Origin of the sequence: Janthinobacterium sp. PSPC3-1, assembly GCF_049896105.1 — a bacterium.
Classification (GTDB): Bacteria; Pseudomonadota; Gammaproteobacteria; order Burkholderiales; family Burkholderiaceae_D; genus Janthinobacterium.
The window spans coordinates 55,617-113,287 of sequence record NZ_JAFCTQ010000005.1 but is presented as its reverse complement, the minus strand read 5'-3'; the positions used below and the strand labels follow the sequence as shown (position 1 = coordinate 113,287).

The 57,671-nt window shown below is 66.8% G+C and carries 47 protein-coding genes (2 of these 47 cut by a window edge); 35 read left to right on the top strand and 12 right to left on the bottom strand.

Features of this window, described 5'->3' with window-relative positions:
- The 7 genes from ACP7B7_RS07945 to ACP7B7_RS07915 all read left to right on the top strand — a co-directional run.
- On the top strand, positions 1-2,370 hold the 3' portion of the coding sequence (locus ACP7B7_RS07945) for a bifunctional diguanylate cyclase/phosphodiesterase (protein WP_426076289.1). 369 nt of this gene lie to the left of the window's left edge; 2,370 of the gene's 2,739 nt are visible here — the last part of the coding sequence; the start codon falls outside the window, past its left edge; the stop codon is at positions 2,368-2,370.
- On the top strand, positions 2,367-4,721 hold the full coding sequence (locus tag ACP7B7_RS07940; RefSeq protein WP_426076288.1) for an FdhF/YdeP family oxidoreductase: 2,355 nt from the start codon (positions 2,367-2,369) through the stop codon (positions 4,719-4,721). The genes ACP7B7_RS07945 and ACP7B7_RS07940 overlap by 4 nt, the downstream gene beginning before the upstream one ends.
- A 102-nt stretch (positions 4,722-4,823) precedes the next feature.
- On the top strand, positions 4,824-6,293 hold the full coding sequence (locus tag ACP7B7_RS07935; protein WP_308920795.1) for a sensor histidine kinase: 1,470 nt from the start codon (positions 4,824-4,826) through the stop codon (positions 6,291-6,293).
- On the top strand, positions 6,290-6,937 hold the full coding sequence (locus tag ACP7B7_RS07930; RefSeq protein WP_308920796.1) for a response regulator transcription factor: 648 nt from the start codon (positions 6,290-6,292) through the stop codon (positions 6,935-6,937). The genes ACP7B7_RS07935 and ACP7B7_RS07930 overlap by 4 nt, the downstream gene beginning before the upstream one ends.
- Before the next feature lie 195 nt (positions 6,938-7,132).
- Entirely contained in the window at positions 7,133-7,516 is a 384-nt protein-coding gene (locus ACP7B7_RS07925; protein WP_308920797.1) for a response regulator transcription factor, read from the top strand.
- Between the two features lie 29 nt (positions 7,517-7,545).
- Positions 7,546-9,249 carry a putative bifunctional diguanylate cyclase/phosphodiesterase gene (locus tag ACP7B7_RS07920; RefSeq protein ID WP_308920798.1) on the top strand — a complete coding sequence of 568 codons (1,704 nt, stop codon included), beginning with the start codon at positions 7,546-7,548 and terminating at the stop codon, positions 9,247-9,249.
- A gap of 21 nt (positions 9,250-9,270) precedes the next feature.
- Positions 9,271-9,612 carry a hypothetical protein gene (locus ACP7B7_RS07915; RefSeq protein ID WP_308920799.1) on the top strand — a complete coding sequence of 114 codons (342 nt, stop codon included), beginning with the start codon at positions 9,271-9,273 and terminating at the stop codon, positions 9,610-9,612.
- Here the strand turns inward: ACP7B7_RS07915 and ACP7B7_RS07910 are convergent.
- From ACP7B7_RS07910 to ACP7B7_RS07900, 3 genes are all read right to left on the bottom strand, one after another.
- On the bottom strand, positions 9,591-10,628 hold the full coding sequence (locus ACP7B7_RS07910; RefSeq protein ID WP_308920800.1) for a helix-turn-helix transcriptional regulator: 1,038 nt from the start codon (positions 10,626-10,628) through the stop codon (positions 9,591-9,593). The two genes, ACP7B7_RS07915 and ACP7B7_RS07910, sit on opposite strands and share 22 nt — an antisense overlap.
- A 126-nt stretch (positions 10,629-10,754) precedes the next feature.
- The gene (locus tag ACP7B7_RS07905; protein ID WP_308920801.1) at positions 10,755-13,028 is read right to left on the bottom strand and encodes a beta-glucosidase; all 2,274 of its coding nucleotides are present in this window, start codon (positions 13,026-13,028) and stop codon (positions 10,755-10,757) included.
- Positions 13,029-13,119: 91 nt separating this feature from the next.
- Entirely contained in the window at positions 13,120-14,097 is a 978-nt protein-coding gene (locus tag ACP7B7_RS07900; protein WP_426076287.1) for a YihY/virulence factor BrkB family protein, read from the bottom strand.
- 114 nt (positions 14,098-14,211) lie between these two features.
- Here ACP7B7_RS07900 and ACP7B7_RS07895 point away from each other — a divergent pair, with 114 nt between their 5' ends.
- Complete coding sequence (locus tag ACP7B7_RS07895) at positions 14,212-15,234, top strand: alpha/beta hydrolase (protein WP_426076286.1); 1,023 nt, start codon at positions 14,212-14,214, stop codon at positions 15,232-15,234.
- Here the strand turns inward: ACP7B7_RS07895 and ACP7B7_RS07890 are convergent.
- Complete coding sequence (locus ACP7B7_RS07890; RefSeq protein ID WP_426076285.1) at positions 15,218-17,515, bottom strand: FdhF/YdeP family oxidoreductase; 2,298 nt, start codon at positions 17,513-17,515, stop codon at positions 15,218-15,220. The two genes, ACP7B7_RS07895 and ACP7B7_RS07890, sit on opposite strands and share 17 nt — an antisense overlap.
- 114 nt (positions 17,516-17,629) lie before the next feature.
- Between ACP7B7_RS07890 and ACP7B7_RS07885 the strand changes: the two genes are divergently transcribed.
- Together ACP7B7_RS07885 and ACP7B7_RS07880 are read left to right on the top strand one after the other, a co-directional pair.
- Positions 17,630-18,292 carry a response regulator transcription factor gene (locus ACP7B7_RS07885; protein WP_308920806.1) on the top strand — a complete coding sequence of 221 codons (663 nt, stop codon included), beginning with the start codon at positions 17,630-17,632 and terminating at the stop codon, positions 18,290-18,292.
- On the top strand, positions 18,289-19,596 hold the full coding sequence (locus ACP7B7_RS07880; RefSeq protein WP_308920807.1) for an ATP-binding protein: 1,308 nt from the start codon (positions 18,289-18,291) through the stop codon (positions 19,594-19,596). The genes ACP7B7_RS07885 and ACP7B7_RS07880 overlap by 4 nt, the downstream gene beginning before the upstream one ends.
- On the opposite strand, the gene ACP7B7_RS07875 is transcribed toward ACP7B7_RS07880, so the two are convergent.
- The 4 genes from ACP7B7_RS07875 to ACP7B7_RS07860 form a co-directional block, all read right to left on the bottom strand.
- Complete coding sequence (locus tag ACP7B7_RS07875) at positions 19,590-20,390, bottom strand: hypothetical protein (protein WP_308920808.1); 801 nt, start codon at positions 20,388-20,390, stop codon at positions 19,590-19,592. The genes ACP7B7_RS07880 and ACP7B7_RS07875 overlap by 7 nt on opposite strands.
- Before the next feature lie 120 nt (positions 20,391-20,510).
- Positions 20,511-21,389: a LysR family transcriptional regulator gene (locus tag ACP7B7_RS07870; protein ID WP_426076284.1), complete on the bottom strand. Its 879-nt coding sequence runs from the start codon at positions 21,387-21,389 to the stop codon at positions 20,511-20,513.
- Positions 21,390-21,404: 15 nt separating this feature from the next.
- Positions 21,405-22,610: an MFS transporter gene (locus ACP7B7_RS07865; RefSeq protein ID WP_426076283.1), complete on the bottom strand. Its 1,206-nt coding sequence runs from the start codon at positions 22,608-22,610 to the stop codon at positions 21,405-21,407.
- 58 nt (positions 22,611-22,668) lie between these two features.
- A complete protein-coding gene (locus tag ACP7B7_RS07860; RefSeq protein ID WP_426076282.1) occupies positions 22,669-24,939 on the bottom strand; it encodes a putative bifunctional diguanylate cyclase/phosphodiesterase in 2,271 nt (756 codons plus the stop codon).
- A gap of 236 nt (positions 24,940-25,175) precedes the next feature.
- Here ACP7B7_RS07860 and ACP7B7_RS07855 point away from each other — a divergent pair, with 236 nt between their 5' ends.
- Positions 25,176-25,328, top strand: a complete 153-nt coding sequence (locus ACP7B7_RS07855) for a hypothetical protein (protein WP_426076281.1) — start codon at positions 25,176-25,178, stop codon at positions 25,326-25,328.
- A gap of 3 nt (positions 25,329-25,331) precedes the next feature.
- On the opposite strand, the gene ACP7B7_RS07850 is transcribed toward ACP7B7_RS07855, so the two are convergent.
- The 3 genes from ACP7B7_RS07850 to ACP7B7_RS07840 form a co-directional block, all read right to left on the bottom strand.
- The gene (locus ACP7B7_RS07850; protein ID WP_426076280.1) at positions 25,332-25,970 is read right to left on the bottom strand and encodes an NAD(P)H-dependent oxidoreductase; all 639 of its coding nucleotides are present in this window, start codon (positions 25,968-25,970) and stop codon (positions 25,332-25,334) included.
- Between the two features lie 82 nt (positions 25,971-26,052).
- The gene (locus ACP7B7_RS07845) at positions 26,053-27,123 is read right to left on the bottom strand and encodes an ATP-binding protein (RefSeq protein ID WP_426076279.1); all 1,071 of its coding nucleotides are present in this window, start codon (positions 27,121-27,123) and stop codon (positions 26,053-26,055) included.
- Positions 27,123-27,842, bottom strand: coding sequence for a response regulator (locus tag ACP7B7_RS07840; RefSeq protein WP_426076278.1), 720 nt, complete (start codon positions 27,840-27,842; stop codon positions 27,123-27,125). Before ACP7B7_RS07840 ends, ACP7B7_RS07845 begins: the two co-directional genes overlap by 1 nt.
- Positions 27,843-27,974: 132 nt before the next feature.
- On the opposite strand from ACP7B7_RS07840, the gene ACP7B7_RS07835 reads away from it, so the two are divergent.
- The 23 genes from ACP7B7_RS07835 (at position 27,975) to ACP7B7_RS07725 (ending at position 56,441) form a co-directional block, all read left to right on the top strand.
- Positions 27,975-29,102 (top strand): efflux RND transporter periplasmic adaptor subunit, encoded by a 1,128-nt coding sequence (locus ACP7B7_RS07835; protein WP_426076277.1) that lies wholly within the window; start codon positions 27,975-27,977, stop codon positions 29,100-29,102.
- 25 nt (positions 29,103-29,127) lie between these two features.
- Positions 29,128-32,259, top strand: a complete 3,132-nt coding sequence (locus ACP7B7_RS07830) for a multidrug efflux RND transporter permease subunit (protein WP_426076276.1) — start codon at positions 29,128-29,130, stop codon at positions 32,257-32,259.
- Positions 32,259-33,632, top strand: coding sequence for an efflux transporter outer membrane subunit (locus ACP7B7_RS07825; protein ID WP_426076275.1), 1,374 nt, complete (start codon positions 32,259-32,261; stop codon positions 33,630-33,632). The genes ACP7B7_RS07830 and ACP7B7_RS07825 overlap by 1 nt, the downstream gene beginning before the upstream one ends.
- 28 nt (positions 33,633-33,660) lie before the next feature.
- Entirely contained in the window at positions 33,661-34,437 is a 777-nt protein-coding gene (locus ACP7B7_RS07820) for a substrate-binding periplasmic protein (RefSeq protein ID WP_426076274.1), read from the top strand.
- 219 nt (positions 34,438-34,656) lie between these two features.
- Positions 34,657-36,216: a flavin monoamine oxidase family protein gene (locus ACP7B7_RS07815; protein ID WP_426076273.1), complete on the top strand. Its 1,560-nt coding sequence runs from the start codon at positions 34,657-34,659 to the stop codon at positions 36,214-36,216.
- 25 nt (positions 36,217-36,241) lie between these two features.
- Positions 36,242-36,751 carry a RidA family protein gene (locus ACP7B7_RS07810; protein WP_308920824.1) on the top strand — a complete coding sequence of 170 codons (510 nt, stop codon included), beginning with the start codon at positions 36,242-36,244 and terminating at the stop codon, positions 36,749-36,751.
- Positions 36,752-36,767: 16 nt separating this feature from the next.
- Positions 36,768-39,140: a TonB-dependent receptor plug domain-containing protein gene (locus ACP7B7_RS07805; RefSeq protein ID WP_426076272.1), complete on the top strand. Its 2,373-nt coding sequence runs from the start codon at positions 36,768-36,770 to the stop codon at positions 39,138-39,140.
- A 59-nt stretch (positions 39,141-39,199) separates the two neighbouring features.
- The gene (locus ACP7B7_RS07800) at positions 39,200-40,123 is read left to right on the top strand and encodes a LysR family transcriptional regulator (RefSeq protein ID WP_426076393.1); all 924 of its coding nucleotides are present in this window, start codon (positions 39,200-39,202) and stop codon (positions 40,121-40,123) included.
- Between the two features lie 252 nt (positions 40,124-40,375).
- A complete protein-coding gene (locus tag ACP7B7_RS07795; protein ID WP_426076271.1) occupies positions 40,376-41,206 on the top strand; it encodes an ABC transporter permease in 831 nt (276 codons plus the stop codon).
- A gap of 2 nt (positions 41,207-41,208) precedes the next feature.
- On the top strand, positions 41,209-42,060 hold the full coding sequence (locus tag ACP7B7_RS07790; RefSeq protein WP_426076270.1) for an ABC transporter ATP-binding protein: 852 nt from the start codon (positions 41,209-41,211) through the stop codon (positions 42,058-42,060).
- A 2-nt stretch (positions 42,061-42,062) separates the two neighbouring features.
- On the top strand, positions 42,063-43,280 hold the full coding sequence (locus ACP7B7_RS07785) for an acyl-CoA dehydrogenase family protein (protein WP_426076269.1): 1,218 nt from the start codon (positions 42,063-42,065) through the stop codon (positions 43,278-43,280).
- Positions 43,277-44,395: an LLM class flavin-dependent oxidoreductase gene (locus ACP7B7_RS07780; RefSeq protein WP_426076268.1), complete on the top strand. Its 1,119-nt coding sequence runs from the start codon at positions 43,277-43,279 to the stop codon at positions 44,393-44,395. The genes ACP7B7_RS07785 and ACP7B7_RS07780 overlap by 4 nt, the downstream gene beginning before the upstream one ends.
- A 12-nt stretch (positions 44,396-44,407) precedes the next feature.
- Positions 44,408-45,352: a D-isomer specific 2-hydroxyacid dehydrogenase family protein gene (locus ACP7B7_RS07775; protein ID WP_426076267.1), complete on the top strand. Its 945-nt coding sequence runs from the start codon at positions 44,408-44,410 to the stop codon at positions 45,350-45,352.
- 82 nt (positions 45,353-45,434) lie between these two features.
- Entirely contained in the window at positions 45,435-46,256 is an 822-nt protein-coding gene (locus tag ACP7B7_RS07770; RefSeq protein WP_426076392.1) for a class II aldolase/adducin family protein, read from the top strand.
- A gap of 12 nt (positions 46,257-46,268) precedes the next feature.
- Positions 46,269-47,072, top strand: a complete 804-nt coding sequence (locus tag ACP7B7_RS07765; RefSeq protein ID WP_426076266.1) for an energy transducer TonB — start codon at positions 46,269-46,271, stop codon at positions 47,070-47,072.
- 24 nt (positions 47,073-47,096) lie between these two features.
- The gene (gene tolQ, locus ACP7B7_RS07760; protein ID WP_426076265.1) at positions 47,097-47,879 is read left to right on the top strand and encodes a protein TolQ; all 783 of its coding nucleotides are present in this window, start codon (positions 47,097-47,099) and stop codon (positions 47,877-47,879) included.
- Between the two features lies 1 nt (position 47,880).
- The gene (locus ACP7B7_RS07755) at positions 47,881-48,306 is read left to right on the top strand and encodes an ExbD/TolR family protein (RefSeq protein ID WP_426076264.1); all 426 of its coding nucleotides are present in this window, start codon (positions 47,881-47,883) and stop codon (positions 48,304-48,306) included.
- A 9-nt stretch (positions 48,307-48,315) separates the two neighbouring features.
- Complete coding sequence (locus ACP7B7_RS07750) at positions 48,316-49,299, top strand: ABC transporter substrate-binding protein (RefSeq protein WP_426076263.1); 984 nt, start codon at positions 48,316-48,318, stop codon at positions 49,297-49,299.
- Between the two features lie 87 nt (positions 49,300-49,386).
- Positions 49,387-51,888, top strand: a complete 2,502-nt coding sequence (locus ACP7B7_RS07745; RefSeq protein WP_426076262.1) for a TonB-dependent receptor plug domain-containing protein — start codon at positions 49,387-49,389, stop codon at positions 51,886-51,888.
- On the top strand, positions 51,878-52,858 hold the full coding sequence (locus ACP7B7_RS07740; RefSeq protein WP_426076261.1) for an ABC transporter substrate-binding protein: 981 nt from the start codon (positions 51,878-51,880) through the stop codon (positions 52,856-52,858). The genes ACP7B7_RS07745 and ACP7B7_RS07740 overlap by 11 nt, the downstream gene beginning before the upstream one ends.
- Positions 52,859-52,877: 19 nt before the next feature.
- A complete protein-coding gene (locus ACP7B7_RS07735; RefSeq protein WP_426076260.1) occupies positions 52,878-54,206 on the top strand; it encodes an LLM class flavin-dependent oxidoreductase in 1,329 nt (442 codons plus the stop codon).
- Between the two features lie 28 nt (positions 54,207-54,234).
- The gene (locus tag ACP7B7_RS07730; RefSeq protein ID WP_426076259.1) at positions 54,235-54,798 is read left to right on the top strand and encodes a cysteine dioxygenase; all 564 of its coding nucleotides are present in this window, start codon (positions 54,235-54,237) and stop codon (positions 54,796-54,798) included.
- Between the two features lie 20 nt (positions 54,799-54,818).
- Positions 54,819-56,441, top strand: coding sequence for a rhodanese-related sulfurtransferase (locus ACP7B7_RS07725; RefSeq protein WP_426076258.1), 1,623 nt, complete (start codon positions 54,819-54,821; stop codon positions 56,439-56,441).
- Positions 56,442-56,459: 18 nt separating this feature from the next.
- Here the strand turns inward: ACP7B7_RS07725 and ACP7B7_RS07720 are convergent, their stop codons facing one another.
- The gene (locus ACP7B7_RS07720; RefSeq protein ID WP_426076257.1) at positions 56,460-57,062 is read right to left on the bottom strand and encodes a CGNR zinc finger domain-containing protein; all 603 of its coding nucleotides are present in this window, start codon (positions 57,060-57,062) and stop codon (positions 56,460-56,462) included.
- A 124-nt stretch (positions 57,063-57,186) separates the two neighbouring features.
- On the opposite strand from ACP7B7_RS07720, the gene ACP7B7_RS07715 reads away from it, so the two are divergent.
- On the top strand, positions 57,187-57,671 hold the 5' portion of the coding sequence (locus ACP7B7_RS07715) for an alpha/beta fold hydrolase (protein ID WP_426076256.1). It continues 394 nt past the right edge of the window; only the first 485 of its 879 coding nucleotides appear in the window; the start codon lies at positions 57,187-57,189; its stop codon lies off the right edge, out of view.

Below are 57,671 nucleotides of genomic sequence, written 5' to 3'. Positions count from 1 at the left end.
GATGACATGCGCGATGCGCGCCTCGACGACCGCCAGTACACGCGCCAGGTGGCCGGCATGCGCTCGCCCGATACCCTGTATTTGTCGCAGCCGTATGAAAACACGCCGGGCGTGTTCAATATCAAACTGTCGCTGGCGAGGATGGATGGCGATGGCAAGGCCGATGGCGCCGCCAGCGCCATCCTCAACCCCGAGTATTTCGACGCCGTGATGCGCTCGGCCCTGTATGCGCCGGACATGAACAGCGCGATCACCGAAGACGGCGGCCGGCGTATCCTGTATGTGCCGGCCGATCCTGCCGCCATGCGCGCGCGCGGCGCACCCGATCCGCTGTTCCTGCGCCACCAGCAAAGCGGGCGCATGCTGACCGTGCTGGAGGGCGAAGCGGCCGGCGGCGAACAGCGGCTGGTGGTCCAGCGCACCATGCGCCTGCACAGCCTGGGCCTGGACAAGACCCTGGTGATCAGCCTGTCGCGCTCGACGGCGCGGATCGAAGCGGGCTGGCACAGCCTGGCCTGGACCAGCGCGCTGGCCTGGCTGCTGACCGGCGTGATCGGCGCCGTCGGCCTGGTCCTGGCGCAGCGCCGCCGCCTGGCGCTGGAACAGCTGGCGCAGGCGCGCAACGCGGAAAGGGCGGCCGCCGCCGAGCGCGTCGAACTGGCGCTGAACGGCGCCAACCTGGGCCTGTGGGAGTGGGACATGCCCAGCGACCTGCGCACGTTTGACGCACGCGCCGCCGCCATGCTCGGTTATGCGCCGGACGAACTGGCGCTGGCCCACGGCGAATGGCGGGTGCTGATGCATCCCGACGACCTGGCCTTGCTGGACGAGGCGCTGGCGCTGCACCTGGCCGACCGCAGCCGGCCATACGAGGCGGAATACCGCATGCGCCACCGCAGCGGCCACTGGGTGTGGCTGCAAAGCCGCGGCAAGGTGGTTGACCGCGCCCAGGACGGCACGGCGCTGCGCATGGTCGGCACGCGCATGGACATCAGCGCGCGCAAGCTGGCCGAGGCGGAAATCGCCCACCTGGCGTTTTACGATGGGTTGACGGGGCTGCCGAACCGGCGCTTGCTGCTCGACCGCCTGGGTCATGCGATCGCCCGCTGCGAACGGGGCGGCTGCCACGGCGCGGTGTTGTTCGTCGATCTCGACAACTTCAAGCTGCTCAACGACACCATGGGCCACGACAAGGGCGACCGGCTGCTGGAAATGGTCGCCTTCCGCCTGCAGCAGGTGATGCGCGACAGCGATACGGTGGCGCGTTTGGGCGGCGACGAATTCGTGATCCTGCTCGACGACCTGGGCGGCAGCGCGGCGCAGGCGGCGGCGCACGCCGATATCGTGGTCCATAAAATCCTGCAGGCGCTGGGTTTGCCGTATCCGCTGGACGGGCAGGACCTGCGCAGCACGCCCAGCATCGGCATCGTGCTGTTCGGCGAAGGCCATCACACCATCAACGACCTGCTGCGCCAGGCCGACATGGCGATGTACGAAGCCAAGGCGGCCGGGCGCAATACCTACCGCTTTTTCGATCCGCGCATGCAGGCGGCGCTCGATGCCTCGGCCTCGCTGGAAGCGGACTTGCGCTCGGCGCTGGCGCGGCGCGAACTGCTGCTGTACTACCAGCCGGTGGTCGACGCCGATGGCCGCATGACGGGCGCCGAGGCGCTGCTGCGCTGGCGCCATCCACGGCGCGGCATGGTGGCGCCGGGCGACTTTATCGCGCAGGCGGAAAAAGCGGGCCTGATCGGCGAGATCGGAGACTGGGTGCTGGAAACGGCGTGCCAGCAGCTGGTTGCCTGGGCCGGCGCACCCGACACGCGCGAGCTGACCATCGCCGTCAACGTCAGCGCGCGCCAGTTCCGCCAGGGCGCGTTTGCCGAGCGGGTGCTGCAGATTATCGCGCGCAGCGGCGCCGATCCGCACCTGCTCAAGCTGGAACTGACGGAAAGCATGCTGCTGGCCGATGTCGAGGACGTGATCGCCAAGATGACGTTGCTGAAATCGCGCGGCGTGGGCTTTTCGCTGGACGACTTCGGCACCGGCTATTCCTCGCTCAGCTACCTGAAACGGCTGCCGATCGACCAGTTGAAGATCGACCGCTCCTTCGTGCACGACATGCTGCATACGCCGCATGCGTCGACCATCGTGCGCAGCATCGTCACCCTGGCCCACAGCATGGGCTTGCAGGTGGTGGCCGAAGGGGTGGAAAACACGCAGCAGTGGGACAGCCTGCGCCAGATCGGCTGCGCCGGCCTGCAAGGCTTTCTGTTCGGCCGCGCCGTGCCCGTGCAGGAGCTGTTCAAGCACCCGGCGCCGCCAATTGCGTTACCATGCATTCGACCACCCGAAGAGGTTCTGCCATGAGCAAACAAGACCAACCGATCGGCAAGATCGCCCCCTACACCCACGCCGCCGCCGGCTGGGACGCCCTGCGCTATGTGACCCAGGGCATGCTGCGCGAGCGCGTGCCACCGGCAGGCATCGGCGCCTTGCTGGCGCAAAACCAGCCCGACGGCTTCGACTGCCCCGGCTGCGCCTGGCCCGACCGCGCCCATGCGTCGACCTTTGAATTCTGCGAAAACGGCGCCAAGGCGGTGGCGGCCGAGGCGACTTCACGCCGCGTCACCAGCGACTTTTTTGCGCGCCATACGGTCACCGAGCTGCTGCGCCAGTCCGACCTGGAGCTGGAACAGCACGGCCGCCTGACGCAGCCGATGGCATACGACGCCGCCAGCGACCGCTATGTGCCGATCTCCTGGGATGACGCCTTCGAGGTGGTCGCCTGCGAGCTGAACGCCCTCGACGATCCTGACCAGGCGGCGTTCTACACCTCGGGACGCGCCAGCAATGAGGCGGCGTTCCTGTACCAGCTGTTTGCGCGCGCCTACGGCACCAACAATTTTCCCGATTGCTCGAACATGTGCCATGAAGCGACCAGCCGCGGCCTGCCGCCGGTGGTCGGCGCCGGCAAGGGCACGGTCACCCTGGACGACTTCGAGCACGCCGACGCCATCCTGATCTTCGGCCAGAACCCCGCCACCAACCACCCGCGCATGCTGGGCGAACTGCGCGCCTGCGCCAAACGGGGCGCCACCATCGTCTCGATCAATCCGCTGCGCGAGCGGGGATTGCAGCGCTTCACCGATCCGCAGGCGATGGGCGAAATGCTGACCGGCGGCAGCACGAAGATCGCCTCGCTGTTCATCCAGCCGCGCCTGGGCGGCGATTTTGCCCTGATCAAGGGCGTGGCCAAGCGCCTGCTGGAAATGAACGACGTGGCGGCATTGAAGGGCACGCACCGGCTGCTGGACCTGGATTTCATCGCGTCGCACACGGCGTTTTTCGAGGCTTTCGCAAACGACCTGCGCAGCGAGGCATGGGACCTGCTGGTGGCGGAATCGGGCGTGCCGCAGGCGCAGATCGCGCAGCTGGCCGACATCTATGCGCGCAGCGAACGGGTGATCGCCACCTGGGGCATGGGCATTACCCAGCACAAGCACGCGGTGGCCACCATCCAGATGCTGAGCAATCTGATGCTAATGCGCGGCAATATCGGCCGGCCCGGCGCCGGCCTGTGCCCCGTGCGCGGCCACTCGAACGTGCAGGGTGACCGCACCGTCGGCATCGAGGAGCGGCCGACCGCCGCTTTCCTGGACCGCCTGCAGCAGGTCTACGGTTTCGAGCCGCCGCGCCACCACGGCCACGACGTGGTGGCGACGATTGCCGCCATGGAAGCGGGGACGGTCAAGGTGTTTGTTGGGCTGGGCGGCAATTTCGCCGTCGCCACGCCCGACACGCCGCGCACCTTTGCCGCCTTGCGCTCATGCGCCCTGACGGTGCAGGTGATTACCAAGCTCAATCGCAGTGCGCTGGTGCATGGCCGCGCCGCGCTGATCCTGCCGACCCTGGGCCGCACCGAAATCGACCTGCAGCAGGGCGTGGCGCAGGGCGTCACGGTAGAGGACTCGATGAGCATGGTGCACATATCCTATGGGCGCAATGCGCCGGCGTCAAAACAGTTGCTGTCGGAAGTGGCGATCGTGTCGCGCATGGCCGAAGCGACCCTGGGCAGCGGCACGGGGCAGGGTAGCCCCGGCCGCCATGGCTTGCCGTGGCCCGCCTGGCGCAACGATTACGCCCTGATCCGCGACGAGATCGAAAAAGTGTTCGACGATTTCCATGACTACAACCAGCGCATCGCCGTGCCGGGCGGCTTTCACCTGACGGTGGCGCCGCGCCACCGCACCTGGCATACGGCCAGCGGCAAGGCGCAGTTTGCCGTGCATGCGGTGCCGCGCGACACGCCGATTTCACGCGCGCGCGAGCGTCATGGCGAACGCCTGCTGGTGATGATGACGACCCGCTCGCACGACCAGTACAACACCACCATCTACGCGCTCGACGATCGCTACCGGGGCGTGTTCGGCATGCGCCGCGTGATCTTCATCCACCCCGACGATATCGCCATGCTGGGCATGCAGGCGGGCGACTGGGTCGATGTACGCAGCAGCTGGGACGACGGCGTCGAGCGCCGCGCGGACGGCTTCATGCTGGTGGCCTACGATATTCCGCGCGGCTGCGTGGCGGCGTATTATCCCGAGACGAATGCGCTGGTGCCCCTGGACAGCGTGGCCGACGGCGCCGGCACGCCCACCTCGAAATCGATTCCGGTGCTGTTGTTTCCTGGTCGCATGCCGGAAGGGGGCGGACGCTAGGGATTTATTGCATGCCGGCCGCATAAAACTATACTTTCGTATAGCGCACTTATCTTTCTTGCCATATTACAATGCCGGTCAAGAAGCTACGAAAGGTCAGGCATGGCACGTATTCCCGGCAGTCCCTTACTCTCCCTCCTGCTGGTCGGCGTGACCCTGCTGATTTTTGCGGTCGATGCGTTTACCGAACTCGATGTCGCCATCGCCGTCATGTACGTGGTGGTGGTGCTGCTGTCGGCCAGCGTCTGGGCGCGCCGCGGCGTGATCCTGACCACCGTGCTGTGCATGGCGCTGACCCTGCTGGCCTATGGCTTGATCCATGTGTCGATCTTTTCCGGCCCCGCTTCGGGTCGGCTGATGGTCAGCCTGGCGGCGATCGGCATCACCGCCTTTCTGGCGCTGACGGGCCAGGCCGCCACCGAACGGCTGCTGGCGCGCGAGCAGGCGCTGCGCCGCAGCGAAGCCTTCCTGGCCGGTACCCAGCGCATCAGCAAGACGGGCAGCTTCAGCTTCACGGCGCCCGAGGCCCGCCTGTACTGGTCGGACGAGGCGGCGCGCATCTACGGCTACCCCACCTGCCAGGCACCCACCGTCGAGATGCTGCTGGAACGCACCATGCCCGAAGACCGCCCGCTGGTGCGCGCGGCCATAGCCCAGGTGATGCGCTGCGAGGGCGAACTCGATGTGCGCCACCGTTTGCAGCTGCCCGACGGCAAAATAAAGTATGTGCACGTGCTGGCCCAGCCCACTTACGACCAGGCCGGCCGCTGCGAATACCTGGGCGCGCTGATGGACGTGACGGCCTCGGTGCTGGCCGAGCAGGCGCTGCACGAATCGCAGGTGCAGCTGGCCCACGTGACGCGCGTGACCATGCTGGGCGAACTGGCGGCCTCGATCGCGCATGAGGTGAACCAGCCGCTGGCGGCGATCGCCACCAACGGCGAAGCGAGCCTGCGCTGGCTGAACCGCCCGCAGCCGAACCTGGACGAAGCGTGCGCGGCGATCGGCAGCCTGCTCGAAGCGAGCCGGCGCGCCACCGAAGTGATACAGCGCATCCGTGCGCTGGCGCGGCGCAGCGACCCCTATCATCTGCCGCTCGACTTCAATGCGGTGGCCGAGGAAGCGGCCGCGCTGGTGCGTCGCGAGCTGGCCAGCCACGCCGTCAGCCTGAAGCTCGACCTGGCGCCGGGCCTGCCGCCAGTGCGCGGCGACAAGGTGCAATTGCTGCAAGTGCTGATCAACCTGATGATGAACGCCATGCAGGCGATGCAGGACTGCGCGCCAGGCCAGGCCTCGCTGCTGCTGCGCACGTCCCTCGATGCGAACGCGGATGGCGCGGTGCAGTGCCATGTCACCGACAGTGGGCCCGGCATCTCCACCGAACACCTGCCGCACCTGTTCGAGGCATTTTTCAGCACCAAGGCCGACGGCATGGGCATGGGCCTGCCGATCTGCCGCTCCATCGTCGAAACCCACGGCGGACGCATCTGGGCCCGCAGCACGCCGGGCCTGGGTGCGACCCTGTCGCTGTCGCTGCCATCGGCCGCCAGCTTTGCCACGGAGGGCGCATGAGCGGCGCCAGCATGACCGAGGCGCCGCCAGGCCTTGTGCATATCGTCGACGACGACGGGCTGCTCCGCGCCGCGATTTCCAGCCTGTTGCGTTCCAGCGGCCTGGCGGTGGCCGATTACGCCTCGGTGGCGCAGTTCCTGGCCCAGCCGCGCGCCGAAGTGGCCAGCTGCCTGCTGCTCGATGTGCGCTTGCAGGGGGTGTCTGGCCTCGACTTCCAGGCCGACCTCAATCGCGACGGCGCGCACCTGCCCATCATCTTCATGACCGGCCACGGCGACATACCGATGTCGGTGCGCGCGATGAAGGCGGGCGCCCTCGATTTCCTGGCCAAGCCCTTCCGCGACCAGGACCTGCTGGACGCCGTCAACCTGGCCCTGGCCGCCGACCGCGAACGGCGCGCACGCGAACAGGCCGCGCAGGGCTTGCACGACTGCTATGCCAGCCTGACCCCGCGCGAGCGCGAAATCATGGCGCTGGCCGCCAGCGGCCTGATGAACAAGCAGATCGCCGGCGAACTGGGTACCAGCGAAATCACCGTCAAGATCCACCGCGGCAACGCCATGCGCAAGATGCAGGCGCGCACCTTTGCCGACCTGGTAAGGATGGCGGAGGCGCTGGGGATCGATACGGCCAGACAAAAGTAGGTGGCAGGTCGGATCAGGCCTGAAAGGCCGTAATCCGACAATATTGCTGACGCCAACAATGTTGTCGGATTACGCGGCGCTGCGCGCCACTAATCCGACCTGCGGTCCGCGCGGCGGCAGCCCTATACCCTTGTATGATTTCGCGCGCGCGCCACGCCCTGTACAGTTCTCCCATACGTTATCAGGGAGTAAGCAGTGACCGAATCCGATCCATCGAGTTTTCATATCGCCATCGTCGATGACCATGAATCCGTGCGCGGCGCGCTGGCCAGCCTGCTGCGCTCGTATGGCTACCTGACCACCTGTTTCGATTCCGCCGAAAGCCTGCTGGCCGGCGCGCCGCTGGACAGCTACCAGTGCATCGTCAGCGACCTGCAAATGCCGGGCATGAGCGGCATCGACCTGCTGGAGCAATTGCGCCGCCAGGGCAGCGAAACGCCCCTGATCATGATCACGGCGTTTCCCGAGCCGGCCGTGCGCCTGCGCGTGCTGCAGTCGGGCGCCTCGTGCTTTCTGAGCAAGCCGTTTCAATCGAACGACCTGGTGCGCTGCATCCGCCAGGCCTGCAACGCGCTATAACGTCCGCGTCACCACGCCAGGAACCCGCCATGCGTACTGTCTTCCACCATACCGCCGCCTCGCTGCCGCTGTCCGGTTTTCATCCGTTTGTGCGCCGCCTGGCCGCGCTGCTGCGCCTGGGCGTGCAGCGCGTCAGGCAACTGCGCCTGCCGTTTGCGCGCTGGTCGGTGTATGCCCTGCTGATGCTGGTGATCGCCGCCAGTATCGGCTTGTCGGTGGTGATGGAGCGCGCCAGCAGCGGCATACGCAACAGCATCGGCCCCTTGCTGGAACAAACGCAGGCCAGCGAAGGAGGGCGGCAGGCGATCCATGCGGACGGCGCGGCGGCCGAGAAAAATGCCATGGGCATTACGCGGCTGGTGCACCTGTTCGACCTGCTGGCGCTGCTGAGCAGCGGCTTCTTGCTGTACCACGTGCGCGCCCGCTACCGGGTCGAGCAGCAGCTGGCGCACCAGGCCGGCCATGATCCGCTCACCGGGCTGGCGCACCGGCGCTCGTTCGAAACGCGCTTGCGCGGCCTGCCGGCCAGGCCGCACGCGGTGGTGCTCGGTACCATCGACCGCTTTACGCGCATCGTCGGCGGCCTGGGGCACAGCTTTGGCGACCACATGATCGTGGGGCTGTTGGGGCGCATGCGCCAGGCCGCCGAGTGCAGCGGCGGCGAAGTGTACCGGCTCGACGGCGCCAATTTCGCCATCCTGTACCAGTGGCCGCGCGAAAGCGCCGAATTCGAGGCGGCCGTGTCGGCCCTGCGCGACGAGGTGGGCGTGCCCTACAGCTGGCAGGGCCATGAAATCTTCACCAGCCTGAGCCTGGGCGCCGTCAGCTACCCGCTGCATGGCCGCGAACCGGAAGGGCTGCTGCGCAATGCCGACGCGGCGCTGCAGCTGGCGCGCCGCGCCGGCGGCGACACCCTGGTGCATTACTCCGAAGAGATCAACGCCCAGGCCGCCCAGCGCATCGCCACCGAGGCGGCCCTGCGTCATGCCGTCGAACGGGGCGAGCTGGAACTGCATTACCAGCCGCAGCAGGCGCTCGGCGACGACGCGCTGGTGGGGTTCGAAGCGCTGCTGCGCTGGCGCCGCGACGGTGCACTGGTCGCCCCCGACCAGTTCATTCCCCTGGCCGAAGAGTCAGGGCTGATCGTGCCGATCGGCGACTGGGTGCTGGAAGCCGCGTGCCGCCAGCTGCAGGCCTGGCAGGAGCAGGGCCTGGCCGTGCCGGTGGCCGTCAATATCTCGCCGCGCCAGTTCGCCGCACCGGGCTTTTTGTCGCACCTGGAAACGCTGCTGGCCACCAGCGGTGTCAAACCAGCGCTGCTGGAGCTTGAAATCACCGAAGGCGTGGTGATGGAAGACGCGGAGGCCGCGATTGCCTTGCTCAAGCGGCTGCGCGCCCTGGGCCTGCGCCTGGCCATCGACGACTTCGGCACCGGCTATTCCAGCCTGGCCTACCTCTCCCGCTTCCCCATCGACAAGCTCAAGATCGACCAGTCCTTCGTGCGCAATATGGCCAGCGTCGGCGAACAGCGCGCCATCGTGCAGGCCACCATCGGCCTGGGCCACAGCCTGGGCCTGTCGGTGATCGCCGAAGGGGTGGAAACGGACGAGCAGCGCAGCCTGCTGTGCGGCTGGCAGTGCGACCAGATACAGGGCTATTACTACAGCAGGCCATTGCCGGCAGCGGCGGCGACGGCATTTTTACAAGGCTGCCTTCAACGGCATGCCGCTTGAACCATGAAAGGGACAGACACCATGAACATGCAATCGACATCGTTCGACCTGGACGACAACCACGATGAAAAGATCGAAGTGGCCCGCATCCGCATCGGCCGGCAGAACCATCAAAGCGCCGTGCTGGGCGCCTTTCGCGAAGCCGACCGCCTGCTGGGATCGTGGGTGCATGGCGCCGGCGACCAGGTCGACATCGATTTCGAAGTGACCTTCAACGACGGCTATGTCTTCAAGGGCCGCTACGAATTCTGGCGCAAGTCGCGCCGCCGCCCGTCGCTCACGCGCCACGTCTATGAATCGTTCCTGGCCCTGTGGCAGGGCGGCGGCAGCGACATGTCGCGCTATGCGGTCAGCACGGCCTGAGTGCGCCGGTAGTGCGAGGGCGTGCTGCCGCCATGCCCGGAAAAGAAACGCGAAAACGCCGACGGCGAGGAAAACCCCAGCAGATCGCTGATCTCGGAGACGCTCAGGCCAGGCTGGCGCAGCAGGCGCCGCGCTTCGGCCAGGCGCACGCCGGCCAGGATGGCCTGGAAATTGGTGGATTCCTTGTGCAGGCGCCGGTGCAGCCCGGAACGCGTGATGGCCATGTCCGCGCAGACCAGCGCCAGTGGCTGCGACTGCGCCACGCCGTCGTGCTGCCTGAGCAGCTGCGTCAGCCGGTCTTCCAGCTGCATCGAGAATGAATGTGCCGCGTTCAGGCCGCGCAACTCCAGCCTGGCCTGGCCGCGCAGGATCCGGTAGCTGACCGGATTGTGCAGGGGGTAGGGCGCGTCCGCCAGCGCGGTGGAAAAGCGCAGGCGGTTGGCTCCCTGGCCGAAGCTGACGGTAAACGGCCCCAGTTCGGTCAGCTGCGCGATGCTGGAAAACGCCTTGCCCGTCAGTTCGATCGCCATATGCTGCTGGGTGTCCATCGTGTACTGGCGCACCAGTTTGCTGATCAGCAGCAGATTGCCAAACGCGCTGACGGCGCGCCGGCCTTCGCCTTCGAGTGTGTATTCCCACACGAAATCGTCGCCCGCGCGCCGCATGCCCAGCTGGTCGACATTGCCGATCAGCGTGCGCAATTGCAGGTAGTCGTCAAAGGCGGCCGACAAGCTGGGGGCATTGGTCACCACGCCCAGCACGGTGCTCAGCGGCGCGAACAGCGGGGCCCCCAGCTCGCCGTGAAAGACGTGGCCGGGCATCCAGCCCTGCTCCGTCAGGTTCAGCATGGCGATATGCTTGGCGCCGGCGATGCGGCCATTGAGCTGCGTCGTTTCAAGCTGGGCGATGCCGGTCAGCTTGCGGAACTCGTCCGGCCCGATGCCGCGGCTGGCCGCGCCGCGCAAGCTGAGCTGCGCCAGCACGTTCGATACGGTTTTTGGCTGGAAGATGACCATGCCTGTCTCCTTGCCGGTGACATGCAGCGCGCAAGCCCCGGAGTATTATTGTGGTGGTGTCCGGCGCAGGCCGGACAACGCCATCATAATCCACCGGGGCCGGCGCGGGCCGCTAGCGGGGGCGCGCTAGCGCGACAGCGGCAGCAGCCGGCCGCGCAGCTCCACGCTGCTGCCGGCCGCCTGTTTGTCGCGCGAAGAGCCGCCGATGGCCAGTGTGAATTTCCCGTCCGGCAGCCGCCACTGCTTTGCCGCCACATCCCAGATGGCCAGCCGCTCGGCTTTGGCGGTCACGCTGACGATCTTGCTTTCGCCCGGCGCCAGCGTCACCTTCTGCCAGCCGACCAGGCGCTGCGGCGGCTCGCCGGCCGCCGCCGGCAAGGTCGCATACACCTGCGCCACTTCCGCGCCGGCCACCTTGCCGGTATTGGCCAGCGTGAAGCTGACCGTCAGGTTGCCGGCCGCATCGACGCTGCTGCTGGCGCCCGTATACGCAAAGCGCGTATATGACAGGCCGTGGCCAAACGGGAACAGCGGTTCGATATTGTGCGCGTCGTACCAGCGGTAGCCGACCAGCAGGCCTTCGCTGTAGCGCACATCGTTATCGGTGGCCGAGATGGTTTTCTGCGGCACGTCCGCGTCGCTTTTCGGGAACGTGACAGGCAGCTTGGCCGACGGGTTGACGTCGCCAAACAGCACATTGGCGATCGCCTGGCCACCCTTGACGCCCGGGTACCATGCCGCCAGCACGGCATGGGTGCTGGCGATCCACGGCATGGTGACGGCCGTGCCGTTTTCCAGCACCACGATGCTGCGTTTGGCGCGCGCGGCGACGGCGGCGATCAGGGCGTTCTGGTCATAGGCCTGGTTGGCGCGGTCGGTGACGGCGTCGGGCAGGCTCAGCGAGGGCAGGTCGCCGGCCTCGGTCTGCCATTGCGTGGCAAACACGATGGCCACGTCGGCATTGGCCGCGGCCTGCGCGGCGGCCGCACGGTCGGAACCGTCCAAGTAGGTCACCACGGCGCGCGGCGCTTTGGCGCGGATCGCGTCCAGCGGTGACGATTTGTACCAGACGGCGCAGGCCGTCACCTGGCCGCCTATCATGCCGTTCGGGTCCAGGCAGGCGACGGCATTGCCATCGCGCGGCGGCGTGCCGGCCGCGCCGCCGCCGGACAGCACGGCGACATCGGCATGGCCGCCGATCACCACGATGCTGTTGATGGCGGCGGCGTCCAGCGGCAAGGCCGGTGCGGACGCCGCCGCTGGCGTATCGTTCTTCAGCAGCACCATCGACTGTTCGGCCACCTTGCGCGCCACGCTGTCGCCCAGCGCCTGGTCGATCTTGCCGGCTGGCGTGGCGGGCGAATCGTGGATGCCCAGGCTGATCACGGTGCGCAGCCGGCGTTTTACCATATCGTCCAGGCGCGCCATGCTGACCGTGCCGGCCTGCACCGCGGCCTTGAGTTTCTGGTTCAGATGGCTTTTCACGCCAAAGAACCCGACGTCGTCATCGACCGAGCCGGCCTGCTCCTCATCGAGTCCCGCATTGACCGACTTGACGGTATCGGTAATCGCCTGGAACCAGTCCGACTGGACCTTGCCCCTGAAGCCCCATTCGTTCTTCAGCACATCGGTCAGCAGGTATTTGCTCTCGCAGGATTTGTCGCCATTGACCAGGTTATAGGCGCACATGACGTTGCCTGGCTGGCCTTCCTTGACGCCGATTTCAAACGGCAGCATATGCAGTTCACGCAAGCTGCGTTCATCGACGATCGAATTGGAGGTAAAACGGTTGGTTTCCTGGTCGTTGGCGACATAGTGCTTGATGGTGGCCACCACCTTTTCCGACTGCGTGCCCAGCGTGCGGGCGACGATCATATTGCCTGCCAACACAGGGTCCTCTCCCGAATATTCGAAGGTGCGGCCATTGCGCAATTCGCGCGCCAGGTTGACGCCGCCGCCCAGCCCTTCGGTATAGCCCAGTGTGCGCAATTCTTTGGCGATATGGGCGCCGTATTCGCGCGCCAGCGCCGTATCCCAGCTGGCGGCCAGCGCAATGCCCGACGGCAGTGGCGTGGCGCCATTGTCGACCGCCGTCAAGGCATTGCCGTTCAGTTTGAGTTGGCTGACCCCGGTCGATGAATCGGCTGCGTAATAGTCGGCGATGCCCAGGCGCGCGATGCCCGGAATATAGCCGGCGCCGCCCAGCGGACCCACGCCGATGCCGGTGCCGTGCACCAGCTGGATTTTTTCGTCCAGCGTCATGGCGGCCACCAGTTGGCTGGCGCGGGTGTCGGCCGATGCGGTGGTGTCGCCGGCGGGCGTGGTCTCGCTGCTGCCGCAGCCGGTAATCAGCGTGGCGCAGGCGGCCGCCACCATGCATGAAAGCATAGTCTGTTTCATTTTGTCTCCTTGATGATTGTTATCACGTGCTGTCTTGCGCAGCCGTGTTTTTTTGGAGATAAAACGATAGCATTGCCACAATCAGCAGGCTTTACCTGGCGTTGCCTGGCTTGACCTGCGGTGGCGTGATGGCGCCTTTGTGCCGCCGGCTACCCAAAGTCATCGCATATTCATGAGTAAACAAGGCGCCAAAGAAGAAGATCTGCGCCGAATAATAGATCCAGGTGATCAGCGCGACGATGGAGCCGGCCGCGCCGTAGGCGTTGCCGAAGTCGCCGTGGCCCAGGTACAGGCCGATCAGCACCTTGCCGCCCATAAACAGGATGGCCGTCAGGATGGCGCCGACGATCACGTCGCCCCAGGCGATCGGCGTGGCCGGCAGGTATTTGTAGATAAACGCGAAGATGACGGTGACGATCACCATCGACAGGCCGGACAGCGCATATTGCAGCAGCTTGCCCGGATCGGTCGGATCGACCCAGCTGCCTTGCAGCGCGGCCAGGCCCGCGTTGACGGCCAGGGTCATCATCAGCATCAGGGCCAGCACCAGCAAGAGGCCGAACGACAGGATGCGCTCTTTCAGGAACAGCCACACGCCCGATCCTTCCGACGGCGGGATCTGCCACAGTTCGTCGAGGCTTTCCTTCAGTTCCGCAAACGCGCTGGTGGCGGTCACCAGCACGATCACGCCGGAGATGATGCTGGCGGCCAGGCCCTCGTCCGCGCGCTTGGCGCCGGCGATGATGGCCTTCAGGGCGTCGCCGCCCTGGGCGCCGGTCAGGCCGCCCAGTTCCGTCAGCAGGGCCGTGCGCACGGCTTCTTCGTCAAAGAAGATGCTGGCCAGCGCCACCACCAGGATCAGCATGGGCGCCAGCGAAAACAGCACATACAAGGTCAGGGCGGCGCCCTTGCTGGAAGCACGCCGGCCCAGCCAGGCTTCGGCGGCGGCGCGCGCCATCTGCGCCAGCGCATAGGCGTAGGAGGTAGCGCCGCCGCGCCGCACGCGCTCGGCGATATGGCGGCGGCGCTGGGCCAGGGCGTCTTGCTGTTCGAGAGGCAGGCTGTTCAAGATGGGGTTTCCAGGTTGGTGGCGAAGGCTACAGCTTGCACCTGGCAGGCGCCGCCTTCCGTGCGCGTGCGCACGCTCTGCTACAGTACGGTTTTGCACCGTTCGGGATAGCCCATGCCCTTGTTCACGCCCTTGTCCACGCCTTTGCCAACGATCCGCCAGCCCGCCCTGGCCGCGTTTGACGCCGCCACCCTGGCCGAGGCGCGGCGTTTCAACCGCTGCCTGGCCTGGGCGCCACGGCTGCGCATCCGCAACCGTGTCACGCCGATGCTGGTGCAGTCGCTGCTGCGCCTGGGGCAGGTCGCCGACGGCGCCAGGCTGGCGCGGGCCGGCGTGCGCGCCAGCCGCGAATTTGCCGAGTGCGACGGCCTGCGCGTGCCGGTGCGTATCCTGACAGGTACGCGGCCCGCGCGTGCCGTGGTGCTGGACTTTCATGGCGGCGGCTGGGTGATCGGCAACGCGCAGATGAACGACGGGCTTAATATCGCGCTGGTAAACGCCTGCGAGGTGACGGTGGTGTCGGTCGACTACCGGCTGATGCCGTCCCACACCTTGCAGGACATGCTGGACGACTGCCTGGCGGCCGCGCGCTGGCTTTTGGAGACACAGTTTGCGGGTCTCCCCATTTTTGTGGTGGGCGAATCGGCCGGCGGCCACCTGGCGGCAGCGACCCTGCTGCGGCTCAAGCAGTGGCCGCCGCTGCTGGCGCGCATCGAGGGCGTGGTGCTGTATTACGGCGTGTACGACCTGGCCGGCACGCCCAGCGTGCGCGCGGCCGGGCCGGATACCTTGCTGCTGCACGGTCCCAGCATGGCCGCTTCGATGCGCATGCTGACGCCGGGTCTGGATGAAGCGGAGCAGCGCTTGCCGCCGCTGTCGCCACTTTACGGCGCGCTGGACGGCATGCCGCCGGCCTTGATGATCGCCGGCGAACGCGATCCGCTGCGCGACGACACGGTGCTGATGGCGCGGCGCTGGGGCGAAGTGGCCGATGTGGAGCTGCACCTGCCGCCGGAAGCGGCGCATGGCTTTATCCGCTTTCCCATCGCGCTGGCGCGCCAGGTACAGGCGCGCACGCATGCATGGCTCAATGAGCGTATCAATGCGCGGATCGCCGCCGTCAGGCCGCCGCCTTGATCAGCCTCACCGCAATCGATTTCCCCGCCGGCACCATGCTCTCCACCGCGTGGTGAGCCAGCGGCAGCAGCGGATTGCACTCGGGATAGTAGCCGGCGATGCAGCCGGGCGGCACGTCGTAGCCCACCAGCCGCAGGCCATTGACGCGGCGTTTGATGCCGTCCGGCGCCACGCCATGCACGTCGACCAGCGCGCCTTCGGCAAACCCGAGGCGGATGATGTCGATGGCATTGACCAGCAACACGCGCCGGCCGCCATAGATGCCGCGGAAACGGTCGTCTTCATTGTAGATGGTGGTATTGAACTGGCTGTCGCTGCGGATGGTAAACATGCGCAGCACATTGCCGCCCGGCTGCGCCTGGTCCGGGTCTTCCCGCAGGGTTGCCGGCGTGATGAAATTGGCCAGGCCGTTCGGTGTTTTCCATACGCGCTGGGCGGCGGGCACGGGACGGCGAAAACCACCGGGCTGCCACATGCGCGCGTTGAAGTCATGGAAGATGTCGGGATAGGTGACGGCGATCGCGTCGCGCACGGTGGCATAGTCGGCCACCCAGGCATCCCACGGCGCCAGCGCAAAGCGTTCGGGCGGCAGCATGGCGCGCGCCAGTGCGGCGACAATCGCTGGCTCCGAGCGCAAGGTGGCGGCAGCCGGTTCGGCACGGCCGCGCGAGCCGTGCATGCAGCCGGTGCTGTCTTCGACCGAGACAGCCTGCTCGCCGCTGGCCTGGCGGTCGATCTCGATGCGGCCCAGGCAGGGCAGCAGATAGGTCACCGCGCCCGGCACCAGGTGGCTGCGATTGAGCTTGGTGGCGATCTGCACCGACAGGCGCAGCTTGCCCCAGGCCGGTTCCAGCACGTCCGTGTCGGGTGCGGCGCGCAGGAAATTGCCGCCCAGGCTGATAAAGGCCTTTACAGACCCGTCCAGCAGTCCTTCGCAGGCGGTGACGGTGTTGAGGCCTTTGTGGCGTGGCGGCTCGAAGCCATATTGTTTTTTCAGTTGGGCTAGCGGCGCCAGTTCCGGCTTTTCCGTGATGCCCACCGTGCGCTGGCCCTGCACGTTCGAGTGGCCGCGCACGGGGCAGATGCCGGCGCCCGGCTTGCCGATATTGCCGCGCAAAAGCAGGAAATTCGACAGCATCTGCACGTTCTGCACGCCGTGGCGGTGCTGGGTCAGGCCCATGCCGAAGATGCCGATCACGCGTTCGGCCCTGGCATAGGTCTGTGCCGCCGTTTCCAGATCGGCGCGGCCCAGGCTTGACTCGCGTTCGATATCGAGCCAGGAGGTGGCGCGCGCCGCGCCGGCGAAATCGTCGAAACCCGAGGTGTGCCCGGCCAAAAAAGGCGCATCGAGCACGCGCGCATTGCCAGCGGCCTGCGCCGCGTCGTCCGCTTCGATCAGCGCCTTGCACAGCCCCATCAGTGCCGCACTGTCGCCGCCCGCTTTCACCTGCAGATACTGGGTGGTGATCTGTGTTTCGGCGGGAGTGAGCATGTCGGCCGGCGACTGCGGATTGGCAAAGTGCAGCAGGCCCGTCTCGCGCAGCGGATTGAAGGTGATCACCGGAATGCCACGCTTGCGCGCTTCCTGCAGCTGGTGCAGCATGCGCGGGCTGTTGGTGCCCACGTTCTGCCCGAAAAAAAAGATGCAGTCGGCCTGTTCGAAGTCGTCCAGCACCACGGTGCCGATCGGCACACCGATGGTCTTCGGCAGCGCCACCGAGGTGCTTTCGTGGCACATATTGGAGCTGTCGGGCAGGTTGTTATTGCCGTACATGCGCGCGGCCAGCTGGTACATATACGACGTTTCCAGCGAGGCGCGCCCGGAACTGTAGAACACCACGCTGCCCGGCGCCATCGGGCGCAGTTCCGCGCCGATTGCCGCAAACGCCGCATCCCAGCTGGTTTCCACATAACGGTCGCTGGCCGGGTCCCAGCGCAGCGGCACCGTCAGCCTGCCCACGCTTTCCAGTTCATGGTCGCTCCAGGTGCGCAGTTCGGCCAGGGTATGCTGGCTGAAAAAATCGGCGCCGATTTTCTTGCTGGTGATTTCCCAGGCCGTGGCCTTGGCGCCGCTTTCGCAAAATTCGAACGGATGCGGATTGGCCGGCTTGGCCCAGGCGCAGCCGACGCAGGCATAGCCTTCGGTCTTGTTCTGGTGCAGCATCAGGCCGCCGCCCTTGAACAGCACGCCTTCGGTCAGCAGCGCGGCGCCCACCTCCTTGACGGAACCCCAGCCGCCGGCAGGGTGGGGGTAGGGATCGGTATGGCTGGCATTCGTCATGGCGGGCTCCGCAGTGTTGGTTATCCAGTGCACGGTACGTGCGATTGCGGCCCGCCTCTGTGCTGCGCCTAACAGTCAGGGTAAGATGGCGTACTGTCAAAGAGGAGTATCCGGGTGCGATTGCTGCTGGTGGAAGATGATCCGATGATCGGCGAGAGCCTGGTCGATGGCCTGCGTGGCGAAAGCTATGCGGTGGACTGGGTGCGCGACGGCCGCGAGGCGCAGCTGGCGCTCGACGGTTTCGAGTATGACCTGATGCTGCTCGACCTGGGCCTGCCCGGCCTGCAGGGCATGGACGTGCTGCGCGCGGCGCGCAAGCGCGGGGCCGACCTGCCGGTGCTGATCATCACGGCGCGCGACGGCACGCCGGCCCGCGTCGAAGGCCTCGATGCGGGCGCCGACGATTACCTGGTCAAGCCGTTCGACCTCGACGAACTGCTGGCCCGCCTGCGCGCCTTGCTGCGCCGGCGCAGCGGCCATACGCGCTCGGTGATCGAGCATGGCGGCGTGACGCTGGACCTGGCCAGCCATGAAGCGAGCTTTCATGGCGTGCCCGTCAAGCTGGCGCGGCGCGAGTTTTCCGTGCTGCGCGCCTTGCTCGACAATCCAGGCAAGGTGATCACCAAGAGCCAGTTCGAGGAAAAACTGTACGGCTGGGACAGCGAAGTGGAAAGCAACACCGTCGACGTGTATATCTACCAGCTGCGCAAGAAGTTCGGCGCCGACCTGATCCAGACCGTGCGCGGCGTCGGCTACAAGATCCGGGTGGCGCCATGACCAGCATTCGCCACCGCCTGTTGCTGGGCCTCCTGGGCGCGACCCTGCTGTGCGTGCTGGGGGCCGGCGCCTCGCTGTACTTTTCGCTGCTGGAAGAAACCAATGAGGTGGGCGACCTTCAACTGCGCCAGCTGGCGGTGGCCGTGCCCGGTGAATTCGCGCCCGATACGGGCCGCCCGTCGCCGCAGGACCCGGAAGAAGCGTTCGTGCTGCAGTCGTGGGACGAGCGCGGCGCGCTGCTGTATGCGGCCGCCGGCAAGCCACAATTGCCGCGCTATGTGCTGGACGGCTTTACCCGGGTGAAGGTGAACGGCCTGCGCTGGCGCCTGTATGGCGAAACGCGGCGCGGCCGCTATGTGCAGGTGGCGCAGACCATGAATGTGCGGCGCCACCTGGCGCTCAGCATGGCCTGGCGCGCCGGCTCGCCGCTGCTGGCATTCGCCCTGATGCTGGCGCTGGTGATCGTGGTGGTGGTGCGGCGCGCGCTGCAGCCGCTGGACCGCCTGGCCGACAGCGTGGCCGGGCGCTCGCCCGATGCGCTGACACCGTTGGCGATGCAGCAGATGCCGCCCGAACTGCGGCCGGTGGTGCTGGCACTGAATGGCCTGATGCGCAAATTCGACGAGGCGATCACGGCCCAGCGCACCTTTGTCGCCGACGCGGCGCACGAACTGCGCTCGCCGCTGACGGCATTGAAATTGCAGCTGCAGGTGGCCGAACGGGCCACCAGCGACGCGGCGCGCAGCGTGGCGTTGAAAAAACTGCACGACCGGCTCGACCGCAGCACCCACCTGGTGCGCCAGTTGCTGAGCCTGGCCCGCCACGAAGCGGCGCTGGCGCCGGGCCAGCTGCGCACGGTCGACCTGGGCCAGCTGCTGGCCGGCGCCGTGGCCGACCATGGCGCGCTGGCCGACAGCCGCGAGATCGACCTGGGTGTGGTGGCGCCGGCGCAAGTGCTGGTCGAGGCCGATCCCGACGGCTTGCAGGTGCTGCTCAATAACCTGGTCGACAATGCCCTGCGCTACACGCAGCCGGGCGGCACGGTGGACCTGGAAGCGGCGCGCGTCGACGGGCGCGCCATGCTGCGCGTGCGCGACAACGGCCCCGGCGTGCCGGAAGAGCATCGCGCGCGCCTGTTCGACCGTTTTTATCGCCCCGACGGCCACGATGCCTGGGGCTGCGGCCTGGGTCTGTCCATCGTGCGCAATATCGCCGACCATCACCAGGCCGGCATCGAACTGGCCGAGAGCGGCGAGGGCAGGGGGCTGTGCGTGACGGTGTGGTTTGCGCCGCCGGCTCAATAATCCTTGCAAACGGCCTCGTCGAAGGCCGGATAGCCGGCGCTCGGCAGCTTGTTCATCCACAGGCGCAGGAAGTCGCGCGCATCGGGCCGCACCGCATACTGGCCATCGTCGATCAGGATGGTTTCCAGGCGGCTCAGTTCCCGGCACGTCAGGCGCGGCTCCTGCATCGCCAGCAGCATCGCCAGGATTTCCGGCATCACCTGCGCCGGCTGGTCGCCGTGCCTCAGCTCATTGTAGCGGCGGTTATATTCGGCCCTGGCATAGGCGCTGAAATCGGGCCGGAAGCCGAAGGCGACGGGGTCGTCGTACAGCGCATACACCAGCGGAAAATAGCGTGGCCCCGTCATGCCGGGAAAGACGTCGCGCCGCATCACCATGCCGCGCGCGCGGCCATCGCGCCGGATCACCAGGGGCCCGCTGCCGTCCTGCAGGTCGAGGGTGGCCATTTCCAGCGCCGCGCCCACCTGGCGAAACACTTTATACGTCGTATGCCGGCCACCCAGGGTGCCGCATAGCGCCACCAGCTGCGGCGTGAGCTGGCTGACCGCCGCGATCTCGCCGCAGCCGGCCTGCAAGGGTGTCTCTTCGGAGTAGACTTCATGTCCGTCGGCGCGCAGCACGCTGATGCGGCCCAGCGGCTGGCCGTGCAGATCGCCCGGCCCGTTTTCGACGCGCGGCTCGAAGCGGAACACGCGGGCGGTGTCGCCGTTGCCGGTCTGCAGCTGGGCGGCCAGGCAGCTGGTGCTGGCCAGTGCGGTCAAGAAAAGGAAGGGCAGGCGAAGATGGCACAGCATACGCAGATTGTGAGTTGGTTAGAAGAAACAAAATGGTAGCATAATCAATATGCATTGTTGCAATGATTTATTGCTAACTTCGACGGCCGGCGACGGCATGCCCGGCGTCTTTTGCGGCAATCAGGGATGCGCTGCGCCCAGTGCCGCGTGGATGGCGCCGAACAGCGGCTCTTGCGCGCGGCTGGCCAGGTGGGCGAACAGCTGGCTGACGGCCGGATGGGCCACGCACAGCAGGTCGACTTCGCCCAGGCGCTGCGCGTCGAGCGCCGTGTCGCCATGCAGCAGGCCGATGCCCAGGCGCTGCGCCAGCATCGGGCGCATCACGCTTTCGCGGTCGATGCTGATGATGCGGCGCGGGCGGAACCGGTGGGCCTGGAACAGCTGCTCGGCGGCACCGCCGCAGCACAGGCTGGCCGGCGCGAAGATCCACGGCAGTTCGCCCAGGGCGGCCCAGTCCAGCGGTGCGCGCGGGTCGACCATGCCGGCCGGCGCGGCCAGGTAGATGGGAAAGCGCGCCATTTCGCGCGTGGCCAGGTCGTCGCCCGGCGTGCCTGCTTCGTTGTAGAAGCCGGCGTCCAGCACGCCGCTGCGGATGGCGGCCAGGGTGGCGCCGGAGCTGCCGTATTCCAGCGACACTTCCACCTCCGGATGCTGTTCGGCGAAGCGCCGCAGCAGCCTGCCGATCAGCGCCGTGTCCGATTGCCCGCCGACGCCGATGCGCAACCGGCCGGCCAGCCGGCCTTTCAGCATGGCCGCTTCATCGATCAGCGCGCGGTGGCTGGCGATGGTGTGCTCGGCCATGGCCAGGATGCGCTGGCCGTGAGCCGTCAGGCGCATGCCGCGCGCGGTGCGGTCGAACAGGGCCAGGCCCAGGTATTCCTCCATGCCCTTGATGTGGGCGCTGACGGCGGGCTGGCTCAGGAACAGGCGTTCGGCGGCGCGCGTGATGCTGCCTTCGCGCGCCACGCAGGCAAAGGTTTTCAGGTGCAGGATATCCATGCGTCCATGGTAGCGTCATTTGCCGCGCCGTGCGATCGCCAGCGCGACGATCAGCACGACGGCCGCCACCGCAAACGCGGCGTGCATGCCGCGCGCGACGGCATCGCCCGGCGCCGTCGTCACGTCGCCGCCCGTCGCCAGGGTGAACACGCCTGCCATCAGGGAGGCGCCCGCCACCAGTCCCAGGTTGCGCGACAGGCTCATCCAGCCGGCCACGCCGCCGCGCCGGCCCGGCGCCACGCCCGTCATCATGGCCGTGTTGTTGGCCGCCTGGAACAGCGCGTAGCCCGCCGTCAGCAGCACCAGCGGCAAGGCATACGCGGCCACGCCCAGGCTGGCCGGCAGCAGCGCCAGCGCCAGGCAGGCCAGCGCCGCGCACAGCAAGCCGGCCTTGAGCATGCGCTGCGCGCCATGGCGGTCGACCAGGCGCCCGGCCGGCACGCCGCACAGGGCGGCGGCCAGCGGCCCCAGCGCTAGCACCAGCCCGCTCACGGCGCTGTCCAGCTGCAGGCCGCGCGCCAGGTAGAACGGCCCCACCACCAGCGTCGTCATCATGACGGCCGAGACCAGCGCGCTGGCGAGCAGGCCCGCAGCCAGCGCGGGTGCGGTGCGCAGGGCCAGGCGCGGCGGCGGCAAGCCCGGCGCTTGCCGGCCTTCGGGCAGGTAGCGCCACGCCAGCAGCAGCGCCAGGCCGGCCAGCGGAAGATTGACCAGGAACAGCGATGGCCAGCCGTAACGGGCCAGCAGCAGGCCGCCCAGCGCCGGCCCCAAGGTGGTGCCCAGGGCCGACATGCTGCCCAGCAGTCCCATCGCGCTGCCCGCACGCCGCTGGCTGACGGCGCCGGCCGCCATCGCCATGGCCAGCGCCAGCATGACGGCCGCGCCGGCGCCCTGCGCGATGCGCGCGGCCACCAGCAGCGGCAAGTTGGGCGCCAGCGCGCACAGCAGCGAGGCCATGGCGAACACGGCGATGCCCGCCAGCAGCAAACGGCGCCGGCCCAGCCGGTCGCCCAGGCGGCCGGCGTTGACGGACAGGGCGGTCACGGCCAGCAGGTAGGCCAGCACCACCCACTGCACCTGGCTGAAAGGCGCCTGCAGGCTGGCGGCGATCGCCGGCACGCCGATATTGGCGATGCTGGCGCCCAGCGCCGGCAGCAGCGTGGCCAGCGACAAGGCGGCCAGCGCGCCGCGCGCGGCCGGTAGCACGGTAGAAGTTTGCATGAGGTATCCATCGGAAAGATGGCCCACCTTACGCGACTGCCCGATGGCGGGCAATTCGTCAATCCGGAGCCGCCCCCTCAGGAAAGCCGAGGGCTTGCAAAGCGATGGATTGCACCAGCGCCTGCGCCGCCATCGGCCGGGCGATATGGTAGCCCTGCAGATAGTGGCAGCCCATCGCCTGCAGGATGGCGGCCTGCCCGGCGGTTTCCACGCCTTCGGCCACCACTTCCATGCCCAGGCTGGCGCCCATGGCGACGATGGTGGCGGCCAGGCTGCGGCCGCGTTCGTTGTGCTCGATCTGCAGCACGAAGGAGCGGTCGATCTTCAGCGTGTCGAGCCGGAAGCGGGCCAGGTAGGCCAGCGAGGAATAGCCGGTGCCGAAGTCGTCCAGCGACAGGCTCACGCCCAGTGCGCTCAGGCGCGACAGCGCCACTTGCACCCGGTCGGTATCGTCGAGCAGCACGCGCTCGGTCAGTTCCAGCTCCAGACGCCGCGCCGGCAGGCCGTGCGCATCGAGCGCGCGCCGGACCTGGTCGGTGAAGCCCGGGTCGAGCAGTTGCTTCGCCGAGACATTGATGCTGACGATCAGGTCGCCCAGCTCGCCCTGCCACTGCGCCAGCTGGCGGCACGCCGCCTGCAGCACCCAGTGGCCCAGTTCCACGATCAGCTCGCTGTCTTCCGCCACCGGAATGAAGCGGTCGGGCGGCACCATGCCCAGCTGCGCGCTGTGCCAGCGCAGCAGCGCCTCGACCTTGCGCAGCTGCCGGCCATCGGCCGTGACGATGGGCTGGTAGACCAGCTGCAGTTCGTTTGCGACGATGGCCGAACGCAGCGCGCCGTCAATCGTCAGGGCCTCCCTGGCGTGCGCCGTCATGCCGTCGTCAAACAAGCGCAGGTGGCCGCGGCCCGCCTTTTTTGCCTCGTACATGGCGATATCGGCATTGCGTATCAGCGCGTCGGCGCTGGCGCCATGCTGCGGATGGCAGGCCACGCCGATGCTGGCCGAGACCGACAGCGCCTGCAGCGGCAAGCTGAACGGCGCCGCCAGGGCGTCGAGGATGCGCTGGCCGACCACGCGCGCCATGGCGACGGCGGCGCCGGGCAGCACGATAATGAATTCATCGCCGCCGAAGCGCGCCACGAAGGCCTGCTTTGGTAACACGCCCTGCAGGCGCTGCGCGAACTGGCACAGCAGCCGGTCGCCGGTTTCATGGCCGAAAGTATCGTTGATGCGCTTGAATCGGTCCAGGTCGATGAAGAACAGCGCGCACTCGCCGCCCGCCTGCCGGGCCTGTTGCACACAGCGCTCCAGCTCCTGCAGCAGGCCGTGGCGGTTGAACAGGTCCGTCACCGGATCATGGTGGGCCGCGCGGTGCAGCAGGGCATCTTTTTTTTGCCGCTCGCTGATGTCGAACAGCTGCACCATGCAATACAGCTGGCCGCTCTCGATATACGGCGAGGCGATCATTTCCAGCGGCAAGGCATGGCCGCCGGCCAGGGCGATGGTGGCCGTTTCGATAAACGGATAAGCGCCTTGCGCCGCTTCGAAACGGCGGAAGTACGCGGCCGCCTCATGGCGCGAGGCGAACAGCCGGTGGTCGGCCACGTGCGTGCCGATCAGGGCGGCGGCGTGCACCCGGCCCAGCAGCGTGGCGCAGGGTTCATTGGCCACCTGGATATGGCCGCCGCGATCGTGGATCAGGAAGCCGCTGCTGAGGCTGTCGATGGTGTGCACATAGCGGTGGCGGATTTTTTCCTGTACCGCATGAACCAGGCACAGCATCGAGATGGTCTTGATGGCGATCGAATATATGAACCAGGATTGGTAGTCGGCGGGTATCCAGTCCAGCGAGTTGGCCAGGTTGTAGAGGCCGCGCACGATCAGCACCATGCCCAGGAAACGATAGCGGTTGCGATGCAAGCCCAACCTCAGGCCCGACCACACCATCGCCGAGCCCAGCCCGGCGGCCGTCATCCATTGCGCGCGCAGCGGGTGGCCGTCCCAAAAGCCATACAGGCCCATGACGCCCAGGCCGCATGCCAGCATGAGCGGACGCAGATGGCGCCGGCGCAGATGGCCGAGAAAATATTCGGTGCCAGCGACGAAGCCGGCCACGGCGCCGCACAAGCTCAGTGCCGCGAACAGATAGTGCATCGATGAGCGCTCGCCGAGTATCCAGCTGGCCGAACCGAGGCTGAGCGACAGCTGGCCGCAGGCCCACAGCAGCGCATGCCATTCGCTGCGCTGCCTGGCCCACAGGAACAACAGGATGGCGATCAGGATGGCGTCTGCCGCCAGGGAAAATAGGATATAGGTCTGTGGTGCCATGGGAGATCGGATGAGCGCCAGGGGCGGAAGAGTAAGTTACTGTTGGTCCATGACAGCCTCATCTTACCTCAGGCCATGGGCTTGCGATAGGGCAGCCCCGCGCGGCAGGAACAGGGTCGCCACCAGGCCGTGGCCGCCGGTGCCCGCATTGCGCGACGATTCGACGCGGTAGAACGGTTCCATGGCGTGCGCCACCAGGGCTTCGGGAATGGCCGGGGCCCTGGTCGCGTACTTCGATGATCAGGCGAACGGGTGCGCCGTCGCCGGCCGTACTGGGCCTGACGGGCGCATACCATAATCTGTTGCGCATATGGGGGGTAAATCGGCCAGGCATGAAAAAAGCGGATGCCGCCCCAGGACAGCATCCGCTTTTCAGCAGGGCAGGATGATGCTTACGCCACTTCGGTGACGAACTCGTCTTGCGGACGGCGTACTTTTTCCAGGTTCTGCAGCCAGTCGCCTTCGCCGGCGCGGTAACCGAGCGGCAGGATCACCACCGAACGCAGGCCGCGCGCGCTCAAGCCCAGGATCTCGTCGACCTTGGCCGGATCAAAACCTTCCATCGGCACCGAATCGACTTTTTCCTGCGCTGCGGCGATCAGGGCCGTGCCCACGCCGATATAGGCCTGGCGGGCAGCGTGCTGGTAATTGGTTTCCGCGTCGCGCTGCGGGTAGGTGGCCAGGATCTGCTGGCGGTAGGCTTCCCAGCCTTCGTTCTTGAAGCCGCGTACGGTATTGACCAGGTCAAACATGTGGTTGATGCGTTCCACGGTGTAATTGTCCCAGGCGGCAAATACCAGCAGGTGCGAGCAATCGGTCACTTGCGCTTGGTTCCATGCATGCGGCTTGATCTGCGCGCGCAGGTCCGGGTTGGTGACGACGAACACTTCATACGGCTGCAGGCCGCTGGAGCTGGCCGTCAGGCGCACGGCTTCCACGATGCGGTCAACTTTCTCCTGTGGCACCGCTTTCGACGGGTCCATCTTTTTGGTGGCGTAACGCCATTGCAGGTCTTGCAGCAAATCGCTCATGGGAATCCTTTTCCAATAAATTGTTCAGACTGGAAATGATAGCGGATTCGGCCATTTCAAGTGCAAGGCCGCAAACAGTTGTCTATGCCACTGGTTTGGCCGGCCAGCGAACGGTGAAGCGGCTGCCACCCGCGGCGCTGCGCGTGCACGACGCGCTGCCGCCATGCGCGCGGGCGATGGCGTCGACCACCGCCAGCCCAAGCCCGCTGCCGTTCGACGCTTGCACGCGCGCGCCGATGCCGCGCCGGAAGGCATCGAAGACATGGCGCGCCAGTTCCTCGGGCATGCCGGGGCCGGCGTCTTCCAGCGTCAGCACGTAATCGCCGCCGTCGAGGCGGGTGCGCAGCGCGAGCGGGCCGGGATCGGCGTAGCGGCGCGCATTGTCGAGCAGGGCCAGCACCACTTGCGCGATGCGGGCCGCGTCGCAATCGACGGCTTGCCCGCACAGGTCCAGCCGCAGCCGCAGGCCGGCAGCGGCCAGTGCGGGCGCCAGCACGCGCGCCACGTCGCCGATTTCCTGCTCCAGGTCGGTGGCGGCCAGGCGCAGCCGCATCTGGCCGCTGTCGGCCAGGCTCAGGGTGCGCAGGTCTTCGATCAGGCGGCCCAGGCCTTCCACCTGCGCCAGCAGGCTGCCGAACTCCACCTCTTCGGGCCTGAACACGCCGTCGACCACGCCCTGCAAGGTGCCGCGCAAGATGGTCACGGGTGTACGCAGCTCGTGCGCGATGGCCGCGTTCCAGGTCAGGATGTCCTGCTCACCCTTTTGCAGCCGTTCGGCCATGCGGTTGAAATCGTCGACCAGCATCGCCGTCTCGCCCAGGCTGCGGTCGCCGGCCATGGCGCGCGCGGCCAGGTCGCCATGCGCGACCCTGCGCACGCTGTCCATCACGGAATTGATGGGCGTGAGGATGCGCGCGGCCAGCTTGACGGCAAAAAACGCGGCCAGCAGCAGGCCGAAGATGGTAATGGCCAGTATCCACAGCCATTCGACGGAGGTTGGCGACCAGTCGTCGGGCTCGGACAGCATGGCGGGATCGATCCTGAAGGCGACCGCATAGAAGATCCACGAGCCGATCCAGATCAGCAGGATGCCGCACACCATCAGCACCGACATCGACAGCACGATCTGCCGGTTCAATCCCGTCAGGCGCATCAGGCTTCGCCTTCCAGCCGGTAGCCCACGCCGCGCAGGCAGGCCGGCATATTGGCCACGCCCGCTTCCTCGAGCTTCTTGCGCAGCTTGCTGACATGGCTGTCCACCGTGCGTTCCAGGGTATTGCCCTCGGGCAGGCAGGCTTCCAGCAGTTCGAGCCGGCTGCACACGCGCCGCGGCGTGCGCGCCAGGTGGGCCAGCAGGCGAAATTCGGTCAGGGTCAGGTTCAGGGCGCTGGCCACGCCATCGTGCAGCACGCTGGCGGCATAGCTTTCCTGGTCGATTTCGATCGGGCCGCAGCGCAGCCGCGCCGGCGGCACGGCGGCCGGGCGCGCGCGCGAACGGCGCAGCACGGCCGCCACCCGCGCCACCACTTCGGCCGGATTGAAGGGCTTGACGATATAGTCGTCGGCGCCCACGCGCAGGGCCGCCAGCTTGTCGGCGTCCTGGTCGCGCGCGGTCAGCATGATGACGGGCGTGTCGCCGCGCCGGCGCACCTGCGCCAGCACTTCCCAGCCGTCACACAGCGGCATCTGCACGTCGAGCAGCAGCAGGTCGGGCGAGAGCGCCAGGTGCTGCGCCAGCGCCTGGCGGCCATCAAGGGCGAACGCCGTGCGGTAGCCGTCGCGCCCGAGGTAGCCAGCCAGGATGCGGGCGATCTGCGGCTCGTCTTCGGCGATCAATACAAGGGGAGAGAGGGGTTCTGGCAGGTGGTTCATGCGCGCAGTCTAGCACCGTTCACGGTCTCCATCGAATCTCCACATTTCCTCGACGAAACTTCCACGCGGCGCTTTTATGCTGGCGTATCAGTCGACCGGACCGCCGGTCGGGATACGCCACAGAGAAAGTCCATGCACGCCAACCGACCCTACACAACCACGCTCGCCATCGCGGCCGCCTTGCTCGGCCTTGCCGCCTGTTCCAAACCCCAGGAAGCGCCACCGGCCGCGCCGCCGCCGTCGGTGACGGTGCTCAAGCTGCAAGCCGCGCCGGTGGTGCTCAGCGACGAATTGCCCGGCCGCGTGGCCGCCTTCCGCACGGCCGATATCCGCCCGCAAGTGGGCGGCATCGTGCTGCGCCGGCTGTTCGAGCAGGGCGCCGACGTGAAGCCCGGCCAGAAGCTGTTCCAGCTGAATGCGGCGCCGTTCCAGGCGGAGGCCGATGCCGCCGCCGCCGCCCTGCAAAGCGCGCTCGCCACCGCCAACCGCGCCGGCGTGCAGGCCGAGCGCTTGAAACCGCTGATGGAGGCCGACGCCATCAGCCGGCAGGCTTATGACGACGCCGTGACCCAGCGCGAGCAGGCCGTCGCCAGCGTGGCGCAGGCGCGCGCGGCCCTGGCGCGGCGCCGGCTGGACCTGGCCTTCGCCAGCATCGACGCGCCGATCGCCGGACGCATCGGTTCCGAACTGGTCACCGAAGGCGCGCTGGTGGGCACCGCCGACACGGCGCCGATGGCGCGCATCGAGCAGATCGACAAGGTGTACGTGGACGTGCGCCAGCCGGCGGCCGCCTTGATGGCCCGCGCCGACGCGGAGGGCAAGCTGCCCGTCACCATCCTCGGCGCCGACGGCAAAGCTTACGCGCAGACGGGCCGCATCCTGTATTCCGGCACCAGCATCGACGCCGGCACGGGTGACGCCACCATCCGCGTGCTGGTCGACAATCCGCAGCGCGCGCTGTTGCCCGGTATGTTCGTGCGCGCCCGCATCGCCCGTGCCAGCGTGCCTGATGGCTTGCTGGTGCCGCAGCAGGCCGTGCTGCGCGCCGGCGACGGCCAGGCCCAGGCCTGGGTGCTGGACCGGGCCAACAAGGCCAGCCTGCGTCCGGTCGAGGTGGGCGACGTGATCGACCATCAGTATGTGGTTTCCAAAGGACTGAAGGCGGGCGAGACGCTGGTGGTCGAAGGCCAGGAACGGCTGCAGCCGGGCGTGGCCGCCACGCCGCAAGCCTGGCAACGCGCCGCCGCGCCGGCCCCATGATGATTGCTCACTGAAAGCTCAAGACATGCCTCAATTTTTTATCGACCGCCCGGTGTTTGCCTGGGTGGTGGCGATCTTTATCGTCCTGCTCGGACTGATCGCCATACCGCAATTGCCGATTGCGCGCTTTCCCTCGGTGGCGCCGCCCAGCGTCAGCATCAGCGCCAGTTATCCCGGCGCCACGCCGCAGACCATGAACGACTCCGTGATCGGCCTGATCGAGCGCGAACTGTCGGGCGTGAAAAACCTGCTGTATTTCGAATCGTCGTCCGATACCTCGGGTTCGGCGTCGATCACCGTCACCTTCAAGCCGGGCACCAATCCGGAGCTGGCGCAGGTGGACGTGCAGAACCGCTTGAAGGCGATCGAGCCGCGCCTGCCGCAAGCGGTGCGCCAGAACGGCCTGGGCGTGGAATCGGCGTCCTCGGGTTTCCTGATGATCGTCAGCCTGAACGCCCCCAACGGTGCTTACGACGAAGTGGCGCTGGGCGACTACCTGGCGCGCAACGTGACGGAAGAACTGCGCCGCATCCCCGGCGTGGGCAAGGTGCAGCTGTTCGGCTCCGAGCGCGCGATGCGCATCTGGGTCGATCCGGCCAAGCTGGTCGCCTATGACATCGCCATGGGCGACATCACGGCCGCCGTGGCGCAGCAGAACGCGCAGATCGCGCCGGGCCGCCTGGGCGACTCGCCGGCCGTCAAGGGCCAGCGCGTGACCATTCCGCTCACCGTGCAGGGTCAGTTGCAAACGCCGCAGGAATTCGCCGCCATCGTGCTGCGCGCCAACCGCGACGGCTCGAAGGTGACCATCGGCGACGTGGCGCGGGTGGAGCTGGGGGCGCAAAGCAGCAACTTCAGCATCCGCGAAAACGGCCATGGCGCGTCGGGCGCCGCCGTCAGCCTGTCGCCGGGCGCCAACGCCGTGCAGACCGCCAGCGCCATCCGCGCGCGCATGGCCGAACTGGCGCCGGCCATGCCGGCCGGGATGCAGTACTCGGTGCCGTTCGACACCGCGCCGTTCGTGAAAATCTCGATCGAAAAAGTGGTCATGACGCTGATCGAGGCGATGGTGCTGGTGTTCCTGGTGATGTATCTGTTCCTGCAAAAGATACGCTACACCCTGATCCCCGCCATCGTCGCGCCGATCGCCTTGCTCGGCACCTTTACCGTGATGCTGCTGGCCGGTTATTCGGTCAATGTGCTGACCATGTTCGGCATGGTGCTGGCGATCGGCATTATCGTCGATGACGCCATCGTGGTGGTCGAGGCGGTGGAGCGGCTGATGGCCACCGAAGGCCTGTCGCCGAAAGAGGCCACGTCGAAGGCGATGCGCGAGATCACCGGCGCGGTGGTCGGCATCACGCTGGTGCTGACGGCCGTCTTTATTCCGATGGCGCTGGCCAGCGGCTCGGTGGGCGCCATCTACCGCCAGTTCACGCTGGCGATGGCGGTATCGATTTTGTTCTCGGCCTTCCTGGCGCTGAGCCTGACGCCGGCCCTGTGCGCCACCATGTTGAAACCGATAGGCCCGCACGACCATGAAAAGAAAGGCTTTTTCCGCTGGTTCGACCGCCAGTTCGAGCGCATGACGGCGCGCTATGAACAGGGCGTGGTGGTGATGGTGAAACGTGCCGGACGCTCCATGCTGATCTACGGCGGTGTGCTGGCCGCGCTGGCGTTTGCCTTCCTGCGCCTGCCGTCGGCCTTCCTGCCGGAAGAAGACCAGGGCTACTTCATCACCTCGATGCAGTTGCCGTCGGATGCCACCATGGAGCGCACTCTGGACGTGGTGAAGCAGTTCGAGCGGCATGTGGCGGCTCGCCCGGGGATTGAAAACAACCAGTCCGTGCTGGGCTTCAGCTTTTCCGGTGCGGGACCGAACGCGGCGCTGGCGTTCACCATGCTGAAGGACTGGAAGCAGCGCGACGGCGCCACCGCGCAGGAAGAAGTGCTGCATGCGCAAATGGCGATGGCCAGCGCGAAGGAGGGCATGATCATGAGCCTGATGCCGCCCGCCATCGATGAACTGGGCAATTCGTCCGGCTTTTCGTTGCGCCTGCAGGACCGCGCCAACCAGGGCATCGCCGCCCTGCAGGCCGCGCAGAACCAGTTGCTGGGCCTGGCCGCGCAAAGCGGCAAGGTGGCCGGCGTGTATCCGGACGGCCTGCCGCCGGGCGCCAGCGTGCGACTGGAGATCGACCGCGCCAAGGCCGAAGCGCTGGGCGTGTCGTTTGGCGCCGTCAGCGAGATGCTGACAGCGGCCATGGGTTCCACCTATGTCAACGATTTTCCGAACGCGGGCCGCATGCAGCAGGTGATCATCCAGGCCGATGCGCCGTCGCGCATGCAGCTGAACGATGTGCTGGCGCTGCGCATCCGCAACAGCGCCGGTGGCATGGTGGCGCTGGGCCAGCTGGTGCGGCCCGTGTGGAGCGAAACGCCGCTACAGCTGGTGCGCTTCCAGGGTTATCCGGCGGCGCGCATTTCGGGCAGCGCCGCGCCTGGCGTGTCGAGCGGCGACGCCATGCTGGAAATGGAAAGGCTGGTGAGCCAGCTGCCGCCCGGCTTTGCGCTGGCCTGGACCGGACAGTCGCTGCAGGAAAAAGAGTCGGCTTCGCAGGCGCCGATGCTGATGGCCTTGTCGATGCTGGTGGTGTTCCTGGTGCTGGCGGCCCTGTATGAAAGCTGGTCTATCCCGCTGTCGGTGATGCTGGTGGTGCCGCTGGGCCTGTTGGGCGCGGTGCTGGCGGTGACCCTGCGCGGCATGCCGAACGATGTGTTCTTCAAGGTCGGCATGATCACGATTATCGGCCTGTCGGCGAAGAACGCCATTTTGATCGTGGAATTCGCCCGCCAGTTGCAGGCGCAGGGCAAGGGCCTGGTGGAGGCCACCGTGGAAGCGGCGCGCCTGCGCCTGCGCCCCATCCTGATGACCTCGCTCGCCTTTGCGCTGGGCGTGGTGCCTTTGATGCTGGCCAGCGGCGCCAGCGCCGAGACCCAGCATGCGATCGGCACGGGGGTCTTTGGCGGCATGATCACAGCCACCGTGCTGGCCGTCTTCTTCGTGCCCGTGTTCTTTGTCGTTGTGCTGAGCGCGGTGGACAAGCTGGGGCAACGCTGGAGAAAAAGTAACCATGTAGTACAAGGAGAGTCGTGATGCGGTGCCGTTTTATATTACCTATGGCCGTGATGGCTGCCGCCTTGTCGGCCTGCAGCCTGACCCCAGTGCTGGTCAAGCCGGCGCTGCCGGTGCCAGACACATATGACGCCGGCGCCGTCGCCGGCCAGGGCAATGCGGCGGACCTGGGCTGGCGCCAGATGCTGCTCGACGCGCGTCTGCAGCGCCTGGTGGAGCTGGCTTTGCTGAATAACCGCGACCTGCGCGTGGCGGCGCTGAACGTGGACGCCGTGCGCGCCCAATACCAGATCCAGGACAGCGCGCGCTTTCCCGCCATCGGCGCCAGCGCCGGCGGCGTGCGCCAGCGCATGACGGCTGCAACGCAAAACCAGTTCACGGCGGGCGTGGCCATGAGCGCCTTCGAGATCGACCTGTTCGGCCGCCTGCGTTCCCTGTCCGACGCCGCCTTTGCGCGCTACCTGGCCACGGAACAGGGCCGGCGCACGGCGCAGATGGCCCTGATCGCCGCCGTGGCCGACGCCTATCTGGAGGAAAGGCTGGCCACGGAACAGCTGGAGCTGACGCAAGCGACCCTGCGCGACTGGCGCCAGGCACTGAGCATCACGCAGCGCCTGCACGCGGCGCGGCAGGGCAGCGGCCTCGATCTGGCGCAGGCCGAAGGGCAGGCGGCGACGGCCGAAGCGGACCTGCAGGCGCGCGAACGGGCGCGCCAGCTGGCGCGCAACAACCTGGAGCTGCTGCTGGGCGGCCCGCTGCCTGGCGACCTGCCGGCCGGGCGCGCGCTCGATGCCCAGCCCGTGCTGACGCAGCTGCCGGCCGGGGTGCCGTCGGACCTGCTGGCGCGCCGGCCCGACATCCAGCAGGCGGAACAGGCGCTGGTGGCGGCCAATGCGGACATCGGCGCCGCGCGCGCCGCCTTCTTTCCCCGCTTGTCGCTGACGGCGCAGCTGGGCTTTGCCAGCCCGGAAGTGGGCGAGCTGTTTCGCGGCAGCGCGCGCAGCTGGTCGTTCGCGCCGCAGGTCACGCAGCCGCTGTTCCAGGGCGGCCAGCTGCGCGCCGAGCTGCGCCTGTCGCAGATCCGCAGCGAGGTGGCGGTGGTGCAGTACGAGCAGGCGATACAGGGCGCGTTTCGCGAAGTGCGCGATGGCCTGGCCGGCAGCCAGACCTATGCGCAGCAGATCGCCGCGCAGCAGCGCGTGGCGGCCAGCGCCGAACAGCGGCGCATACTGTCGCAACTGCGCTACGGCGCCGGCCAGGACAGCCGCCTGGAGCTGCTCGACGCACAACGGCAGTCATATGCTTCGCAGCAAACTTTGCTAGACTTGCGGCGTGACCAGTTCAAGTCGGCCGTGGCCCTGTACAAGGCGCTGGGCGGAGGGCTGGAAGAGTAACCGCCTGCCGCTGACCGGGGGAGTGCCCATGCCTGCCAAGTCGCTTTTGCGTGCCATCCTGCTGATGTCGAGCCTGGGCTTGAGCTGCCTGCAGGCCTGGGCCCAGCCAGCGGACAACGCGCCGCTGCACGTGGTGGGCTTTCCCTATCCGCCGTTCATGGCGCTCGACGAACGCGGCAAGCCGTCCGGCCCCATGGTCGAGCTGGTGAGCGAGGCGTTCCGCCGCATGGGGCAGCCCGCCAGCATCGAATTGCTGCCCCTGGCGCGTGCGCTGCTGCAAATCGAAACGGGCGAGGCGGGCGCCATGTTCACCGTCAAGAAGACGCCCGAGCGCGAAGCGAAATACCTGTTTTCCAGCGAGCCGGTGCTGTTCCAGGACTATGTGATCTTTGTCTCCAGCGACTCCCCGCTGGCCTTTCGCGGCGACCTCAATGCGCTGGCCATGGCGTCCATCGGCGTGGTGGCAAACACCTCCTACGGCGCCATTTTTGACGCGGCCGCCCGCCAGGGCACGTTCAAGAAGCTGGAAATCAGTGGCAGCCACGAAGCCAGTTTCAGGAAGCTGCTGGCAGGCCGCATGGAGGCGGTGGTGTGCAGCCGCGCCGTGGGCGTGGAAATTCTCAAACAATTACAGGCGGTGCGGCGCGTGAAAATCAGCGGCCCGCCGATCGAAACCACGCAGAGCTACCTGATGTTCAACAAGGCCGTCGCCACGCCGCAGCTGGTGGCGGGGTTTGACCACGCCATCCGTGCCATGCGGCAGGAGGGGCTGTTCTCCACTAAAGCCGCAAATATTGCCAAATGAAGATGATCACCAAGTTTATGCTCAGGTTTTTCCTGAGAGTTTGAGTTCCAGCCGTAGCAGTCCGGCGAGGCAGGATAGACATGCATTTTCCGCATAAACAAGATGAAATAATTATAAATAAAATTCATACTTTAATATAGAAAATAATTAGTTTGAGCATAATCATTGCCACCATAAGATGCGTTGACCGAAGTTCAACCCATCTTGTGCGGAGTGATAATGAGTGTGACGCGTCGTCATTTTTTGATGCAACTGGCCGCCAGCAGCGGCTATACGGCTGCCCATGCGGCCATGACTACCCTGGGCCTGGGGGCCGTCGGCGTGGCGGTGGCCGCCGCCGCGCCCGTGCTGCCGCCGCCCGGTTCCGGCAAAGGCTTGCGCGTGCTGGTGCTGGGCGCCGGCATCGCGGGCCTGGTGTCGGCCTGGGAACTGCGCAAGGCCGGCTACCAGGTGCAGCTTGTCGAAGCGCGCGAGCGGGTGGGCGGGCGCAACTGGACCATCCGCGACGGCACGCGCATCGATTACACGGACGGCTCCAGCCAGACGGCCCGCTTTGACAAGGGCCAGTACTTCAACGCTGGGCCGGCGCGCCTGCCCAGCCACCACCAGACCATCCTTGGCTACTGCCGCGAGTTCGGCGTGGCGCTGGAAGCGGAAGTCAATACCAGCCGCAGCGCCTATTTTCTGCCGGATGCGGCGAAAAACAAGCCGGCGATCCAGCTGCGGCGCGCCGTCAACGATGCGCGCGGCCGCATCTCGGAACTGCTGGCGAAAGCCACCGACGCCGGCGCGCTGGACCGCGAACTGAGCGTGGCGGACCGCCAGCGCCTGCTGGAATTTTTGAAAGTCTATGGCGACCTGGCGCCGGATCACAGCTTCAAGGGCACCGAGCGCTCGGGCTATACCGTGTTTCCCGGCGCGGCCGAACAGGTGGGCGTGCGGCCCGATCCCTTGTCGCTCGACGAGCTGCTGGACCCGGATCTGTGGACGTCCCTGATTTTCGATGAGCTGCTGATCTTCCAGCCCACCATGCTGCAGCCGGTGGGCGGCATGGACAAGATTCCGGCCGCCTTCAGCCAGCGGCTGCAAAAAGAACTGCGCCTGAACACCGAAGTCACGCGCATCCACAACGAGGCCGATGGGGTGGCCGTCACCGTGCGCAACCGCGCCAGCGGCAAGCTCGAGACCTTGCGCGCCGACTACGCGATCACCACCTTTCCGCTGCCCGTGCTGGCCAAGGTGGCGTCCAATTTCTCAGCCAAGGTGCAGCAGGCGATCGGCTCGGTCGAGTACGACACGGCCAGCAAGATCGCCTGGCAAGCGCCCCGTTTCTGGGAAACCGACAGCCATATCTACGGCGGCATCTCGGTGGTCAAGCATGTGACGTCGCTGATCTGGTATCCGAGCGGCGGCTTCCACCAGCCCACCGGCACCCTGGTCGGCTGCTACAACATCGGCCAGGCGGCGCGCGACTTTAGCAATCAACCGCTGGCGGCGCAATTCGCGTCCTCGCGCCAGGTGATCGACCGCGTCCATCCGGGGCGCGGCGCCGCGCTGCAGCGCCCCGTCAGCGTGGCCTGGCACAAGGTGCCGTACAGCCTGGGCTCCTGGGTGCATTGGGCCACGCCGGCCGAACCGGCCTATGTGCTGCTGAACCAGCCCGATGGCCGCGTCCATTTCGCCGGCGAATACCTGAGCCAGATCGGCGCCTGGCAAGAGGGTGCCGCCTTGTCCGCCCACCACGCCGTGGCGGCCATCGCCGCCCGCGTCGCAAGTTAAATTTTCTTCCCACTGAGAGACCACCATGAAAAAAACCGCCATCAACCTGACCGCCGCCGCCTTGCTGGCCGCTGCAGCCACCACCAGCGCGCAGGATATCAAGCGCACGCCGATTCCGAATTCGAACTTCCCGATCTCGGTGGCTGTCACCGTGCCGGCCACGGCCAGCACCGTGTATTTCAGCGGCGTGCTGCCGGACGTGGCCAATGCCGCCGCGCCGAAAGGCTCGTTCGAGTCCTACGGGGACACGCAGACGCAAACCCTGTCGGTACTGCGCAAGCTGCAGGCGGCGCTGAAAGCGGAAGGCCTCATCTTTGCCGATGTGGTGCAGCTGCGCGTGTTCCTGGTCGGTGATCCCAAGCTGGACGGCAAGCTCGATTTCAATGGCCTCAATGCCGCCTATGGCCAGTTCTTCGGCACCGCCGAGCAGCCGGCCAAGCCGGCCCGAACGGCCTTGCAGGTGGTGGCCTTGCCGCTGCCCGGCGCCTTTGTCGAGATCGACCTGGTAGCGGCCAAGGCCGCCCGCAGCAACTGATATGAAGCCCCTGACCATGTACAATAATATTCACACTCTCAAGCCACGCGCCTTGCCCCTGGCCTTGTTCCTCGCTTTTTCTGCCGGCGCGTCGCTGGCCGCCGATGCCGTCGATGCCGCCGCCAGCCTGGCCGCGGCGGAAGGGGGCGTGGTGGTGGTGACCGGCACGCGCGACACGCGCCGCTCGGCCGATGAAAGCCTCAGTCCCATCGATGTGATCAGCGCCAAGGACTTGCAGCGCACGGGGCAGACCGACTTGCGCGATGCGCTGGTCAAGCTGCTGCCGTCCGTCAACCGGCTGGCGCAGGCGGGAGATGCGGCCAATCTCACCAGCGCGCTGACCTTGCGCGGCCTCAGTCCCAACCATGTGCTGCTGCTGATCAACGGCAAGCGGCGTCATACCTCCGCCAATATCTCGGCCGATCCGGGCGCGCAGCAGGGCGCCACGCCGGTCGACCTGGACCTGATACCCGTCAGCGCCGTCGACCATATCGAGGTGCTGCGCGACGGCGCGGCCGCCCAGTATGGCTCGGACGCCATCGCCGGCGTGATCAACGTGATACTGAAATCGTCGGCGCAGGGCGGCAATGTGATTGTCAACAGCGGCCAGTACTACAAGGGCGACGGCTTTACCCTGGGCAGTTCGGCCGATATCGGCCTGCCGCTGGGCGAAGACGGTTTCGTGCACCTGAGCGCGGAAACCAAGCGCCATGACCACAGCGTGCGCAGCGGCCCGGACGAGCGCACCGGCACCGTGGTCAACCGCACCTTGGGTGACCCGAAAAGCCGGCGCGAAGCCGTCGGCGTCAATGCCGGCTATGCGCTGGGCACCACCGAGCTGTATGCCTTCGGCAGCGTGGCGCACCGGGATGGCGAAAGCGTGCAGAACTACCGCCTGCCGAATCGCTTGCCGCAGCTGTATCCGAACGGTTTCAGCCCGGTCGAGACCAGCAACGAGCAGGACGGTTCGCTGACGGCCGGCGTGCGCGGCGAACAGCTGGCCGGCTGGCGCTGGGATCTGAGCGGGACCTACGGCGTGGACAACGTCAAGATTGGCATGCGCGACTCGGCCAATACCGACCTGTATGCGGCCACCGGCGCCACCCCGACCTCGTTTCACCTGGCCAGCTACAAGAATACCCAGTGGGGCGTGAACCTGGACGTGGCGCGTCCGTTCGACGTCGGCCTGCCGGCACCCTTGTCGGTGGCGCTGGGCGCCGAGTACCGGCGCGAGACCTATGACGTGGGCGCCGGCGACGCGGCATCGTCGTACGGCAGCGGTTCGCAGGCCCTGCCTGGCCTGTCGGCCATCAGCGCGGGCAAGCACGGCCGCACCATCTCCGCCGCCTATGCCGACCTGTCGACCAAATTGAGCCGGCAATGGGAAGCGGAGCTGGCGGCCCGCCATGAACGCTACAGCGACGCCGGCAACACCACCAATGCCAAGCTGTCCGCGCGCTTCCAGGCCAGCGAACGCTATGCCTTGCGCGGCACGCTGAGCACGGGTTTTCGCGCGCCGTCGCTGGCGCAGGAGTACTACACCAGCCTGGCGGTCTCGCCGACCACGGCCGGCGGCCAGCTGGCCGTCAATTCGGTGGCTGCGCGCAGCCTGGGCGCCAGCGCATTGAAACCGGAAAAGTCGCGCAGCATCAACCTGGGCCTGGTGGCGCAGCCGTGGGACAGGTTCAACCTGACGGTCGACGCCTACCGCATCGAGATCCGCGACCGCATCATCCAGGGCGGCACCTACACGGGCGCCACCGCCATCAACGCCCTGACGGCCGCCGGCATCAGCCTGCCGACAGGCCTGTCGTCGGTCAGCGCCAGCTATTTTGCCAATGGCGTCGACACGCGCACCCAGGGCGTGGACGTGGTGGCCACCTACACCACCAATCTGGGGGCGGGGCGCATAGACTGGGACCTGGGTGGCAACGTCAATACCAGCTCCATACTGCGCACGGCCGTCGACACCAATGGCAGGCCGCTGCTGAACGCCCAGCAGGCCGGCTATCTGACCACCTCGACGCCGAAAAACAAGGTGATACTTGGCGGCGTGTGGAGCCAGGGGCCTTGGGGCGTCAGTCTGCATGCCACGCGCTATGGCAAGACGTCGACCGAAGCGACCTTTTATTCGGGGCCGAACATTTATTCGACGTCGGTGTTCAACCATATCGAAAACGCGCCGCGCACCCTGACCGACCTGGAAGTGCGCTACGCCGTCAGCAAGAAGCTGCAGCTGGCCCTGGGCGCCAACAATCTGTTCGACGTCTATCCGAGCAAGGTGCCGCTGGCCAGCCGCTATCTTGGCGTGTACCAGTACGACACGGCCGCCTCGCAGACGGGCTTCAACGGAGGCTATTATTATGTACGCGCTTCCTATGCGTTCTAGGCGGCGCGCCCGCGGGCGCGTTAAGATGGCATTTTGGAGGTTACCGGAACAGCATGCCCATGAAGATAGATGACATCAGCGCCTTTGTCGCCGTCGTGCGCAACCAGTCCGTCAGCGCGGCGGCCGAGTCGCTGCGCCTGACGCAGTCGGCGATTACCCGGCGCGTGCAGAATTTCGAGCAGGACCTGGGCGTCGAATTGCTCGACCGCAGCGTCAAGCCGCCACGGCCGAACGCCACCGGCAAGCGGGTCTTCGAGCAGTGCAGCAAGGTGCTGCTGGAAGTGGACCGGCTGCGCGACCTGGTGCAGAACGACCAGGCGCCCACCGGCGTGTTTCGCATCGGCGTGATCCAGACCGTGGGCGACATGGTGCTGCTCGACACCCTGCAACGGCTGAACGCCGCCTTTCCCGGCCTGCACACGGAAGTGGCGTCGGGCTGGGGCGCCCAGCTGCTGGAACGGGTGGCCAACGCCGAGATCGACGCGGCCGTCGCGCTGTTCCCGGCCACCAAGGTGCTGCCCGAAGGCCTGGTCGGCCGCGCGCTGGGCCGGCTGGAACTGGTGGTGGTGGCGAAGAAGGGCAGCATGCCGCGCCGCAGCTACAAGCTGCGCGAGCTGTACGACGTGGGTTGGGTGCTGAACCCGGACGGCTGCGGTTTCCGCGCCGGCCTGGCGCGCACCCTGGCGCAGCAGGGCCTGTCGTTCAAGCTGAACCTGGAAACCTTCGGCACCGATCTGCAACTGGGCCTGGTGGCCAACGGCGCGGGCCTGGGCCTGATGCCGCTGCCGATACTGGAGCGCAGCCGCCACCTGGCGCAGCTCGACATCATCAACGTCAGCGACTTCAAGCCGCTGCTCGATATCTGGCTGATCCAGGCGCAGTTGCCGGGACCGGTGCAGCATGCGATCGATTTCGTGGCGCAGGCGGTGGCCGAGGCGTTTGCGGCGCCGGCGCCTGCTTTGGGGAAGGTGAGGGTAGTTTAGCCATATTGGCCCGCAGCGGAAAACTGGGGTCAGTCGCTTCGCGATTGGAAGACGTCCCACTGGGACGTCTTCCACCGTCGGGTGACCCCTGCCTTTTTTGCGCCGTCGATGAATAAACCGCTGCCCACATTATTCTTAAAAATCATATATCAATAGAATAAACAATTAGTTTCGTCATAATCATTTGCTCCCTATACTGAATTTCATCGGCTCTGGATCACGCCAGCCGCCACTTCAGAACAGGGAAGCCCGATGTCAGTTTCTACCTCCGCCAGCAGTGCCTCGCAGCAGGAACCCGTAGCGGCCAGCCGCAAGCGCCCCTTCTTTTCCGCCGTCCTTGAACGCGCCATCAGCCCGCTGATTCTCCTGGCCGCCTGGGAAATCGCCGCCCGTACCGGCGTGCTGCCCGAGCGCGTGCTGGCGGCGCCGTCGCAGATATTGACCACCATGGGCGAGCTGATACTGTCCGGCGAAATCGGCAGCAATGTGATCGTGTCGCTGCGCCGCGTGCTGATCGGCCTGGCCGTCTCGCTGTCGCTGGGCACGGCGCTGGCCTTGATCGCCGGCCTGTCGCGGCGCGGCGAAGTGGCGGTCGATTCGCCCATGCAGATGGCGCGCACCCTGCCGTTCCTGGGGCTGGTGCCGCTGTTCATTCTGTGGTTCGGCATCGGCGAATTTACCAAGATCGCGCTGATCGCGTTTGCCACCACCTTCCCGATGTATTTGACCCTGTACAGCGGCATCCGCGGCATCGATTCGAAACTGGTCGAGGCGGCCCGCCTGTTCGGCCTCTCCTACCCGCAGCTGATCGTGCACGTGATCCTGCCCGGCGCCTTGCCGTCTTTCCTGGTCGGCCTGCGCTACTCGCTGGGCGTCAGCTGGCTCTCGCTGGTGGCCGTCGAGCAGATCAACGCCACGGCGGGTCTCGGCTACCTGATCAACAACGCCCGCGACTTCATGCGCACCGACATCATCGTCGTCTGCCTGCTGGTCTACAGCTTCCTGGGCCTGGCCACCGACTTCCTGGTGCGCGCCATCGAACACCATGCGCTGGCCTGGCGCCCGACTTTTATCAAGGATTGAAGATGACTACTCTGGAATTGGACCGTCCCCGCGCCGCCGGCGCGACCGCCGCGCCGCGCACCGCCGAGGCGCCAGCCGCCAGCGCCGCCGTGCGGGCGCGCCAGGTCAGCAAGCGTTTCGGCGCCAACGTGATCCTCGATCAGCTGGACCTCGATATTCGCCCCGGCGAATTCGTCGCGCTGCTGGGCCGCAGCGGCTCGGGCAAGACCACCTTGCTGCGCGCGCTGGCAGGCCTGGACCAGATCAGCTCCGGCACCCTGGACGTGCCATCGGCGCGCGCCGCCGTGTTCCAGGAGCCGCGATTGATGCCTTGGAAGCGCGCCTGGCGCAATGTCACCCTGGGCCTCGATATCGCCCAGCCGCGTGAACGGGCCAGGCAGGCCTTGCAGGAAGTGGGGCTGGCGCACCGCGAAAACGCCTGGCCGGCCACGCTGTCGGGCGGCGAAGCGCAGCGCGTGGCATTGGCCAGGGCGCTGGTGCGCGAACCGCAACTGCTGCTGCTCGACGAACCGTTCGCCGCCCTTGATGCGCTGACCCGCATCCGCATGCACCAGCTGATCCTGGATCTGTGGCGCCAGCACAAGCCGTCGGTGCTGCTGGTCACGCACGACGTCGATGAGGCCGTGCTGCTGGCCGACCGCGTGCTGGTGCTGGACCAGGGCCGCATCGCCGCCGATATCGCGATTACCCAGCCGCGTCCGCGCAGCGCGCAGCAGCCCCAGTTCCAGCAGGTGCGCGCCCAGCTGCTTGCCCTGCTGGGCGTGGAACTCGAGTCGCTGCCGGCGCCAGCGGTCGAAACAGCCGTCGCGGCGCCTTTGGCCAGCCCATTCAACTTCAGTAATTTTTCGGTGTAACCATGTCCTCATCCATCCTGCACCTGCCCATTTCCTCGCACCAGCACCAGCTGGACAGCCCGCAATTTGCCTCGTTGCTGGCTGAATTGACGGCCCGATTTGCCGCCGGCGCGGCACAGCACGACCGCGAGGCCAGCTTTCCGCACGAGAACTTCGAGCATCTGCACGAACTGGGCCTGCTGGCGCTGACCGTGCCGCGTTCCCTCGGCGGCCTGGGCGCCAACCTGGAGCAGACGGCGAGAGTCGTTGCCGCCGTGGCGCGCGGCGAACCGTCCACCGCGCTGGTGCTGACCATGCAGTATCTGCACCATGCGTCGAACAAGCACGCCACGCGCTGGCCCCGCCATCTGCTGGAACGGGTGGCGCGCGAGGCGGTGGAAGAGGGCGCGCTGATCAATGCGCTGCGGGTGGAACCGGACCTGGGCACGCCGGCCCGTGGCGGCCTGCCCGCCACCACGGCGCGCCGTACGCCCGAGGGCTGGCGCATCAGCGGCCGAAAAGTGTATTCGACGGGCGTGCCGCGCCTGACCTGGCTGGCCGTGTGGGCCCGCAGCGACGACGCGCTGCCGCTGGTGGGCAGCTGGCTGGTGCACAAGGACACGCCCGGCATCACCATCGTCGAGACCTGGGATCACCTGGGCATGCGCGCCACCGGCAGCCACGACGTGGTTTTCGACGACGTGCTGGTGCCGCTGGACCATGCGGTCGACGTGGCGCCGTTTGGTACGGCGCAGGAACTGGACGCCGAACTGCTGACCTGGATGTCGGTGCTGCTTTCTTCGATCTACGACGCTGTCGCCCGCTCGGCGCGCGACTGGTTGGCGCAGTGGCTGCAGGAAAGGGTGCCGGCCAACCTGGGTGCGCCTTTATCGAGCCTGCCGCGCTTCCAGGAGGCGCTGGGCCTGATCGACACCTGGCTGTTTTCCAACGCCACCCTGATCGCATCGGCCGCGGCGGGACGCATCGCACCGAATGACAGCTTCCGCATCAAATACCTGGTCACCAACCAGGCGATACAGGTGGTGGAAAAAGCCATCGAATTGAGCGGCAATCCGGGCCTGTCGAACGCCAACCCATTGCAGCGCCATTACCGCGACGTGCTGTGCAGCCGCATCCACACGCCGCAGAACGACACCATTTTAATCAACAGCGGCCGCGCCGCGTTTGCCGCAATTACCTCGTCTGTCCAACCCGCCACCACCACGAAGGAAGCAAAATGAGCATCGAATTCATCGGCTTTAGCGCCACCCAGGAAGTGTCCGAAACCGTGCTGGGCACGGGTCCCGTCGTCAACAAGGCTTTCCTGGGCGCCGTCGCCCGCGCCCACGAATACGCCGGTTTCGACCGCGTGCTCGTCGCCCACGGCAGCGGCTCCGTGGACGGCTTCCAGGTCGCCTCGTATATCGCCTCGCAAACGGAAAAGCTGGGCATCCTGCTGGCGCACCGTCCGGGCTTTGTCTCGCCGACCCTGGCCGCGCGCCAGCTGGCCACGCTGGACCAGTTCAGCGATGGCCGCCTGGCCGTGCACATTATCAGCGGCGGCGACGACACCGAACAGCAGCGTGACGGCGACTTCTTGAACCACGACCAGCGCTATGCGCGCAGCGACGAATTCCTCGATGTCGTCAAGCAGACCTGGAGCAGCAGCGGCCCGTTCGACCATGACGGCGCCATCTACAAGGTCAAGGGCCAGAACGCCGGCGTGCGTCCGGTGGCGGGCAACCATCTGCCGATCTATTTCGGCGGCTCCTCGGAAGCGGCGATCGACGTGGCCGGCAAGCATGCGGACGTGTATGCGCTGTGGGGCGAATCGCTGGCGCAGGTGGAAGAGATTATCGCCAAGGTGCGCGCCGCCGCCGCCAAATACGGCCGCGCCGACCAGATCCGCTTCAGCCTGTCGCTGCGCCCCGTGCTGGCCGAGACGGAAGAGCAGGCCTGGGCCAAGGCCGACGCCATCCTGGCGAAAGCCACCGCCAAGGTCCAGCACAATCCGCATTTCAGCGGCCGCCCGCAGCAACCCGTCAATGTCGGCTCGCAGCGCCTGCTGGCCACGGCCGCCAACGGCAAGGTGGTCGACGAACGCCTGTGGACGGGCATCGCCGCGCTGACCAAGGCGGCCGGCAATTCCACGGGCCTGGTGGGCACGCCGGAACAGGTGCGCGACGCGCTGTTGAAATACTGGGAACTGGGCGTGACCACCTTCCTGATCCGCGGCTTCGACCCGATCCAGGACGCGCTGCAATACGGCCGGGAGTTGATCCCGCTGGTGCGCGCGGCGATTGCCGAACGCGAAGCGCACGCCGCGCAGTCCGATGCCACCCGCCTGGCCGCCTGAGAAGAGACCGATATGAACGCATTGACCATCGCCAGCCAGTTCGACCCCAGGGTCAATGCGCTGCTGGCCGCACAAGCCGGCTTGCCGGTGCTGGACCTGGCGCCCGGTCCATTGACCGCGCTGCCCGACGCCGACATCCTGTTCGTGCTGCCGGCGCCGAAAGGCCAGAGTCTGCTGGCGACACAAGCGCCACAACAATGGCCGTCGCGCGTGCGCTGGGTGCAGCTGGCCTCGGTCGGCATCGATTACTACCCGCCCTGGCTGTTCCAGGGGCCGGTGGTGACCTCGGCGCGCGGCACGGCGTCCGATGCGATCGCTGAATACGTGCTGGCGGCGATTTTTTCCGCCACCAAGCGCATCCCCGAGATCTGGCTGGGGGGCGCCGGCGACTGGCGCAGATTATCGCTGGGCCTGGTCAAGGGATCGACCCTGGGCCTGTACGGTTTCGGCTCCATCGGCCAGGCCGTGGCGCAGCGCGCGCTGGCGCTGGGCGTAAAGGTCATCGCCTTGCGCCGCTCCGGCGCGCCGTTCGAGATAGCTGGCGTGGAAGCGGTGGCCGATCTCGCCACCTTGCTGGCCCGTTCCGACCATTTGGTGCTGGCCGCGCCGTCCACGCCCGAGACCCATCACGTGATCGATGCGGCCGCGCTGGCCCATGCCAGGCCACATCTGCACCTGATCAATATCGCGCGGGGCAACCTGGTCGATCACGAGGCGCTGCATGCGGCGCTGGACGCGGGCCAGCTGGCGCTGGCGACGCTGGACGTGACGGAGCCGGAGCCGCTGCCGGCCGGCCACGCCTTTTATACGCATCCGAAAGTGCGGCTGTCGCCCCATATTTCGCCCAGCACCGACGCCATCGTGCCGGCCCTGATCGATAAATTCCTGCACAACCTGCGCCATTTCCGCGCCGGCACGCCTTTGAGCGACGTGGTCGACACTGCGCGCGGCTATTGACGCCACCGAATAAACCACAGAACAAGGAAACGCCATGAGCAGCACCGCCCCTTTGTATTCCGCCCCCTTGTCGCGCCCGCACTTGCGCGCCGTGGGCGCCCCCGCGCCACGGCCCGCCATCTACGGCGCGCCGCGCGACGCCAACGGCAATATCATCTTTGCCGAACCGCCGCCGCCACCGACCCTGGCCGCCCAGCGCCAGCACCGCAAGGAGCGCCTGGCCGTGTCGTTCCGCCTGTTTGCCCGCTATGGCTACGACATGGGCGGCGCCGGCCATATCACGGCGCGGGATCCGGAGTTTCCCGACCATTTCTGGGTCAATCCGGCCGGCGTGTATTTCGGCCATATCCGCGTATCCGACCTGATCCTGGTCAGTCACGACGGCAAGGTAGTCGAAGGCGACGGCCTGCTGAACCGCGCCGCCTTTGCCATCCACTCCGAACTGCACAAGGCGCGCCCCGACGTGATCGCCGCCGCCCATTCGCACGGCCTGTACGGCAAGGCGTTTGCGGCCCAGGGCCGGCTGCTCGATCCGCTGACCCAGGATTCCTGCATGTTCTACGAAGACCACGCGATTTTCCAGGACTTCAGCGGCGTGGTGCTGGATACCAGCGAAGGCGAGCGCATCGCCGAAACGCTGGGGCCGCGCAAGGCCGTGATCCTGCAAAACCACGGCTTGCTGACGGTGGGTGCGTCGGTGGAATCGGCCGTATGGCGCTATATCGCGTTTGAAAACGCGGCCCAGGCGCAGCTGCTGTCGGAAGCGGCCGGCCCCACCAAGCCGATCCCGCACGCGGTGGCGCGCCATACGGCCGGCCAGATCGGTTCCGACGCGGGTGGCTGGTTCAGCTTCCAGCCGCTGTGGGACGTGATCACCCGCGAAGAGCCTGATTTGTTCGACTGAGAGGGGATATCCATGAACAGCGCTACCTTGACCTTTGCACCACTGACACGTGAGCCCGTCGCGGCCCCGGCCACGCCGGTACTGGCTGTCGCCAGCCTGCCATCGCTGCAACCGGGCACGCCGGCATGGCGCCGCTACCGGGGCGTGCTGATCTCCGGCCTGCTGCATGGCGGCGTGGCGCTGCTGGCCTGGAACCTGGCCGGCTCGCACCCCGCGCCGAAAGCGGTGGCCACGGTGGTGGAACTGATACGCGTGGCGCCGCCGAAAGCCATCGTGCCGCCACCGCCGCCGCCGGAACCGCAGGCCAAGCCGGTGTCGCTGGCGCCGTCAAGGCCCGTGGCAGCCGCTGTCCCTCAACCTAGAACGGTGGAGGCGCCGGCCGCCAGCGCGGAAACGTATAGCGCGCCAACGACGCCGGCGCCCGCCACGACTATCGGTCCCGTGACACCGGTGGCTCCCGCGCCAGCGCCGGCCCCCGCACCAGCTGCCGCCAAACCGGCGCCGCCGGCGTCGAAAGTGGTCAGCACGGAAGGCATACCCACCGACTATGTGAACCAGGTGTATGCCCGCATCAACCGCAATGCCGACTATCCGCAGGCGGCCAGGCAGCGCCGCCAGCAGGGCAAGGTGGGCTATGTGCTGACCCTGGACCCGCAGGGCGCGCTGCTGAAAGTGGAGCTGCAACCGTCCGGCGTGGAAGCGCTGGACGAAGCGGCGAAACAGGCCATCGAACGGGCCGCGCCGTTCCCCAAATTGCCCGACCTGGGCGGCAGTACCTATCTGCTGGCCGGGAATATCGTTTTCAAACTGAATTAGTCAATTGAACCCCTGGAGAACCGCATGAACCCGACCACCATTTCCGCCCATCTTTCCCCGCTGGAGCTGTTCCAGCAGGCCGACCTGATCGTCAAGGCTATCATCGTGCTGCTGATCCTGGCCTCGCTGGTCAGCTGGGGCGTGATCATCGACAAGCTGCTGCGCTTCAAGCGGCTGCAGCGCAGCGCCGCCGCGTTTACCACCGCGCTGGCCGGCCAGCCGACCTTGCACCGCCTGGCGCAGCAGTTGCGCGAGCAGCCGCAAGACCCGTTCGCCCGCATCTACCAGGCCATCGCCGGCGAATGGCAGCATAGCCACCGCCTGCATCTGCATGCGGATGCCTCTGGGCGCGACAGCCTGAAGGAGCGCATCAACCGGGTCGGCCAGATCGCCAGCAACGTGGAAGCCGAACAGCTGCAAAAAGGCTTGTCCGTGCTGGCCACCGTGGGTTCGGTGGCGCCGTTCGTCGGCCTGTTCGGCACCGTGTGGGGCATCATGAACGCCTTCCAGGGCATCGCCGCCAGCAACAGCACCAGTCTGGCCGTGGTCGCCCCCGGCATCGCCGAAGCGCTGTTCGCCACGGCGCTCGGCCTGGTGGCGGCGATACCCGCCGTGGTCGCCTACAACCGCGTGGCCGGTGACCTGAACAGTTATACGGGCCGCCTGGCCACCCTGACGGGACTGGTGGAAGTGCAGCTGTCGCGCCAGCTCGAAGCGGGCGAAACACAGATCGACAGCGTCGAAGCGACGGCAGGCAAGGCGGAACGCGCCCATGTCGTCGCCGGCTTGACGCCGCAGGGAGCCTGAGATGGGCGCCAAATTATCGACAGGTTCGGCACACAAGATCGGCCCCGTCAGCGACATCAACGTCACCCCGCTGGTGGACGTGATGCTGGTGCTGCTGATCGTCTTTATGGTGGCCGCGCCGATGATGGCCACCGGCGTGAAAGTCGACCTGCCGACCGCCAATACCAAGCCGCTGGAGGAGCCGAAGCCGCCGATCGTGATCAGCATCGACACGGCCGGCACAGTCTACGTCAATGAAACTGCGGCCAAGGCTGGCCCGGCCGACCTGCTGGCCCTGGTGCAGCAGGAATCGAAAGGCGACCATGAGCGCCGCATCCACCTGCGCGCCGACCAGGCGCTTTCCTACGGCAAGGTGGTGGGCACCATGGGCGTGCTGAACGACGCCGGCTACGCCCGCATCGCCCTCGTTTCCGAAGAAGCAAAATAAGGATCAAGCATGGACAACACAACACCAACGCGCCGCCGCTTTTTGACAAGCTCGGGACTGGCGCTGCTGGCCGGCGGCCTGGGTGCCTGGGGCCCGGCCTGGGCTGCGCCCCAGCTGGGCAGTACAACGCTGCGTATCGGCACCTACAAGGGCGGCGACAGCTATTACTTTACCGAAGCGGGCGTGGAAAAAACCCCTTACAAGAGCGCGCTGGCCGAATTTGCCGCCGGTAACCTGATCGTCGAGGCGCTGGCCGCCGGTTCGCTCGACTGCGGCGGCATGAGCGAAATCCCGCCCATCTTCGCGGCCGCCTCCAACGCGCCGATGAAGGTGATCGCCGTGCTGCGTGGCGACGTCAACAACCAGGTGGTGCTGGTGCCGAAAAATTCGGCCATCACCGACGCATCGCAGTTCAAGGGCAAGCGCATCGGCTATGCGCGCTCGACTACCTCGCACTACTTCCTGCTGCAGCTGCTCAAGGAGAAGGGCCTGAGCTTCAAGGATATCGAACCGGTGGCGCTGGCGCCGCAGGATGGCTTCGCGGCCTTCCAGAGCGGCCAGCTGGACGCCTGGGTGATCTTCGGCCTGGTGGTGGAACTGGCCAAGAACCAGGGCGCCCGCGTGCTGCGCACGGCCGACGGTGTCCTGTCGGGCAATTACGTGATCAGCGCTTCTACCCGGGCGATTGCCGATCCGCTCAAGCACGCGGCCATCGGCGACTACCTGCAGCGCATCGCCAAGGTCTATCAATGGATCAATGACCACCCCGAGCAATGGGCCGCCAAAAGCGGGCGCATCGCCGGCGTGCCGCCGCAGCTGTTCCTGAACCAGGTCAGGCTGCGCAGCCAGCCCTACAAGCTGGTGGCGGTTGACGACGCCGCCATCGCCTCGCAGCAGCAGGTGGCCGACGCGTTTGCGCAGGCGGGCCTGCTGGCGAAACGCATCGACGTGGCACCGCTGTGGGATCGCAGTTTTGCGAAATATTTAACATAACCCAAATAAATGCTGGGGTCAGACCCGGCGGGTCTGACCCCGGATTTTGCCTGCATCAACACATAATAAACAAACAAGGGAAATGCCATGCTTCACACTTACCAGCCGCTCCGCTTCAAACCCCTGCACCTGGCGCTGTTGGCCTGCGGCGTGGTCACTTCCATGGCGCATGCCCAGAACAGCATCGGCCAGGTCCAGGACGTGGTGGTGACCACCGGCGTGCGCGGCGAACAGCGCACGGTGGCCGACAGCCCGGCGCCGATCGATGTGATCAATGGCGAACAATTGCTGCACACGGGCCGCGCCGAATTGAGCGAGGCGCTGGCGCGCCTGCTGCCCTCGTTTAACTTCGGCACCAACCAGGCCGGCGTCAATTCGGTGGTGCGCCCCGTCAGCAACCGCGGCATGGGTCCGGCCTACACGCTGGTGCTGGTCAATGGCAAGCGGCGCCACAATGCGGCGCTGCTGACCAATGGCGGCGGCGACACCAGCGGCGTCAATCCGATCGACCTGGACACCATTCCGCTGTCCGCCATCGACCATATCGAAGTGCTCAAGGACAGCGCCGCCGCGCAATACGGTTCCGATGCGGTGGCCGGCGTGGTCAATGTGATCCTCAAAACCGGCAATCACGGCGGCTCGCTGGGCGCCACGGCCGGCCGCCTGAAGGAAGGGCAGGGCGACCGCAACAATTTCAAGCTGGAGGCCGATGCCGGCTTCAAGCTCGGCGACGACGGCTTCGTGCATGTCGCCGCCAATGCGCGCCAGCGCGGCCAGTCGTGGAACAACTTCAAATCGACCAACCTGGTCAACTATTCGCCGGCCAGCAATCCGAAGAACGCCACCTGGGACCGCGAAGGCGCGCGCAATGGCGATCCCGGCATCGAAGCCTATAACGTGGCCTTCAATGCGGAGCTGCCGTATGGCGCGACCGGCACCACCTTCTATGCCTTCGGCACGGCCGGCACGCGCAACACCATCGCCGGCAATAACTTCCGCCGCGCGAACGGCCTGGCGACCCTGGGCCAGCTGTTCCCCGACGGGTACTTCGCGCAAAATAACATGAGTGCCTACGACTACCAGCTGAACGCCGGCGCGCGCGGCAAGACTGCCGGCTGGAACTGGGACCTGAGCACGGGCTACGGCAAGAACCGCGCGCGCCAGTACAGCAACCTGACCAGCAATCCCTCGCTGGGCCCCACTTCGCCGACCAGCTTCGACAAGCTGGCCGTGTATCAGTTCGAGCAGTGGACCACCAACGAAGATTTTACGCGCGCCTTCGATATTGGCTGGAGCAAACCGCTGCAATGGTCGCTGGGCGCCGAGCAGCGCCTGGAACGCTTCACCACTTATGCCGGCGACCGGCTGGGCTACATCAACGGCGGCTATATCTTCCAGCCGGGCGACCAGGAAGGCAATCCCAACGTGGGCAAGCCGGCCGCCGTCGGCGCCCAGGCCGGCGTGGCCTTGTCCCCGGCCGACGCCACGCGCGTCACGCGCACGGTGCTGGCGCTGTACAACGATATCGGCTTCTATCCGACGCCGGACTGGTTTGTCGACGTGGCCGTGCGCGGCGAGCACTATAACGACAGCGCAGGCAATACCCTCAGCGGCAAGCTCAATTCGCGCTACGACATCACGCCGCGCGTGGCCCTGCGCGGCACCATCGGCACGGGTTTTCGCGCGCCGGCGCTGACCCAGCTCGGTTATGCGCAGACCGACAACCGCACCAATATCAACCCGGTCACCGGCGAAGTGGCGCCCAGCCTGTCCAAGCTGCTGCGCAACGATTCGACCCTGGCGCGCCAGCTGGGCGCCAAAGACCTGGAGCCGGAAAAGTCGACCAACGTGGGCCTGGGCGTGGTGTTCAAGGCCAGCGACAACGCCAATATCACGCTGGACGCCTACCAGATCCGCATCACCGACCGCATCGTGCGCACCGGCTACATGTTCGGCCCGGCATTTGCGCCGCTGCTGCGCGCCTCCGGCCTGACGGGCAGCGAGTGGGTGCAGTATTTTGCCAACGGCGTCGACACGCGCACGCGCGGCGCCGACCTGGTGGCCGACATCGCCTCCGACTATGGCGCGGCCGGCGTGGTGCGCTGGGGCGCGGCGCTGAACTGGAACCGCACGGCGCTGCTGAAGGTCAAGGCGACGCCGGCCGAGATCACGGCGCTGGGCGCCAATCCGGGCGGCACCCAGGTCTGGTACGGCTATGCGGCGGGCGGCGGCATCGGCGATTTGACGGCGGCGCCGCGCACCAAGCTGATTTTGTCGGCGCGCTGGTTCGTCGGCGATTTCGATGTCAACCTGCAGACCACGCGCTACGACAAGTCGACCTGGCAGACCACCGCCAACCGCGCCCAGGATTATCATTTTGGCGCCAAATGGCTGACGGATCTCGACGTGACCTATGCGCTGGGCAAGAACACCAAGCTGGTGCTGGGCGCGGCCAATCTGTTCAATGTCTTCCCGGACAAGAACGGCCCTGGCGACGCCAACACGGGTTCGTCCGGCTTTGTCTACGGCCCGTCACCATTCGCGCCCACCGGCGCCTATTACTATGCGAAAGCTTCCTATGACTTTTGATCCCCGGCGCCGCCGCCTGCTGGGCGCACTGCCGGCCGCCGCCTTGCTGGCCGCCTGCGGCGAGAAGGTGCTGGCGCCGTCCTCGGCCGACCTGTCGAAGGTGACCCTGGTGCTGGGCGACCAGGTCAACCTGCTGCGCTCGAAGGCGGAAGCGGCCGGCGTGCTCGACGGCGCGCCGTACAAGATCGAGTGGGCCAGCTTCCAGGGCGCGGCGCCGCTGTTCGAAGCCGTGGTATCGGGCGATGTCGATACCGCCATGGCGGCCGACACGCCGGCGCTGGCCGCCGCCGCCGGTGGCGCGCGCGTCAAAGTGGTGGCGGCCAGCGTGTCGTCGCCCAAGGCGGTGGCCATCCTGGTGCCGCCCAATTCGCCGATATTGTCGGTGGCCGATCTGAAGGGGCGTTCGGTGATCGTCTCGTCGGCGCGCGGCAGCGTGGCGCACTATTTGCTGTTCGGCGCGCTGCGCGAGGCGGGCTTGTCGATTGACGACGTGAAAACCGGTTTCATGCTGCCCGGCGACGCGGCGGTGGCGTTTTCCAGCGGCCAGATCGAGGCCTGGGCCACTTTCGGCACCTACCAGGCCAGCGCGGAGCTGCGCGGCGCGCGCGTGCTGCGCGATGGCGTCGGCATCAATTCGGGCATCGGCGTGATCGCCGCGTCGGATGCCGCCCTTGCACATGCGGGCAAGCGCGCCGCGCTGGCCGACGTCTTGCTGCGCCTGGCCAGGTCCAACGTGTGGGCCAATGAGCACCCGGACGAGTATGCGCGCGTGTTCGAACGCATCACCAGACTGCCGCCCGACGTCGTGAAAATGGTGGTGGGCCGCGACCGCCCGCAGCTGCGCGCACCGGACCAGCAGATCGTCACGCAATTGCAGCAGGTGGCCGACGCCTTTTACGAAGCCAAACTGTTCCCCCGTCGCGTCGATGCGCAGCAGCTGGTCGACGCCAGCCTGTTCCGCCCTGTTTAACTTATTCAAGGAGTCGTTCATGAGCACAGCACAATTGAAACTCGGTTTTATCCTGCATGGCGTCGGCCCCGGCTGGGGCGACTGGCGCCATGCGGACGCGCATCCGGGCGCCAGCACCGATATCGACTTTTATATCCGCCAGGCGAAACTGGCGGAGAAGGGCAAGTTCGATTTCCTGTTTGTCGCCGACAGCGTGCATATCACGGAAAAATCGAGCCCCCACTACCTGAACCGCTTCGAGCCGCTGACGATCCTGTCGGCGCTGGCCACCGTCACCAGGAACATCGGCCTGGTCGGCACCCTGACTGTCAGCTACAGCGAGCCCTACACGGTGGCGCGGCAGTTTGCCTCGCTCGACCATTTAAGCCACGGTCGCGCGGGCTGGAACGTGGTCACCTCCTGGCTGTCGGGCAGCGCGGAAAACTACGGCAAACCGCAGCATCCGCCGCATGAAGTGCGCTACCGCATCGCCGCCGAGCATCTGCAGACGGTGCAGGGCCTGTGGGACTCGTGGGAAGACGATGCGCTGACCCACGACAAGGCCAGCGGCCAGTTTTTCGACTCATCGAAACTGCATGCGCTGAACCACCACGGCGAATTCTTCCAGGTGCGCGGCCCGTTGAACATCAGCCGTTCGCCGCAGGGCCAGCCGGTGATCTTCCAGGCCGGCGCGTCGGAAGAGGGGCGCAATTTCTCGGCCCGCCATGCGGAAGCGTTTTTCACGGAAGGCTCGACGTTCGACTCGTCGCTCGCGTATTACACGGACATCAAGGCACGCGCCACCGCCTTTGGCCGCCCTGCGGCGCAGCTGGCCGTGCTGCCGGCGCTGCGCGCCATCGTCGGCGAAACCGAAGCCGATGCGGAGCAGCTGTACCAGGAAGCGGTGGCCCTGGTGCGCATCGAAGACGCGCTGGTGGCCCTGGCCCGCTCCTTCAATGAGCACGACCTGACGCAGTATGCGCTGGACGAAGCCTTCCCCGATATCGGCCAGTACGGCGCGCAAAGCAACCGCAGCGCCTCCGAGCGCATCATCCGGACGGCAAAGGAGGAAAACCTGACCCTGCGCCAGACGGCGCTGCGCTTTGCCAGCCCGCGCCAGGAATTCGTCGGCACCGGCGTGCAGGTGGCGGATGCCATCGAGCGCTGGTTCAAGGGCGGCGCGGCCGACGGTTTTATCCTGTTCGAGTCCTTGCCCTATCAGCTCGACGCCTTTGTCGACCATGTGGTGCCGGTGCTGCAGGAGCGGGGACTGCTGCGCTGCGAATACACGCACAGCACCCTGCGCGGCAACCTGGGCTTGCCGGTGCCGGAAAACCGCAACACGGCCGCGCGCCGCCAGGCCGCGTAAGCCGCTACTATCGCATCAGGAGACGAACATGACGACATATGCCGATTTGCCGGCGCCCTTGAGAAAGCTGGTCACCGGTTTCGAAGCGCTGCTGGAACAGAACGCGGCCGAACCGGTGGTGGTGGCGCAGGGCGGCGCGCTGCTGCGCACCTTGCTGGCCACCGACGACTGGCTGCCGGACGCCGCCGCGCAGCCAGACCCGCAGTACTACCGCCAGTACCTGCTGTACCGCGATCCGCAGGCGCGCTTTTCGGTAGTCAGCTTTGTGTGGGGGCCTGGCCAGGCCACGCCCATCCACGACCATACGGTGTGGGGCCTGATCGGCCTGTTGCGCGGCGCCGAGATTTCGCAGGATTTTCGCCGTACCGCCGATGGCGCACTGGAAAAAGCCGGCCCGCCGCAGCGCCTGGAAACGGGCGCGGTGACGGCCGTCTCGCCCGCCATCGGCGATATCCACCAGGTGGCCAACGCCCATGACGACCGCGTCTCGATCGGCATCCATATCTATGGCGCCGATATCGGCGCCGTCGACCGCTCCGTGTTTACACTGGAGGGCGCCGTCAAGCCCTTCCGTTCCGGCTACGCCAATTAATCATTTTGAATGAGCAGACCATGACCAAGAATCCTGCAACAAACGGCCTGGCCGTCTTCCCCCGCCGCAGCTACCAGCAAGTGCGCGAACAATTGCTGGCCGGGCGCGAGATTGCGCTGCTCGACGTGCGCGAGGAAGACCCGCACGCCCAGGCCCACCCGCTGTTTGCCGCCAACCTGCCGCTGGGCCGCATCGAGCTCGATGCCTGGACCAAGCTGCCGCGCCGCGACGTGGCCATCGTCACCATCGATAACGGAGAGGGGTTGGCCCAGGTGGCGGCCGAGCGCCTGCGCACCCTGGGTTACACGGACGTAGCGCTGTTCGACGGCGGCATAGAAGGCTGGCGTGCGGCCGGCGGCGAGTTGTTCCGCGACGTGAATGTGCCGAGCAAGGCCTTCGGCGAGCTGGTGGAAGAAGAGGCGCATACGCCGTCCCTGAGCGCCGAGGAACTGCAGGCCCTGATCGACGCGAAAGCCAATATCGTCATCCTCGACGCGCGCCGCTACGATGAATACCACACCATGAGCATCCCCGGCAGCATCAGCGTGCCGGGCGCCGAGCTGGCGCTGCGCGCGCGCGCCATCGCGCCGGACCCGTCCACCACCATCGTCGTCAACTGCGCCGGGCGCACGCGCAGCATTATCGGCACGCAGTCGCTGCGCAATGCCGGCGTGCCGAACCCGGTGGCGGCGCTGCGCAACGGCACCATCGGCTGGACCCTGGCGGGCCAGCAGCTGCAGCATGGCCAGACGCGCGTGTATCCCGAAGACCTGGAGCATGGCCAGCAGGATGCTGCGCGGGCGCGGGCGCTGGCCGACCGCGCCGGCGTACAGCGCACCGACGCGGCCGGCCTCGCGGCCTTGCAGGCCGATGCCGGGCGCACCACGTACTGCCTCGACGTGCGCAGCCCGGCCGAATTTGCGCTGGGCAGCCTGGCCGGCTTTCGCAGCGCGCCCGGTGGCCAGCTGGTGCAGGAAACCGAACAGTTCGGCCCCGTGCGCGGTGCGCGTTTCGTGCTGGCCGACGACGACGGCGTGCGCGCCAACCTGACGGCGTCGTGGCTGCGCCAGATGAACATTGAGGTGCATGTGGTCGATGGCCTGTCATCGCTTGACTTCAAGTCGCAGCAAGGCTGGAGCGCGCCGCTGCCGCCGCTGCCGGTGGTCGATGAGGTGAGCCCGGCGCAGCTGGCCCAGTGGCTGGCCGAGGATCCCGTGCACACGGTGGTGCTGGACTTTACCAGCGGCGTCAACTACAACAAGCGCCATGTCGCCGGTGCCTGGTTCGCGCTGCGCTCCGACCTGCGCGCGGCGCTGGCAAAACTGCCGGGCGACACGCGCCGCTATGTGCTGACCTGCGGCAGCAGCCTGCTGGCGCGCTTTGCCAGTGCCGACCTGCGCGAGATCATCGGCGCGCCCGTGTTCGTGCTGGCCGGGGGCACGGCGGCGTGGGCCGAACAGGGCCTGCCGCTGGAAACCGGGCCGACCCGCCTGGCCTCGCCCCTGATCGACCGCTACCGCCGGCCGTATGAAGGCACCGACAACCAGCGCGAGCAGATGCAGGCCTATCTCGACTGGGAGTTTGGCCTGGTGGCGCAGCTGGGGCGCGACGGCACGCATGGTTTCAAGGTGCTGCGCGATTAATCGTTCTCTAATCGTTCTCTAAGCGTTCTTTTTCCTGAACTGCGCCGCCTTGTAGCGGTTGCCGCACAAGGCCATGCTGCACCAGCGGCGCTTGTGGGCCTTGGTGCGGTCGACAAACCACAGGATGCAATCGGGGTGTTCGCACTGCTTGACGAGGTCGAAATCGCCCTCCGCCAGCAGCTGCGCGACGGCTTCGGCGACCGGCCCGAGCAGGCAGGCGAGGGCGTTTGCGCGCGCGCGGCGGCCCAACATCAGCTGGCCATCGGCGCCGCGCTCCAGTAGCGGCGCGCTCAGATAGGCCTGCAGATACGTGTTCAGGCCGTCGATATCTCCTTCCTTGCCGTCCTTACCATTCTTGCACCTCGTGATCAGCTGCTGCGCCAGCGCGCGCAGCGCCTGCGCCTGTTCCAGCAAGGCCGCCAGGTCGACCGTGCCGGCGTCTAGCTCCGGCGTGATGCCGCAGCGCGCCAGCCAGCGCAGCACATCGTCTCCCGTCCTCCAGAACTCCTGCAATTCGCCATGGCTGCGCGCCTGCGTGTTGATCAAGTCCATCGCCAGGTGGTCGCCCAGCAAGGGCGCTTCCGGTGCCGTGGAAGCCTGTTGAATTCCTGAATAGTGCATTAAGTAACCTCTTAAAAATAACTTGACAGGTTACTTTTTGCTGCCCATACTGGACTAAAGTAACCTTTAAAGAGTAATTATAATAGTTATTCAAAACCTTGCCCAACTGATTGAAGGAGTCATCATGTCCATCCAGGTTCATTACCACACCATTGCCATAGACGGCGTCGAGCTGTTCTACCGCGAAGCCGGTGCGCCCGATGCGCCGACGCTGTTGCTGCTGCACGGCTTCGGCGCCTCGTCTCATATGTTCCGCGACCTGATGCCGCAACTGGCGCGCCACTACCATGTGATCGCGCCGGACCTGCCGGGCTTCGGGCAGACCAGCGTGCTGCCGGATGCGTCGTTCGAGTACACCTTCGACCGGCTGGCGGCGGTGATCGACGCGTTTACCGTCGCCAAAGGGCTGGACCGCTACGCGCTGTATGTGTTCGACTACGGCGCGCCGGTCGGCTGGCGCCTGGCGGTGAACCACCCCGAAAAAATCACCGCCATCGTCAGCCAGAACGGCAATGCCTATGAAGAGGGCCTGAGCGAAGGCTGGGCCGACATGCGCCGGGCCTGGGCCGAGCCGACCGCCGCCAACCGCGAGGCGCTGCGCCGTTTCAA

What these genes read in the sequence shown, in the direction of transcription:
- ACP7B7_RS07940 (WP_426076288.1), top strand. Translation starts at nt 2,367, where the DNA reads ATGAGCAAACAAGACCAACCGATCGGCAAGATCGCCCCCTACACCCAC.
- ACP7B7_RS07935 (WP_308920795.1), top strand. Translation starts at nt 4,824, where the DNA reads ATGGCACGTATTCCCGGCAGTCCCTTACTCTCCCTCCTGCTGGTCGGC.
- ACP7B7_RS07930 (WP_308920796.1), top strand. Translation starts at nt 6,290, where the DNA reads ATGAGCGGCGCCAGCATGACCGAGGCGCCGCCAGGCCTTGTGCATATC.
- ACP7B7_RS07920 (WP_308920798.1), top strand. Translation starts at nt 7,546, where the DNA reads ATGCGTACTGTCTTCCACCATACCGCCGCCTCGCTGCCGCTGTCCGGT.
- ACP7B7_RS07915 (WP_308920799.1), top strand. Translation starts at nt 9,271, where the DNA reads ATGAACATGCAATCGACATCGTTCGACCTGGACGACAACCACGATGAA.
- ACP7B7_RS07910 (WP_308920800.1), bottom strand. Translation starts at nt 10,628, where the DNA reads ATGGTCATCTTCCAGCCAAAAACCGTATCGAACGTGCTGGCGCAGCTC.
- ACP7B7_RS07905 (WP_308920801.1), bottom strand. Translation starts at nt 13,028, where the DNA reads ATGAAACAGACTATGCTTTCATGCATGGTGGCGGCCGCCTGCGCCACG.
- ACP7B7_RS07895 (WP_426076286.1), top strand. Translation starts at nt 14,212, where the DNA reads ATGCCCTTGTTCACGCCCTTGTCCACGCCTTTGCCAACGATCCGCCAG.
- ACP7B7_RS07890 (WP_426076285.1), bottom strand. Translation starts at nt 17,515, where the DNA reads ATGACGAATGCCAGCCATACCGATCCCTACCCCCACCCTGCCGGCGGC.
- ACP7B7_RS07880 (WP_308920807.1), top strand. Translation starts at nt 18,289, where the DNA reads ATGACCAGCATTCGCCACCGCCTGTTGCTGGGCCTCCTGGGCGCGACC.
- ACP7B7_RS07875 (WP_308920808.1), bottom strand. Translation starts at nt 20,390, where the DNA reads ATGCTGTGCCATCTTCGCCTGCCCTTCCTTTTCTTGACCGCACTGGCC.
- ACP7B7_RS07870 (WP_426076284.1), bottom strand. Translation starts at nt 21,389, where the DNA reads ATGGATATCCTGCACCTGAAAACCTTTGCCTGCGTGGCGCGCGAAGGC.
- ACP7B7_RS07865 (WP_426076283.1), bottom strand. Translation starts at nt 22,610, where the DNA reads ATGCAAACTTCTACCGTGCTACCGGCCGCGCGCGGCGCGCTGGCCGCC.
- ACP7B7_RS07860 (WP_426076282.1), bottom strand. Translation starts at nt 24,939, where the DNA reads ATGGCACCACAGACCTATATCCTATTTTCCCTGGCGGCAGACGCCATC.
- ACP7B7_RS07855 (WP_426076281.1), top strand. Translation starts at nt 25,176, where the DNA reads ATGATCAGGCGAACGGGTGCGCCGTCGCCGGCCGTACTGGGCCTGACG.
- ACP7B7_RS07850 (WP_426076280.1), bottom strand. Translation starts at nt 25,970, where the DNA reads ATGAGCGATTTGCTGCAAGACCTGCAATGGCGTTACGCCACCAAAAAG.
- ACP7B7_RS07845 (WP_426076279.1), bottom strand. Translation starts at nt 27,123, where the DNA reads ATGCGCCTGACGGGATTGAACCGGCAGATCGTGCTGTCGATGTCGGTG.
- ACP7B7_RS07840 (WP_426076278.1), bottom strand. Translation starts at nt 27,842, where the DNA reads ATGAACCACCTGCCAGAACCCCTCTCTCCCCTTGTATTGATCGCCGAA.
- ACP7B7_RS07835 (WP_426076277.1), top strand. Translation starts at nt 27,975, where the DNA reads ATGCACGCCAACCGACCCTACACAACCACGCTCGCCATCGCGGCCGCC.
- ACP7B7_RS07830 (WP_426076276.1), top strand. Translation starts at nt 29,128, where the DNA reads ATGCCTCAATTTTTTATCGACCGCCCGGTGTTTGCCTGGGTGGTGGCG.
- ACP7B7_RS07825 (WP_426076275.1), top strand. Translation starts at nt 32,259, where the DNA reads ATGCGGTGCCGTTTTATATTACCTATGGCCGTGATGGCTGCCGCCTTG.
- ACP7B7_RS07820 (WP_426076274.1), top strand. Translation starts at nt 33,661, where the DNA reads ATGCCTGCCAAGTCGCTTTTGCGTGCCATCCTGCTGATGTCGAGCCTG.
- ACP7B7_RS07815 (WP_426076273.1), top strand. Translation starts at nt 34,657, where the DNA reads ATGAGTGTGACGCGTCGTCATTTTTTGATGCAACTGGCCGCCAGCAGC.
- ACP7B7_RS07810 (WP_308920824.1), top strand. Translation starts at nt 36,242, where the DNA reads ATGAAAAAAACCGCCATCAACCTGACCGCCGCCGCCTTGCTGGCCGCT.
- ACP7B7_RS07805 (WP_426076272.1), top strand. Translation starts at nt 36,768, where the DNA reads ATGTACAATAATATTCACACTCTCAAGCCACGCGCCTTGCCCCTGGCC.
- ACP7B7_RS07800 (WP_426076393.1), top strand. Translation starts at nt 39,200, where the DNA reads ATGAAGATAGATGACATCAGCGCCTTTGTCGCCGTCGTGCGCAACCAG.
- ACP7B7_RS07795 (WP_426076271.1), top strand. Translation starts at nt 40,376, where the DNA reads ATGTCAGTTTCTACCTCCGCCAGCAGTGCCTCGCAGCAGGAACCCGTA.
- ACP7B7_RS07790 (WP_426076270.1), top strand. Translation starts at nt 41,209, where the DNA reads ATGACTACTCTGGAATTGGACCGTCCCCGCGCCGCCGGCGCGACCGCC.
- ACP7B7_RS07785 (WP_426076269.1), top strand. Translation starts at nt 42,063, where the DNA reads ATGTCCTCATCCATCCTGCACCTGCCCATTTCCTCGCACCAGCACCAG.
- ACP7B7_RS07780 (WP_426076268.1), top strand. Translation starts at nt 43,277, where the DNA reads ATGAGCATCGAATTCATCGGCTTTAGCGCCACCCAGGAAGTGTCCGAA.
- ACP7B7_RS07775 (WP_426076267.1), top strand. Translation starts at nt 44,408, where the DNA reads ATGAACGCATTGACCATCGCCAGCCAGTTCGACCCCAGGGTCAATGCG.
- ACP7B7_RS07765 (WP_426076266.1), top strand. Translation starts at nt 46,269, where the DNA reads ATGAACAGCGCTACCTTGACCTTTGCACCACTGACACGTGAGCCCGTC.
- tolQ (WP_426076265.1), top strand. Translation starts at nt 47,097, where the DNA reads ATGAACCCGACCACCATTTCCGCCCATCTTTCCCCGCTGGAGCTGTTC.
- ACP7B7_RS07755 (WP_426076264.1), top strand. Translation starts at nt 47,881, where the DNA reads ATGGGCGCCAAATTATCGACAGGTTCGGCACACAAGATCGGCCCCGTC.
- ACP7B7_RS07750 (WP_426076263.1), top strand. Translation starts at nt 48,316, where the DNA reads ATGGACAACACAACACCAACGCGCCGCCGCTTTTTGACAAGCTCGGGA.
- ACP7B7_RS07745 (WP_426076262.1), top strand. Translation starts at nt 49,387, where the DNA reads ATGCTTCACACTTACCAGCCGCTCCGCTTCAAACCCCTGCACCTGGCG.
- ACP7B7_RS07740 (WP_426076261.1), top strand. Translation starts at nt 51,878, where the DNA reads ATGACTTTTGATCCCCGGCGCCGCCGCCTGCTGGGCGCACTGCCGGCC.
- ACP7B7_RS07735 (WP_426076260.1), top strand. Translation starts at nt 52,878, where the DNA reads ATGAGCACAGCACAATTGAAACTCGGTTTTATCCTGCATGGCGTCGGC.
- ACP7B7_RS07730 (WP_426076259.1), top strand. Translation starts at nt 54,235, where the DNA reads ATGACGACATATGCCGATTTGCCGGCGCCCTTGAGAAAGCTGGTCACC.
- ACP7B7_RS07725 (WP_426076258.1), top strand. Translation starts at nt 54,819, where the DNA reads ATGACCAAGAATCCTGCAACAAACGGCCTGGCCGTCTTCCCCCGCCGC.
- ACP7B7_RS07720 (WP_426076257.1), bottom strand. Translation starts at nt 57,062, where the DNA reads ATGCACTATTCAGGAATTCAACAGGCTTCCACGGCACCGGAAGCGCCC.